Origin of the sequence: Plantactinospora sp. WMMC1484 (assembly GCF_049315195.1) — a bacterium.
Taxonomy (GTDB): domain Bacteria; phylum Actinomycetota; class Actinomycetes; order Mycobacteriales; family Micromonosporaceae; genus Plantactinospora.
Map to the genome: position 1 here is coordinate 1319892 of NZ_CP186055.1, position 56166 is coordinate 1376057.

The 56166-nt window shown below is 71.3% G+C and carries 54 protein-coding genes and 1 pseudogene (2 of these 55 running past the window's edge); 28 read left to right on the forward strand and 27 right to left on the reverse strand.

Annotation, left to right across the window (positions count from 1 at the left end; translation table 11 throughout):
• Positions 1–486: the beginning of a putative bifunctional diguanylate cyclase/phosphodiesterase gene (locus ACN28C_RS05785; protein ID WP_422772529.1), read on the reverse strand. 2043 nt of this gene lie to the left of the window's left edge; 486 of the gene's 2529 nt are visible here — the first part of the coding sequence; it begins with the start codon at positions 484–486; its stop codon lies off the left edge, out of view.
• 719 nt (positions 487–1205) lie between these two features.
• Between ACN28C_RS05785 and ACN28C_RS05790 the strand changes: the two genes are divergently transcribed.
• From ACN28C_RS05790 to ACN28C_RS05825, 8 genes are all read left to right on the forward strand, one after another.
• Positions 1206–4319 (forward strand): AfsR/SARP family transcriptional regulator, encoded by a 3114-nt coding sequence (locus ACN28C_RS05790; protein WP_422772530.1) that lies wholly within the window; start codon positions 1206–1208, stop codon positions 4317–4319.
• 835 nt (positions 4320–5154) lie between these two features.
• The gene (locus tag ACN28C_RS05795; protein WP_422772531.1) at positions 5155–5874 is read left to right on the forward strand and encodes an ATP-binding cassette domain-containing protein; all 720 of its coding nucleotides are present in this window, start codon (positions 5155–5157) and stop codon (positions 5872–5874) included.
• Complete coding sequence (locus tag ACN28C_RS05800) at positions 5871–7127, forward strand: hypothetical protein (protein WP_422772532.1); 1257 nt, start codon at positions 5871–5873, stop codon at positions 7125–7127. Before ACN28C_RS05795 ends, ACN28C_RS05800 begins: the two co-directional genes overlap by 4 nt.
• Entirely contained in the window at positions 7124–7738 is a 615-nt protein-coding gene (locus tag ACN28C_RS05805) for a hypothetical protein (protein WP_422772533.1), read from the forward strand. Before ACN28C_RS05800 ends, ACN28C_RS05805 begins: the two co-directional genes overlap by 4 nt.
• 34 nt (positions 7739–7772) lie before the next feature.
• On the forward strand, positions 7773–8327 hold the full coding sequence (gene moaC / locus ACN28C_RS05810; RefSeq protein ID WP_422772534.1) for a cyclic pyranopterin monophosphate synthase MoaC: 555 nt from the start codon (positions 7773–7775) through the stop codon (positions 8325–8327).
• The gene (locus ACN28C_RS05815) at positions 8324–8806 is read left to right on the forward strand and encodes a MogA/MoaB family molybdenum cofactor biosynthesis protein (RefSeq protein WP_422772535.1); all 483 of its coding nucleotides are present in this window, start codon (positions 8324–8326) and stop codon (positions 8804–8806) included. The genes moaC and ACN28C_RS05815 overlap by 4 nt, the downstream gene beginning before the upstream one ends.
• Positions 8807–8923: 117 nt before the next feature.
• A complete protein-coding gene (locus ACN28C_RS05820) occupies positions 8924–10195 on the forward strand; it encodes a molybdopterin molybdotransferase MoeA (protein WP_422772536.1) in 1272 nt (423 codons plus the stop codon).
• Positions 10192–10662 (forward strand): molybdenum cofactor biosynthesis protein MoaE, encoded by a 471-nt coding sequence (locus tag ACN28C_RS05825; RefSeq protein WP_422772537.1) that lies wholly within the window; start codon positions 10192–10194, stop codon positions 10660–10662. The genes ACN28C_RS05820 and ACN28C_RS05825 overlap by 4 nt, the downstream gene beginning before the upstream one ends.
• 71 nt (positions 10663–10733) lie before the next feature.
• Here the strand turns inward: ACN28C_RS05825 and ACN28C_RS05830 are convergent, their stop codons facing one another.
• On the reverse strand, positions 10734–12182 hold the full coding sequence (locus ACN28C_RS05830; RefSeq protein ID WP_422772538.1) for a glycosyltransferase 87 family protein: 1449 nt from the start codon (positions 12180–12182) through the stop codon (positions 10734–10736).
• Between the two features lie 335 nt (positions 12183–12517).
• Positions 12518–13063: a DoxX family protein gene (locus ACN28C_RS05835; protein WP_422772539.1), complete on the reverse strand. Its 546-nt coding sequence runs from the start codon at positions 13061–13063 to the stop codon at positions 12518–12520.
• Positions 13064–13146: 83 nt separating this feature from the next.
• Between ACN28C_RS05835 and ACN28C_RS05840 the strand changes: the two genes are divergently transcribed.
• Positions 13147–13686, forward strand: coding sequence for a GNAT family N-acetyltransferase (locus ACN28C_RS05840; protein WP_422772540.1), 540 nt, complete (start codon positions 13147–13149; stop codon positions 13684–13686).
• A gap of 83 nt (positions 13687–13769) precedes the next feature.
• On the opposite strand, the gene ACN28C_RS05845 is transcribed toward ACN28C_RS05840, so the two are convergent.
• The 3 genes from ACN28C_RS05845 to ACN28C_RS05855 all read right to left on the reverse strand — a co-directional run bounded on the left by ACN28C_RS05845 (position 13770) and on the right by ACN28C_RS05855 (position 17394).
• Positions 13770–15041: an ATP-binding protein gene (locus ACN28C_RS05845; RefSeq protein WP_422772541.1), complete on the reverse strand. Its 1272-nt coding sequence runs from the start codon at positions 15039–15041 to the stop codon at positions 13770–13772.
• A 198-nt stretch (positions 15042–15239) separates the two neighbouring features.
• The gene (locus ACN28C_RS05850) at positions 15240–15635 is read right to left on the reverse strand and encodes an LppU/SCO3897 family protein (RefSeq protein ID WP_422772542.1); all 396 of its coding nucleotides are present in this window, start codon (positions 15633–15635) and stop codon (positions 15240–15242) included.
• A gap of 850 nt (positions 15636–16485) precedes the next feature.
• Positions 16486–17394, reverse strand: coding sequence for an LppU/SCO3897 family protein (locus tag ACN28C_RS05855; RefSeq protein WP_422772543.1), 909 nt, complete (start codon positions 17392–17394; stop codon positions 16486–16488).
• Between the two features lie 272 nt (positions 17395–17666).
• On the opposite strand from ACN28C_RS05855, the gene ACN28C_RS05860 reads away from it, so the two are divergent.
• Entirely contained in the window at positions 17667–18461 is a 795-nt protein-coding gene (locus tag ACN28C_RS05860) for a prepilin peptidase (protein WP_422772544.1), read from the forward strand.
• Between the two features lie 88 nt (positions 18462–18549).
• On the opposite strand, the gene ACN28C_RS05865 is transcribed toward ACN28C_RS05860, so the two are convergent.
• Complete coding sequence (locus ACN28C_RS05865; protein ID WP_422772545.1) at positions 18550–21840, reverse strand: UvrD-helicase domain-containing protein; 3291 nt, start codon at positions 21838–21840, stop codon at positions 18550–18552.
• An 86-nt stretch (positions 21841–21926) separates the two neighbouring features.
• Between ACN28C_RS05865 and ACN28C_RS05870 the strand changes: the two are divergent.
• Positions 21927–22028, forward strand: a pseudogene (locus ACN28C_RS05870) (prevent-host-death family protein); the annotation flags it as partial.
• Between the two features lie 99 nt (positions 22029–22127).
• Here the strand turns inward: ACN28C_RS05870 and ACN28C_RS05875 are convergent.
• Genes ACN28C_RS05875 through ACN28C_RS05890 form a run of 4 tightly spaced genes read right to left on the reverse strand, consistent with a single transcriptional unit; the run spans position 22128 to position 25772 of the window.
• A complete protein-coding gene (locus tag ACN28C_RS05875; protein WP_422772546.1) occupies positions 22128–23489 on the reverse strand; it encodes a metallophosphoesterase in 1362 nt (453 codons plus the stop codon).
• Positions 23490–23503: 14 nt separating this feature from the next.
• A complete protein-coding gene (locus tag ACN28C_RS05880) occupies positions 23504–23764 on the reverse strand; it encodes a MoaD/ThiS family protein (protein WP_422772547.1) in 261 nt (86 codons plus the stop codon).
• Positions 23765–23775: 11 nt separating this feature from the next.
• Complete coding sequence (gene moaA / locus ACN28C_RS05885) at positions 23776–24864, reverse strand: GTP 3',8-cyclase MoaA (protein WP_422772548.1); 1089 nt, start codon at positions 24862–24864, stop codon at positions 23776–23778.
• A gap of 17 nt (positions 24865–24881) precedes the next feature.
• Positions 24882–25772: a fructosamine kinase family protein gene (locus ACN28C_RS05890; protein ID WP_422772549.1), complete on the reverse strand. Its 891-nt coding sequence runs from the start codon at positions 25770–25772 to the stop codon at positions 24882–24884.
• Between the two features lie 86 nt (positions 25773–25858).
• Here ACN28C_RS05890 and ACN28C_RS05895 point away from each other — a divergent pair, with 86 nt between their 5' ends.
• On the forward strand, positions 25859–26368 hold the full coding sequence (locus ACN28C_RS05895) for a GNAT family N-acetyltransferase (RefSeq protein WP_422772550.1): 510 nt from the start codon (positions 25859–25861) through the stop codon (positions 26366–26368).
• A gap of 16 nt (positions 26369–26384) precedes the next feature.
• Here ACN28C_RS05895 and ACN28C_RS05900 read toward each other — a convergent pair whose 3' ends face one another.
• Positions 26385–28172 carry an Hsp70 family protein gene (locus ACN28C_RS05900; RefSeq protein ID WP_422772551.1) on the reverse strand — a complete coding sequence of 596 codons (1788 nt, stop codon included), beginning with the start codon at positions 28170–28172 and terminating at the stop codon, positions 26385–26387.
• Positions 28173–28411: 239 nt separating this feature from the next.
• Between ACN28C_RS05900 and ACN28C_RS05905 the strand changes: the two genes are divergently transcribed.
• Positions 28412–29500 carry a DUF4192 domain-containing protein gene (locus tag ACN28C_RS05905; RefSeq protein WP_422772552.1) on the forward strand — a complete coding sequence of 363 codons (1089 nt, stop codon included), beginning with the start codon at positions 28412–28414 and terminating at the stop codon, positions 29498–29500.
• On the opposite strand, the gene fdhD is transcribed toward ACN28C_RS05905, so the two are convergent.
• Positions 29490–30347 carry a formate dehydrogenase accessory sulfurtransferase FdhD gene (gene fdhD / locus ACN28C_RS05910; protein ID WP_422772553.1) on the reverse strand — a complete coding sequence of 286 codons (858 nt, stop codon included), beginning with the start codon at positions 30345–30347 and terminating at the stop codon, positions 29490–29492. The genes ACN28C_RS05905 and fdhD overlap by 11 nt on opposite strands.
• Before the next feature lie 59 nt (positions 30348–30406).
• On the opposite strand from fdhD, the gene ACN28C_RS05915 reads away from it, so the two are divergent.
• The 3 genes from ACN28C_RS05915 to ACN28C_RS05925 all read left to right on the forward strand — a co-directional run bounded on the left by ACN28C_RS05915 (position 30407) and on the right by ACN28C_RS05925 (position 32674).
• Positions 30407–31165 carry an NTP transferase domain-containing protein gene (locus ACN28C_RS05915; RefSeq protein WP_422772554.1) on the forward strand — a complete coding sequence of 253 codons (759 nt, stop codon included), beginning with the start codon at positions 30407–30409 and terminating at the stop codon, positions 31163–31165.
• A complete protein-coding gene (locus tag ACN28C_RS05920; protein WP_422772555.1) occupies positions 31162–31413 on the forward strand; it encodes a DUF6457 domain-containing protein in 252 nt (83 codons plus the stop codon). The genes ACN28C_RS05915 and ACN28C_RS05920 overlap by 4 nt, the downstream gene beginning before the upstream one ends.
• Positions 31414–31567: 154 nt before the next feature.
• Positions 31568–32674: a T3SS (YopN, CesT) and YbjN peptide-binding chaperone 1 gene (locus ACN28C_RS05925; protein ID WP_422772556.1), complete on the forward strand. Its 1107-nt coding sequence runs from the start codon at positions 31568–31570 to the stop codon at positions 32672–32674.
• A gap of 8 nt (positions 32675–32682) precedes the next feature.
• On the opposite strand, the gene ACN28C_RS05930 is transcribed toward ACN28C_RS05925, so the two are convergent.
• Both ACN28C_RS05930 and ACN28C_RS05935 read right to left on the reverse strand, forming a co-directional pair.
• Positions 32683–34722, reverse strand: coding sequence for a beta-propeller domain-containing protein (locus tag ACN28C_RS05930; RefSeq protein WP_422772557.1), 2040 nt, complete (start codon positions 34720–34722; stop codon positions 32683–32685).
• A gap of 76 nt (positions 34723–34798) precedes the next feature.
• A complete protein-coding gene (locus tag ACN28C_RS05935) occupies positions 34799–35257 on the reverse strand; it encodes an Lrp/AsnC family transcriptional regulator (RefSeq protein ID WP_422772558.1) in 459 nt (152 codons plus the stop codon).
• Positions 35258–35363: 106 nt separating this feature from the next.
• On the opposite strand from ACN28C_RS05935, the gene ddaH reads away from it, so the two are divergent.
• Positions 35364–36149: a dimethylargininase gene (gene ddaH / locus ACN28C_RS05940; RefSeq protein WP_422774543.1), complete on the forward strand. Its 786-nt coding sequence runs from the start codon at positions 35364–35366 to the stop codon at positions 36147–36149.
• A gap of 56 nt (positions 36150–36205) precedes the next feature.
• On the opposite strand, the gene ACN28C_RS05945 is transcribed toward ddaH, so the two are convergent.
• Positions 36206–37417: an ABC transporter substrate-binding protein gene (locus ACN28C_RS05945; RefSeq protein WP_422772559.1), complete on the reverse strand. Its 1212-nt coding sequence runs from the start codon at positions 37415–37417 to the stop codon at positions 36206–36208.
• A gap of 47 nt (positions 37418–37464) precedes the next feature.
• The gene (locus tag ACN28C_RS05950) at positions 37465–38292 is read right to left on the reverse strand and encodes an alpha/beta hydrolase family protein (RefSeq protein WP_422772560.1); all 828 of its coding nucleotides are present in this window, start codon (positions 38290–38292) and stop codon (positions 37465–37467) included.
• A gap of 326 nt (positions 38293–38618) precedes the next feature.
• Between ACN28C_RS05950 and ACN28C_RS05955 the strand changes: the two genes are divergently transcribed.
• Positions 38619–39224, forward strand: coding sequence for a bacterial proteasome activator family protein (locus ACN28C_RS05955; RefSeq protein ID WP_422772561.1), 606 nt, complete (start codon positions 38619–38621; stop codon positions 39222–39224).
• A 121-nt stretch (positions 39225–39345) separates the two neighbouring features.
• On the opposite strand, the gene ACN28C_RS05960 is transcribed toward ACN28C_RS05955, so the two are convergent.
• From ACN28C_RS05960 to ACN28C_RS05975, 4 genes are all read right to left on the reverse strand, one after another.
• Positions 39346–40236 (reverse strand): HAD family hydrolase, encoded by an 891-nt coding sequence (locus ACN28C_RS05960; protein WP_422772562.1) that lies wholly within the window; start codon positions 40234–40236, stop codon positions 39346–39348.
• Positions 40236–41057 carry an HAD family hydrolase gene (locus tag ACN28C_RS05965; RefSeq protein WP_422772563.1) on the reverse strand — a complete coding sequence of 274 codons (822 nt, stop codon included), beginning with the start codon at positions 41055–41057 and terminating at the stop codon, positions 40236–40238. Before ACN28C_RS05965 ends, ACN28C_RS05960 begins: the two co-directional genes overlap by 1 nt.
• 152 nt (positions 41058–41209) lie before the next feature.
• Positions 41210–42466, reverse strand: coding sequence for a serine--tRNA ligase (gene serS / locus ACN28C_RS05970; protein ID WP_422772564.1), 1257 nt, complete (start codon positions 42464–42466; stop codon positions 41210–41212).
• A 91-nt stretch (positions 42467–42557) separates the two neighbouring features.
• Entirely contained in the window at positions 42558–43391 is an 834-nt protein-coding gene (locus ACN28C_RS05975; RefSeq protein ID WP_422772565.1) for a hypothetical protein, read from the reverse strand.
• 150 nt (positions 43392–43541) lie between these two features.
• Between ACN28C_RS05975 and ACN28C_RS05980 the strand changes: the two genes are divergently transcribed.
• From ACN28C_RS05980 to ACN28C_RS05990, 3 genes are all read left to right on the forward strand, one after another.
• On the forward strand, positions 43542–43973 hold the full coding sequence (locus ACN28C_RS05980) for an OsmC family protein (protein ID WP_422772566.1): 432 nt from the start codon (positions 43542–43544) through the stop codon (positions 43971–43973).
• Positions 43974–44115: 142 nt separating this feature from the next.
• Complete coding sequence (locus ACN28C_RS05985) at positions 44116–44457, forward strand: metallopeptidase family protein (protein ID WP_422774544.1); 342 nt, start codon at positions 44116–44118, stop codon at positions 44455–44457.
• A gap of 103 nt (positions 44458–44560) precedes the next feature.
• Entirely contained in the window at positions 44561–45289 is a 729-nt protein-coding gene (locus ACN28C_RS05990) for an AIM24 family protein (protein WP_422772567.1), read from the forward strand.
• A gap of 133 nt (positions 45290–45422) precedes the next feature.
• Here the strand turns inward: ACN28C_RS05990 and pheA are convergent, their stop codons facing one another.
• The 4 genes from pheA to ACN28C_RS06010 form a co-directional block, all read right to left on the reverse strand.
• On the reverse strand, positions 45423–46379 hold the full coding sequence (gene pheA / locus ACN28C_RS05995; protein WP_422772568.1) for a prephenate dehydratase: 957 nt from the start codon (positions 46377–46379) through the stop codon (positions 45423–45425).
• A gap of 10 nt (positions 46380–46389) precedes the next feature.
• Entirely contained in the window at positions 46390–46971 is a 582-nt protein-coding gene (locus tag ACN28C_RS06000) for a hypothetical protein (protein ID WP_422772569.1), read from the reverse strand.
• Between the two features lie 129 nt (positions 46972–47100).
• The gene (locus ACN28C_RS06005) at positions 47101–47595 is read right to left on the reverse strand and encodes a hypothetical protein (RefSeq protein ID WP_422772570.1); all 495 of its coding nucleotides are present in this window, start codon (positions 47593–47595) and stop codon (positions 47101–47103) included.
• 177 nt (positions 47596–47772) lie between these two features.
• Complete coding sequence (locus tag ACN28C_RS06010; protein WP_422772571.1) at positions 47773–48510, reverse strand: hypothetical protein; 738 nt, start codon at positions 48508–48510, stop codon at positions 47773–47775.
• Positions 48511–48674: 164 nt separating this feature from the next.
• On the opposite strand from ACN28C_RS06010, the gene ACN28C_RS06015 reads away from it, so the two are divergent.
• A complete protein-coding gene (locus ACN28C_RS06015) occupies positions 48675–49904 on the forward strand; it encodes an arginine deiminase (protein WP_422772572.1) in 1230 nt (409 codons plus the stop codon).
• A gap of 72 nt (positions 49905–49976) precedes the next feature.
• Here the strand turns inward: ACN28C_RS06015 and ACN28C_RS06020 are convergent, their stop codons facing one another.
• Complete coding sequence (locus ACN28C_RS06020; RefSeq protein ID WP_422772573.1) at positions 49977–50291, reverse strand: hypothetical protein; 315 nt, start codon at positions 50289–50291, stop codon at positions 49977–49979.
• 3 nt (positions 50292–50294) lie between these two features.
• Positions 50295–50441, reverse strand: a complete 147-nt coding sequence (locus ACN28C_RS06025) for a hypothetical protein (RefSeq protein ID WP_422772574.1) — start codon at positions 50439–50441, stop codon at positions 50295–50297.
• 442 nt (positions 50442–50883) lie between these two features.
• On the opposite strand from ACN28C_RS06025, the gene ACN28C_RS06030 reads away from it, so the two are divergent.
• The 6 genes from ACN28C_RS06030 to ACN28C_RS06055 form a co-directional block, all read left to right on the forward strand.
• Positions 50884–51660 (forward strand): helix-turn-helix domain-containing protein, encoded by a 777-nt coding sequence (locus ACN28C_RS06030; protein ID WP_422772575.1) that lies wholly within the window; start codon positions 50884–50886, stop codon positions 51658–51660.
• Positions 51653–51853, forward strand: coding sequence for a DUF397 domain-containing protein (locus tag ACN28C_RS06035; protein ID WP_422772576.1), 201 nt, complete (start codon positions 51653–51655; stop codon positions 51851–51853). The genes ACN28C_RS06030 and ACN28C_RS06035 overlap by 8 nt, the downstream gene beginning before the upstream one ends.
• Before the next feature lie 830 nt (positions 51854–52683).
• On the forward strand, positions 52684–53778 hold the full coding sequence (locus tag ACN28C_RS06040; protein ID WP_422771706.1) for an IS630 family transposase: 1095 nt from the start codon (positions 52684–52686) through the stop codon (positions 53776–53778).
• Between the two features lie 29 nt (positions 53779–53807).
• Positions 53808–54185, forward strand: a complete 378-nt coding sequence (locus ACN28C_RS06045) for a hypothetical protein (protein WP_422772577.1) — start codon at positions 53808–53810, stop codon at positions 54183–54185.
• 40 nt (positions 54186–54225) lie between these two features.
• On the forward strand, positions 54226–54975 hold the full coding sequence (locus ACN28C_RS06050) for an ABC transporter ATP-binding protein (RefSeq protein WP_422772578.1): 750 nt from the start codon (positions 54226–54228) through the stop codon (positions 54973–54975).
• Positions 54972–56166 carry the 5' portion of a hypothetical protein gene (locus tag ACN28C_RS06055; protein ID WP_422772579.1) on the forward strand. Its footprint extends 113 nt past the window's final position, so the window shows 1195 of its 1308 coding nt (coding positions 1–1195); the start codon lies at positions 54972–54974; its stop codon lies beyond the right edge, outside the window. The genes ACN28C_RS06050 and ACN28C_RS06055 overlap by 4 nt, the downstream gene beginning before the upstream one ends.

Below are 56166 nucleotides of genomic sequence, written 5' to 3' on the forward strand. Positions count from 1 at the left end.
GGCAACCGCGTAAGCCGCCGCGAGTGAGATGATCATGTAAGCAGGTGATCTCGGTGGCCAGGCCCAGCCGAGGAGCGCCAGGGTCGTACCCGCTGCTGCTGCCACCAGCATGTTCTTGCTTATTGTGAATACCGTTTTTATCAGAGACAGCTTCGTGATCCTTGTGGCGATCGCCACCCCGAGACCCGTGCAGAGCACCACCCACGAGGTTGGTGCCAACGCGACACCGATGACGACGGCGGTCTCCACCCAGGCGGTGGCATGTGTCGTCGAGCGGATCCGGATCGGCGCCTTGACCGTGAGGCTGATCGTCAGCGTCGCGATCAGCAGAGTCACGGTGATCAGTTCGTTGCCCGATCGTGGGGGTTCGTCGATGGTGCCGACCAAGGCGAGTGTTGCCACCACGGTTGCGGAAACAGCGACGAGACCGACGAGCAGCAGAAGCCGCTGATCGGTCCCGTTGTCGTGGCGCTGCGTCTGGCTCACGCTGTTCCCTGGATCGCATCTGTGACCTGATGGTCTGTAACGGTAGCAACCGTTGATGCCTCAGGGTGATGGCCGCGTCGCTCTCACATCCACTCGTTGCCGCGCATGTCGCTACCTCCATTCAAATAGATGTGACTTCTACGTGAATGTGCGGGAATGTTCTGTAGCTTTGATCACCATCGCGAGGTGAGGGAAGCTTAAGTGAAGTCAGACCGGGTTAGCGACGATAAATGTCGCTATGCTCACCATTAGCCAAGTAGCGTCTGATTAGTTACACTCTGTCCGTATATGGGAACTGAGAGCGCTACTTCCTGCTCGTGATCTAACGTTAGGGAGCGGCGAGGTCGGGTTTCCTCCCGGGATACCCGTTCCGCTGGCTGTCGTGGAAGATCTGAACTGTCAGTCTCAGGAATCCCCGCCCGGTCTCGGTTGCTGGCGATGCGGTCGACATGGTGGAGTCCAGGTGATTGGCGTCGAGTCTCGGTGGGTGGACCCTCAACTTCCATCGGCTGACCTGGCAGAACTCGCTTCGTGTTGAGCTGTTGACCCTGTGTCCGCCACTTGTCGCAAGTCCTTATATGGTGAAATGCCCAACATATCCCCCTTCGGGGCTGAGAAATGCAATGCGTAAGCGACATCGACGAATGTTCTGTTATGGTGATCGATGAGATGCGTCGAGTAACTGCTCAACTCCCCTCTTGCCTGTCTTGGGGCCGCAGATGATCGAGGTGCGGCTACTCGGGCCATTGCAGGTGGTTGCGGACCGGATGTCGTTGCCGCTCGGGACGCCGAAGCAGCAAGCCGTACTGGCAGTACTCGCCGTCCGGCCTGGTCGCCTTGTCACGCTCGAGGAGTTGATCGACGAGCTGTGGCCCGACGCGGCGCCGGCGTCGGCGGTCGCGAACACCCGCAGCTACGCGGCACGCCTCCGGCGAGCATTCGACCAGGTTGACGCCGCCAGAGGTCGACTGATCCGACGTGGGCCCGGCTACGAACTTCAGGTAGAGCCCGAGAACATCGACCTACTCGCCTTCGAGATGGAGTGCCGAAAGGCGGTCGAGGCCGTCGGTGCCGGAGACTTCGTTGGCGCGGAAGACCTGCTGCGCCGGGCGGGGGAGCGGTGGCGCGGGCCGTTGGCTCCGGGCCTACCGGTCGGTCCGCTGCTGGCAGCGCGCCGTAGCGCGGTTCTGGACGAGCGGCTCCGCTTGGTTGAGCAGTTGGCCGAGTTGTACATCGGCACGGACCGCACTCCCGCCGCCATCCCGCTGCTTCGTGACCACCTGCAGGCCAACCCGCTGCGGGAACGTGGGCACGCCCTGCTGATCCGTGCCCTTTACGAGGACGGGAACGTATCCGGCGCCTTGGATGCCTTCGCCGCCGCACGATCGGTGCTGGTCGAGCAGCTCGGCATCGAGCCCGGCGACGAACTTCAACAACTGTACAAGTCAGTCCTCAACCGGGATCTCCCGCTCGCCGGCTTGGCGCAGAAAACACCCCACAGCCTTCCGGCCAGGTCAGCCGTCACGGTTTTCACTCCCCCGGCACGGCTCAGCGGCCCGGCGTCGGCACGTCCGATCCGCTGGCTGCCCCGGCCGGCGGTCGACTTCATCGGTCGGACCGACAGCGTTCGACGGATGGTCGAGACGGTGGCGCGGGCAGAGCCGGTGGCACCGGTGGTCCAGGTGATCGACGGGATGCCGGGCATTGGGAAAACTGCCCTTGCCGTACACGTAGCCACCATGCTTACCGACCGGTATCCGGGCGGGCAGCTCTTCATCGATCTGCAGGGGCACAGCACCGCCCGACCGGTGGAGCCGGCTGATGCCCTGATAACACTGCTACGGCAACTCGGCGTACAGGCGAACCGCATCCCGGTCGAGCTCGATCACCGAATCGCCCTTTGGCGGGAGGAACTCCGCGACCGACGGGTCATCGTGGTCCTGGACAACGCAGGCGGCAGGAGCCAGATTGAGCCGTTGTTGCCATCCGCGCCCGGCGCACTGGTCCTGGTCACAAGCCGTCGGAGGCTGCTTGCCAGTGACGGGATCCCACCCGAGTCGTTGACGGTCCTTCCAGAGGACGATGCCGTCGAATTGCTGGCGATGGTCGTCGGGCGGGCTCGGCTTCGTGCCGAACCCGAGGCGGCCGCAACGGTGGTACGCCGATGCGGGTATCTTCCCTTGGCTATTCGGCTCGCAGGCGCCCGTCTCGCCTACCGACCCGGTTGGCAGGTGGCGGACCTGGCGCAGCGACTCGACCGGGACGGCCAGGCACTCGGCGAACTTTCCACGGAGGACCGAAGCGTCGCCGCCGTTTTCGCCCTTTCATATGAACCTCTTCGAGAGCCGGTCCAGCAAGTATTCCGGCTCCTCGGGCTGTATCCCGGCGAACACTTCGACGCGGGAGCGATGGCCGCGTTGGCCGACCTTTCACTGGATCAGGCAAGACTCGTACTCGACGAGCTCGTTGATCGCCATCTGGTGGAAGAGCCCCGTATTGGCCGATTTCGACTACACGATCTTCTGCGTGACTACGCGGAGCAGTTGGCTGCAGCCGTACTTGAACCTGCTGAAGCGCAGGCGACAGTCCATCGGATACTCGATCATTATCTCCACCTTGCCCTCGTTGCCACCCGTGCGGTCGAACCCCGTCAGCTGGCGGCACAGTTGGGAGTGGGTCAGCCGCTGCGACCTGACCTGGTCACCGCCTTCTGTTCCGTGGGCCCGGAGTGGCTCGAAGAGGAGCGGGGTAACGTACGCCGCCTGATCCGGGTCGCAGCTGAAGGCGGACATTTGGAGGAGGTGTGGCGACTGGCCCGAGTGGTGTGGAGATTCTATTTCATCCGTGGATACCACGATGATATTCTGGAAACACATCGCCACGCTCTTGAGGCGGCGAATCTGCTGGGAGATTCTGCGGCGATCGCGACCACTTATAATTATCGGGCATATGCCTGGCTGCGGATCGGCAACCCGCAGCGGGCGCTGCGAGACTTGGAGCGGGCGATCCGGGTACGGAAGTCTGCTGGTGACCGTCAGGGTCTATGTATAAGTAGAACAAATCTGGCAATTGTTTACTGTCAACTGGGTAGGCTGACTGAGTCGGTAGCGCTTCACCGGCAATCGCTGAACGATCGCCGCCGATGGGGGATCGACGTTCTGGCTGCCCTGCCGAGTTATGGCCTGCCATTGATGCTCTTAGGGCGTTACCGGGAGGCACTCTCGGTGCATCGGCTACATCTATACATCAGTCACCTTGCCCAGAACCAGTTCGACATCGCGGTGGCCCTAATCAACATCGGAGCGGTGAGACTGCGACTCGGCCAGCATGAGCGGGCAATCCAGTACCTACGGACCTCGCTCTGGCTCAAAGACAGGACAGGGAATCCATACGACCTTCCGTTTGCGCTCGACAACCTCGGTACGGCTTACCGAAAGCTGGGGCAACTGGACGAGGCCCAGCAGCACCACGAGTTGGCACTCGCTGCGGCCTCGCGCGCAGGAGAACCACTTGGCCAGGCTGCTGCTCTCAACGGTATTGGACTGACGCTTACGGCGCTGGGCTGTCCCGTAGAGGCGCTCCAGCATCATCGCGACGCGTTGGCGCTGGCGACACGCGCCAGCCACCCGTACGAGCAGGGACGGGCGTTGGCGGCAATCGCCGAGCGGCTAGAGTTGCGCGACCCCGACGAGGCGCGCCGGCACTGGGAACGAGCGCTGGCCATATTCCGCATGATGGGCGTACCCGAACGCTTCGATGTCGAGCGCCAGCTTGGCTTGGTCAGCACTACCCCTCGAGCGGAAGCCTCGATTCGGGGAAGTGCTGCCCATTGAGCAATCTGCATCTGCCAGCGCCTTTCGTCACCCAGGCAGAATTCACGACGCACCCCAACATCACCATCGAGCGATCACGGCGGCGTTCTTGTTCACCGTACCGATGGTCACCATGCCCGACGCCGCTGCCGGGCTGGCCGGCCGTGGTCCGGTTCGGGCGGCCGGCCGACAAGCACGTTCACGCATCACGGCAGGCCGCCGCGTATCGACCCCTTATCGAGTCTTTATCGCCGGCCGAAATATGTTCTTCCCGTTGGCCATGGGGATCGTCTGGAAGGCGAGGGGCCGACTGCGGTGATCGCCCCCCGATCATCGCATAACGCAACAGGTGAAGGAACGGGCACCGCCGTAGGACGGCCGAAGCGCACCGACGGCACGTCACCGCGGAGGTCCCGTTCCTTCGCTGAATGTCCTTCCGGCCTGCCGAGAACGCGATTACGAATCGTTCGAGAATGAGGTGAAACGAAACTATCTAGCTCGAGCTCGGCGTGCGTCGCATCGTACGCACCGGGTCGTCGTGCAGCGGTGTCGACGACGCGTGAAAAATTCAGACGTCATGGACAGGCGGGCGCACGCGAACCAGATCTGTATATGTAGAAGGGGTGGAGCGTGACCGGCACGAGCTTCTTGGACTGGGCAAAGAACCGGCGTCGCAATCGACTGTGACAGGGGAGAGTTGGCTGCGCCAAACACCCGGTGTCCCCGCAGGAGAGCAGGCCGTGAGCTCACGGCCTGCTCTCGCCTTGCCCGTGGCAACGTCGGCGCCGGTCGGCTGTCGTCGCATCATGCGGCGCGGCGATCGGTGCCGACGCGGCCCTGTCTGGAGACTTTCTACATGGGTGCTAGTCGTCTGGTCCTCGCCGACATGTGTAAGGTCTATCGGCGGGCGTTCACGCTGGGTCCGATCTCTCTCACCGTGGTCGAGGGCGTGACCTGCCTGGTCGGCCCGAACGGAGCCGGCAAGTCGACGCTGTTCAGGCTCGCGGCCGGAGTGGATCGGCCGACATCTGGATCGGTCAGGTTGGAGACCGACGGCGGGCAGGGACTGGGGTATCTGCCACAGGAGCCGCAGTTGCCCGGCCCGGCGACCTGCGAGGAATTCCTGCACTACGTGGCCTGGCTGCAACGGGTTCCCCGGCAGCGCCGGTCCGAGGCGGTGGAACTCGCGCTTGACCAGGTGCGGCTCGGTGACCGCCGTTCCAGCCGGATACGTGAGTTGTCCGGTGGCATGCGTCGCAGGCTCGGCATCGCGCACGCCCTCGTACACGATCCAGCGCTCGTGCTGCTGGACGAACCGACCGTCGGCCTCGATCCCAAGCAGCGGATCGGGCTGCGCCAGACCATCGGCCAGGTCGGCCGGAACAGGATCGTCCTCGTCGCGACACATCTCGTCGAGGACGTACGCGGACTGGCCGACCGGGTGGTCGTGCTCAACGACGGTGCGGTGGTGTACGACGGCGACGTACCCGGACTGGAGCGGTTGGCCGAGCCGGACGCCGCAGGCGACACCGAGCTGGAGAGGGCGATCGCGGGCCTGATGGGAGACTCGGCATGAGAGCCAGCGTGAGCTACGCGCTGCGAACGCTCGTCGGGCCGTGGCTGTTGCTCCCGGCGATCGGTGTCGAGTCGGCCATCTTCCTGATGCGTGGCGCGCCGTGGCGGGGCGAGGGCCTGTGGACGGTTGACTGGTTCGCCATCTCGCTGTTTCTTCTGGGCCCACTTGCCGCCGGCGCGGCGGCAGTGGACGCCGCGCGGTTGTCGCGACCCGGCAACGTCCATCTGGTGGTCTCGGTGCCCCGGCCGGCACAGGTCTACCTGCGCGCCACGCTATGGTGCGCGGGTCCGCTGATCGCCCTGCACATCCTGGTCATCGCCATCGGGATCCTGATCGGGGAGGTGTGGTGGCCGAGCGGCGGTTGGACGATGCTCCTCGGAGCCGCGTTGGTGCAGTGCGCCGCGATTCTGTGGTTCACCGCAATCGGATCGGCGATCGGGCGCTTCTCGACTCCGCTCCTCGCGGGACTGACCGGTGCCGCCGCCGGCTATCTGTTGAGCTATGTGGTCAGTGACGCGTTCGACGCCGAGCCGAGGTTCCGGCTACTGGCGCTGGGTGGTGCCACCGTGACCCAACTCGGCCGGGTCTACAACCCCGACTACCTCGGCGGCCAGGCGGCCGTGCTGTTGACGACAGCACTGTTGTTCCTGATCATGCCTGTGACGGTGCGCTCAGGATGGCGCCGGCCGACCGGAGTCGGCGTGGCCGCCGCGGCGCTCGCCGTGGTGACGATCGCGGTAGCGCCGACGGTGCTGCCGGCGAACCGGAAACTGCCCGACGCCCGGCCGCCCACGCGCTGCGAGGGTACCGAACCGCAGATCTGCATGTACGACGAGCACCGCCGTTACGCGGACCTGGTCAACTCCCGGATCCGTACCCTCACCCAGGCCGCGTTACGCGGTGGATATGCGGCTTATGTCCCAGAGCGGATCGTGGAGCAGAGCCAGAGCTATCGCGCCAGTGGCGAGGGTGTCAGGTCGTTGTGGTTGCCGGCCGACGTCTACGAGAAGGGACGGTACTCCACCGAGGACGCGGCCTATTTCCTCATCGAGCCCGGACACTGTGCGTGGATGACCGGGGGACTCACGCCGGAAGGCTTCTGGACGGTCTTCTTCTCCCTGCTCGACACCTGGCTGCACCTCGCGGGTGACAAACTCGACTACGCTCCGGTGGAGCACCGGATCCTCACCCCGGAGGAGGTGCGGATCGCCCTGGGCGCCTTCGAGCGGTGTGAGGTGGTGCCCCTGACGTGAGCGGTTGGCTGACGGTACGGGCCTGGGCGGCGGTGCACCGCACCCGATCCGCGTCGGCGGTCATGATCCTCGTGGCATCAGCCTCGGCCTTTCTTGCCCGTACGAGGATCGAGGACTTCGGGCTGATCCGGCTCCTCACCCCCGTGTCGGTGATGCTGCTGTTGCCGGCGATCGCCGCGGTGGGCGCTGCGGTTGCCTGCGTCAACGGTGCCCGACTGCCGCTGCCCGATCCGCCCCGGGCGGTGGCGGCCCGCCTGGCATGGGCGGTCGGCTGGGCTGGGATTGCCACACTGGCGGCGAACCTCGGTCAGCTTGCCGGCACGGACGTGCGGTGGCCGGCGGTGGCCCGGAACGTTCTGCTCTACCTGGCCGTGGGGCTGGCGATGATCCGGTTCGGGCGGGCGCACCTGATCTGGCTCCCCGTCGTGGCGTACACCGTCGTCTGCATGGTGTTCGGCTACCCGTCGGGCGAACTTCGCTACTACTGGTGGGCGGTGATCATGCGGGAGCATGCGACCGCCGGAGAGGTGGTTGCGGTTGGTTGCCTCTTCGCCGTGGGATTACTGACCTACCTGCTTCCCCGAGTGCGCAGCCTTCGTGGAGGATCTTGACCGCTCCCGGTGCACTGCCCGCTAAGCTCGCGACGTGACCGAGCCCGCGCACCCGACCCGCGCCGACCTCACGCACGCCGATCCCGCGCCTCCGCCGCACGCCGATCCCGCGCACCTCACGCACGTCGACGCCGCCGGGTCGGCCCGGATGGTCGACGTCGCCGGCAAGCCGGTCTCGGCGCGCCGGGCCGTCGCCGCCGGCCGGCTGCACACCACGGCCGAGGTGGTCGAGCTGCTCCGCCGGGACGGGCTGCCCAAGGGCGACGCCCTGGCCGTCGGCCGGCTCGCCGGCATCATGGGCGCGAAACGTACCCCGGACCTGATCCCGCTCTGCCATCCGATCGCGCTGCACGGCGTCACCGTCGACCTGGAGCCGGGCCACGACACCGTCGAGATCACCGCGACGGTCCGGACCGCCGATCGGACCGGCGTCGAGATGGAGGCGCTGACCGCCGTCGCCACCGCCGGGCTCGCGCTTGTCGACATGGTCAAGGCCGTCGACCCGGCGGCCAGCATCGAGGGGGTACGCGTGCTGCGCAAGGAAGGCGGCAAGACCGGCGACTGGACCCGCCCGGCGGACCGGCCGTGATCCGGGCCCGCGTCGTGGTCGCCTCCAACCGCGCCGCCACCGGGGTGTACCCGGACACCAGCGGCCCGCTGCTCGTCGCCGGCCTGGCCGACCTCGGCTGCGAGGTCGACGAGCCGATCGTGGTCCGCGACGGCGACCCGGTCGGCGACGAGTTGCGCCGGGCGGCGGCCGACGGTGTCGACGTCGTGCTGACCAGTGGCGGGACCGGCATCAACCCGACCGACCGGACCCCGGAGGTGACCCGGGCGCTGCTCGACTACGAGGTCCCTGGCATCGCCGAGGCGATCCGGGCGCAGAGCCGGGACAAGGTGCCGACGGCGGCACTCTCCCGAGGGCTGGCCGGCGTGGTCGGCCGGATGCTCGTGGTCAACCTGCCCGGCTCCACCGGCGGCGCGAAGGACGGGCTCGCCGTACTCGGGCCGATCCTGCGGCACGCGGTCGACCAGCTCCGCGGCGGCGACCACCCGCGTACCGACTGACTGAACTGCCCGGCCCGACTGAACTACCCGGCGCGGCGTCGCGCCGCGGGGATAGGCTCGGACGGTGAACGTGAGGAGCGGGCAGGAGCCGGCCGGACATCCGACGGGCCGGGCGGCATGAGCACCGAGACCGCCGTCGCAGCCGAGCCGGCCGCCGGGCCGCCGACCCTCGACTGGGCGCAGGCCCGGTCCCGGGTGTACGAGGCAGGCGTCGCCGCCGCACCGGAGCCCGTCGGGTCGCCGGTCGCCGAGGCCGACGGCGAGACGCTGGCCGAGCCGCTCGCCACCCTCACCGACCTGCCGGCCTTTCCGACGTCGAGCGTGGACGGTTGGGCGGTGCGCGGTGCCGCGCCGTGGCGGATCGTCGGCCGGGTCCTCGCCGGCAGCACCCCGCCGCCACTGACCTCCGACGGCACGGCTGTCGAGATCGCCACCGGTGCGATGGTGCCGGACGGTGCGGCCGGGGTGCTCCGGGTGGAGGAGTCGACGCGTACCGCCGAGGGCCTGGTTGCCGGCACGTTGCGGGCGGCGCCGGAGTGGCGCGCCCCGGGCGAGGAGGCGCACGCGGGCGAGGAGCTGCTGCCGGCGGGCACTCCGGTCGACCCCGGCGTGATCGGCCTGGCCGCCTCCTGCGGCTACGACACGCTCCGGGTCCGCCGGGCACCCCGGGCCGCCCTGATCATCTTCGGCGACGAGCTGCTCACCGCCGGCCGGCCCGGCGACGGCCGGGTACGCGACTCGCTCGGCCCGGCCGTCCCCGCCTGGCTGCGCCGGTACGGCTGCACCATCACCTCCGCCGATGTCGTCGGGCCGGTCGCCGACACCCTGACCGCACACGTCGACGCGCTGCGCCAGGGGCTGGCCGCCGCCGACCTGGTCTGCACCACCGGCGGCACCATGCACGGACCGGTGGACCACCTGCATCCGGCCCTGCGCGAACTCGGCGCCGAATACGTCGTCAACACCGTGGCCGTCCGGCCCGGCTTTCCGATGCTGCTCGCCCGGGTCGTCGGGGCGGACGGCCGGATCCGGTTCGTCGCCGGGCTGCCCGGCAACCCGCAGTCGGCGATCGTCGCGATCGTCTCCCTGGTCGCCCCGCTGCTGGCCGGGCTGCGTGGCCGGGCGATGCCGGAGCTGCCCCGGGTGACGCTCGCCGAGCCGGTGCCGGGCCGGGGCGACCACACCCATCTGGCGCTGGTCCGGGTCGACGTCGCCGACAACACCGCCACCCCGGTCCGGCATGTCGGCTCGGCGATGCTGCGTGGGCTGGCCGGGGCGCAGGGGTTCGCCGTCATCGCCCCCGGCACCAGGGGCGAGCCGGGTGACCGGGTGCCGCTGGTGCCGCTGCCCCTGCTGCCGGGGGAGCGCGTACAGGGAGGAGCGAGATGAGCGTACGGAGCGAACCGGCCGTCGACCGGGGAGCCGGCCCGCCGCCGGCCGGACGGCTGCACACCGCGGTCGGCACCGCACCGCTGGACGTGGCCTTGCACGAGTCCGTGGTGGCCGACGTCGCCGCCGGAGCCGTGGTCTCCTTCCAGGGCGTGGTACGCGACCACGACCACGGCCGCTCCGTGCTCCGGCTCGAATACGAGGGCCACCCGAGCGCGGCCGACGTGCTGCGGGAGGTGGCGGCCGAGATAGCCGCCGAGCCGGACGTACACGCGGTGGCGGTATCGCACCGGCTCGGCCCGCTGGAGATCGGCGACGTGGCGCTGGTGGCGGCAGTCAGCACCGCGCACCGGGCGGCAGCCTTCGCGGCCTGCGCCCGACTGGTGGACGAGGTCAAGGCCCGGTTGCCGGTGTGGAAGCGGCAACTCTTCGCCGACGGCACCGAGGAATGGGTCAACTGCCCCTGATCCTCGTGCCGCTCTCCTGGTGGTGGCCGGATGCGGTCGGTGTCGGGTGCGTTACCTGCTGGCCGCCGGCGCTACCGCTGGCCACCGGCGGCGAGTCGCCGGTCGAGCCGGGCGTGCTCGGAGTAGAAGGCGGGCTCCGCACCGGGCCGCCACGGCAGCGCCGCGACCAGCACGATGATCGCCAGCGCCAGCGAGTTTTCCATCAGGGCGCCGAAGAAACCGTCCTGGTAGTGCGACACCTCCGGCAGTTGGTGCTCGTACGGCCAGATCGGCGAGATCAGGAAGAGCAGGTAGAGCCCGAGTGCCGCCGTCGCGTGCCGGAGACCGGTCAGGGTGGGAAACCAGATCGGTGTGCGCAGCCCCACCAGCCCGGCCGGCCCGGGGCCGGAGGTGGCGGGTGAGCCGCGTCCCGGACCCCGGCTGGCTGCCCGGCGCCGGCTCGCCGCGTCGGCGAGGACCAGGATCGCCGGGATGACCCAGACCAGGTGGTGCGACCAGGAGATCGGGCTGATCACGTTGGTGGTGAGCCCGACCAGGGTGAAGGCGGTCAGCTCGTCACCGTCGGCGTGCGAGTGGGAGGCGCGGGAGAGGCCGAGCGCCAGCAGCAGCATGGCGAACGAGAACCAGAGCAGGGTGGGGGTCTCGATCGAGTCGTACAGTCGGGCGAGCACCCCGGCGAGTGACTGGTTCGGGGTCATGTCTGCCGCACCGACCCGCTCGGTCTGCCAGAGCACCGACATGAAGTAGGTGGTCGATTCGCGGCCGGCGACCGCGAAGGTGCCGACGGTGACGGCGAGGGCGGTGCCGATCGCGGTCATCGCGGCCCGCCACTGGCGGGTCAGCAGCAGGTAGACGACGAAGAGCGCCGGGGTGAGCTTGATCGAGCTGGCCAGCCCGATGCCGACGCCGGCCCAGGCGCCGCTGAAGAAGAGGCGGCGCAGCGGGCCGTCACCGGGCCTGACCCGGCTGCCACGCCGGGCGCGCCAGCGCAGCGCCACCAGGTCGGCTATGACGAGACCGAAGAGGAGCAGGTTGACCTGGCCGTAGCCGAGGGTCTCCCGGGCCGGTTCGATGGCGACCGCCAGCGGCACGGCGATGCCCAGGGTGAACCAGAGTGACCAGCCGAGCCGGTCGGTGATCGGCTTGAGCAGTGCGGCCAGGACGACGGCGAGGGCACCGACGCTGGCGACGATGTTGAGCCAGCCGGCGAGGCCGAGCGGGATGGCCGCCATCGGCAACATGACCAGGCCGGCGAAGGGTGGGTAGGTGAAACCGAGGGTGGTCCTGGGTGCGATGAAGTCGTAGAGCTCGTGTCCGCCCGCCCACCAGACCACCGCACCGTGGTAGATCTTCATGTCGAAGAAGTTGTACGGCCGCCCGAAAGCGGCGATGGCCAGCCACGCGGCGTAGCAGACCACGGCCACGATGCCGACCCGTACGACTGTCCGACGGTCGATCCCACGAGCAAAACGGCGGACTGGGGCGAGGCGGCCTAGCCGTCTTTCGACGGTCGCCGGCATGGCGTCGCCACCCCCGTACCAATGTCGGTCTTCCGCCCAGGTCCTTTGCAGAGCCTAGAACGGTCGGTCACTCGAGTGCCTCCTGCGTTATGCGACCGTGTCCGATCCCACACTGGTTCGCGACATTTCCACCGCGTTAACGCAGGGAGTACGGTTCAGGTGATTCACAGCCGCTCAGTCAGGTGAAACTAGCATATGTCCGGCATGGAGCGTGACCCGATCGTCGATCCTGCCACCTCCGGTGGTCACGCTGAAATCCGCTGGTCAGCGGCACGAAATCCGCTGTTCAGCCTGGACGCACCACCGCCGGTCGCGATCCGGGTGCAGCCCCGTGGTCAGCCGGGAAGTTTCCGGGCCACCGTCGCGGAGCGTACGGCGATCCGTGCGTCCCGTCGCGCACCGCGCACCGCCTGGCGTACCCGTCGGCGGCCGCCACCCACGGCGTGGCTGGCCCGCCAGCCGAGGCTGGGGCGGCCCTGGGTGTCGGAGACCGCGAGCAGCAGCCCGCCCATCAGCCCGAGGTTCTTCATGAAGTGGATCTGTTGGGTCCGCCGCTCTGCCGGATCGTCGTGTTCCCAGAACGGGTGCGCGGCGAGGGTGGTCGGCACCAGCGTGCCGGCCAGCAGGGCGGCGGCCGGGCGGGGGAAGCGCCCGGTGGCAAGCATCAGTCCGCCGAGCAGTTGGGCGGCGCCGTTCACCCGGACCAGGCTCTGCGGGTCGGTCGGGATGCCCTCGTGGATGCCCTGCAACACCGGCGTGACCCGGCCCGCCATCCGTTTCGCCCGCTCCACGTACAGCTCGGGATTGGTCACGGCGCGGGCGCCGCTGACCACGAAGATCGTGCTCAACAGGGTGCGGGCCACGGTGCGTACCGGTCTCATGAGTCAAGTCTTACCCGTTCGCACCGTCTTTTACCCGTCGAAGTGAGAGACTGGGTGGCGCCGTGGCGGTACCGTCGCGAGCTGTGACGACTGTGCGGCTCCGGCCGGAGGGCCCGGCCGACGCGGTGGCGATCCGCCAACTCGTGGCCGAGGCGTTCGAGGCTCCGGACGGCCGACTGCCTCCGGAGGTGCGCCTCGTCGAGGCGTTGCGGGTCAGCGACGCCTGGCTGCCCGAGCTGTCCATGGTCGCCGAAGTCGACGGGGAGCTGGTCGGCTACGCCCTGCTGAGCCGGGTCGAGGTGTGGCCCGGCGGCTTCCCGGCGCTGGCCCTCGGACCGGTCGCGGTCCGGCCAGCACGGCAGCGCCGTGGCTACGGCCAGGACGTCGTCCGGGCCGCGCTCGACGCCGCCGCCGAACTCGGCGAGCGACTGGTGGTGGTGCTCGGCAATCCCGCCTACTACCGCCACTTCGGCTTCCTCCCGGCCACCCGGTTCGGGCTGACCAGCCCGTGGTCGGGGCTGGGCGACCCGTGGCAGGCGCTGGTGCTGCCGTCGGCGGACGGCTCTGACGACCCGGTGCCGAGCGGCGAGGTGACGTTCCCGGCACCGTGGTCGCAGCTCTGATCCGCCACCGTCGTCACGGCACAACGCGGCGCTGAGCGGCGCGCCTCCGGTCGGTCTCGCTCGGTGGCGGTCGGTGTCGGTGGTCAGGCCGGCTGGGTGCGCAGGTACCGGCCGAAGTGCGGGACCGTGAACGCCACCGTCCCACGTTCGCCGGAATAGATCAGGCCCTTTTTGATGAGCGCGTCCCGGGCCGGAGAGAGGCTGGCCGGCTTGCGGCCGAGCGACCGTGCGATCTCGGCGGTGGGGACCGCGGCGTCCATGTCGTCCCGATCGCCGCTGCCGTTCCCACCCTCACCGTCGGGCGTCTCGACCCGGGAGAGCGCGGCCATCGCCCGCATGTACTCCCGCTCCGCCGGAGTTGCCCGCTCGAACCGGGAGCCGAAGAACCCGACCGCCAACTCGGCCTCGGCCTCCGGCGCGGCGACCCGGACGTCGGCGGCGGTGACCGGCGACCGGGGCGCGGCGTCCCAGGTGGCCTTGCCGTACGCCTGGACGAAGTACGGGTAGCCGCCGGACTTCTCGTAGAGCAGGTCGAGCGCCTTGGGCTCGTACTCGACCTGCTCCCGGGCGGCGGGGGCGCAGAGCGCCTGGTCGGCGGCGATCCGGTCGAGCCGGTCGATGCGTTGGTAGCGGAAGAGCCGTTCCGAGTAGGACTTGGCGGCGGAAAGCACCGCCGGCAGGTGTGGCAGCCCGGCACCGACCACGATCAGCGGCGCACCGAGCTGGGACAGTTCGTGGCAGGCGGCACAGAGCCCGGAGACATCCTCGGGACCGAGATCCTGCATCTCGTCGAGGAAGACCGCTACGCCGGTGCCGACGTCGGCGGCGACCTCGGCCGCGTCGGTGAAGAGTTCCACCAGGTCGATCTCGATGTCGCCGGAGTCCGCCCGGCCAGTCGCCGCCGGCACGTCGATGCCGGGCTGCCAGCGGTCGCGCAGTCGGGACGCCGACCCGCTCCGGCCGCTCCCACCCGATCCTCCCGGCGCGGAACGCAGCGCGAACGCCTTGAGAACGCCGAGGAAGTCGTCGATCCGATCGGGTGCCCGGTGCCGGGGTGCCAGTTCGCGGATCGCCATGTGCAGCGCCGCGGCCACCGGGCGGCGGATCGACTGGTCCGGTCGGGCCTCGATCTTGCCGGTACCCCAGAGCCGGTTGATCGCCTGGGAGCGGAGGGTGTTGAGCAGCACGGTCTTGCCGACTCCACGCAGGCCGGTGAGGACCAGGCTGCGTTCGGGGCGACCTCGGGCGATCCGCTCCAGCACGATGTCGAAGACCTCGAGCTCGCGCCCTCGCCCGGCGAGTTCGGGCGGGCGCTGGCCGGCGCCGGGCGCGTACGGGTTGCGGACCGGATCCACGTATCGCACGGTATCGGGCCGTCTAGCCCCGCCGCTAGACATACGTAGATCGGTGTAGTCGTGTCGCGCCGGAGCGGTCGTGCCGGGAACCCGCGCGGGTAAGCCTCGGAATCGGAGTGCTCTCGACCTAAAACTAGGACCGTCTAGCGTGGATGCTAGACAGCCCTAGTTTTGCCTACCGAATCTGGTCGGTGCAGGTCAGCGCCGCTTCAGGCAGAGCACGTAGTCGCCCAGATCCAGCGAGTCGTCGTGGACGTAGCTGGCGTCCGACTCGGGCGCGCCGAAAATCGGGTCGTCCTTGCAGTCGTTCCGATCGGTGCTGAACGGGATTCGCGACAACACCTCGTAGGTGTTCGGCCCGCACGGCACCTTGCGAACCTCCGGATCGTCGTCGGTGCCGTCGTTGACCAGGCAGTCACCCTTCACGTAGCGCTCGGACGAGCCCGACGGCGTCGTGGGACGCCGGCTGGGCGCCGCCGGGGTCGACCTGGCCGGTCCGGGCGCGCCGATGTCCGGGCCTGAGTCGTCGCCCGACTGATCGATCACCCACCAGAGCACACCACCGAGGCAGGTGCAGAGCAGCAGCAACAACACGACGCCGCCGACAATCAGGGCGATCTTCAGCCCGCTGCCCCTCCTGGGCGCTGCGCCGGGTGCGCCGGGCGGAGCGCCGGCAGCCCCGTACGGCCCGCCGGGCCCGCCGTATGGCGGAGTGCCCGCGCCAGTTCCGCCGTACGGCGGGACGCCGGCGCCGGAGACCTGGTACGGAGCACCCGGAGGCTGGTAGGGACTGCCGTACGGGACGCCGGGCGGAGCGGACTGTGGTTGCTCGGCCGCTCCCGGGTAGCCGGGGTGACCCGGCCAACCGCTGCCAGGTGGCTGGCCCCACTGCGGGTCCGGCCCTGCCCCGCTACCGGGTTGCTGGCCCCACTGCGCGGTCGGCGCGTCGCCCGGCGGTGGATAACCAGTGCCCGCCGGGTAACCGCCTGCTGCCGGATATCCCGGGCTCGGCGGCGGATATCCGGGACTTCCCGGCTGCGGGTAGCCCGGTTGTGCCGGTGGCGGGTAGCCGACGCCGGAGGTCGGTGGAGAACCGGCGCCGGAGGTCGGTGGAGAAGCGGCTCCGGAGGTCGGTGGAGAACCGGCGCCGGAGGTCGGCGGGTAGCCGGGCTGCGGCGGGTGGTCGCCCGGTGGCGGGGCGGGTGGGGAGTCACCGGCCGGTGGACCTGACGAGGGCGACTGGTTCGGGTCCTCGGGCTGCCCTCCGGCGGGCGTTCCGTAAGTCGACATGCTTCTCCAGGGTCGGGCCGCGCGCTCCGACGTCGTTCACGGAGACCTGGCAGGGCTGGTGCAGGGGTCGGGGTGTGCGCGGGTCGTACGCGGCGGTGGGTCTGGCGACCCACGGCTTCCATCGTCGGGGTGCCGGATGCCGACGCCCCGACAGCTATCGTTTCCGAAGACAGAGCACGAAGTCCAGTTCGTCCAAGTCGCTGTTAAAGAAGTAGAAGTTCGTGTAGTTCTGTACCCGGGCGCATTTGGCCTTGGCGTCCGTGGCTCCGGTGGTCGCACCGTTGTAGCGGGCCAGCACCTCGTAGGTCTGCGGCGCGCAGGTCGTGATCGCCAGCTTCGGCGCCGCCTCCGTACCCTCGTTCTGGACGCATTGTCCGGCCTTGACGAACCGGGCATCGGTGGAAGGCTCGGCGGCGGCCGTGGTCGGTGCCGCGGGCGCGGCCGGGACGCTGGGCTCGTAGGCCGGCTCCTCGGTCTGCTCACTCGCCGGTGGCTGGGCCTCGGACGACGGATCCTCGCGGCTGAAGAGATAGATGCCGACCGCCGCGCCGGCAAAGACCAGCACCGCCAGCCCGACCAGGACGGCTGCGAAGGTGCGGTTGCCGCCGCCCTTCGGCATGGGGTCGGGCGCCGAGGTGGACCACGACGGGTCCGGGACCGGTGTCGCCCAGACCGGGTCGTCGTCGGATGCGGTCCAGCCAGCCTGCGGCTGGTCGAACGGCCCGGACCCGCCGGTCCGGTGCGGCGCAGGGGCCGACCCGACGTCGTGCCGCCGGGTCGGCGGGTAGCCGCCGCCGGGTGGGCCGGAGATCGGCGCCGGGCCGGGACCGGGCGACGCCGGGTATCCGGCCGGGTAGCCGGGGTAGCTCACCGGGGAACCCGGGCCGCCGGGTGGGGCCGACGTCTGCCCACCGCCCCAGTGGCCCGCGCCGCCGGACTGGTCCTGATCGCCCCACGGGTCGACCGGTTGACCGTACTCGTCGATGCTCGGCCGGTCCGGGTCGTTCCACGGCTGCGAGGGCGAGCCGTACCCCGGCCCGCCGGGCGGTCCGTAGTTGGCCATCGACTGTCCTCCTGGTACGGGGATCGGTGAGAGGCTCGCCACTCGCCTGAGACGGGACTGCTGAGGTCACCGTAGCGTGACTCCCCAATGGGCCCGCCTCCCGGAAGCGCGCCAATCTCCCGCCCAGCCGGGCCAGGTCGATCAGGGGGAACCGCCGGGTCAGCACGGGCCGACGGAGACGAAACGGCTACGGGAGCGGCTACGGGAGCGGCTACGGGAACGAACGCCGGGCGGGGCAGGCGGTGCGGCGGGTCGTGACGCCGGGTGTGTTGGTGATCGCAGGACTGGCCGGAGGATTCCTCGGACTCCTGGCCGGTCCGGTGCTGCGCGGACGGATCTTCCGGTACGCGGTACCTGCCGGCCAGCCCTGGCGACGGGACTGCCCGTCCTGCGCCGCGGCGGCCGTCGGCCGGCCCACCCTGCGCAACCCGCTCGGCGCACTGCCGCCGACCGGTCGCTGCCCCCACTGCCGGCACCCGGTCGGCCCGCGCCCCGGCCTGGTCGAACTGATCGCCGTGATCGTCTTCGCTGCCCTCGCCATCCGGGCCGTCGGCGTCGACACCCCGGCCACCCGGGCCGCCCCGGTCGCCTCGCCCGACCTCCTCCTCGTCGTCCTGCCACTGCCGGCGTACGCCTGGATCGCCAGTGTCGGCATCGTCGCCGGCGTCGTCGACGTGGCGGTGCGACGGCTGCCCGACCGGCTCACCCTGCCCGCGGCGGGCGGCTTCGCCCTCCTGCTCGGCGCGGCGGCGATCGCCTCCGCCCAGCTTTCCCGGTACGCGGTCGCGGCGGCGTGCGCGCTGGCTGCCGCCGGGGTGTACCTGGGGCTCGTCCTGCTCTCGCCCGGCAGCCTCGGCGCCGGCGACGCCAAGCTCGCGCTCGGGCTCGGCTTCGCGACCGGCTGGTACGGCTGGAGCACCGCGCTCTCCGGCCTCCTCGCCGGCCTGCTGCTGGCCAGCGGATACGCCGCCATCCTGCTCCGGCTGCGCCGGATCGGCCGCCGCGACCACCTCCCGCACGGCCCGGCGATGCTCACCGGCGCGCTCGCCGCCCTTGTCGTGGGGTAAGGAAGGGCCCCCGCTTATCGCATTCTGTTGTAGAAGGGCCCCCTCCTAACCGGCGTCGCGCAGCCGGGCAGCGCGCAGCCGGCACGGCTCAGAGCAGCCGGAGTTGGCGGTCCTTCGGGCGGCGGGGAGTGTTGTCGCCGAGGCGTTCGAAGAGTCCGGCGTCGATGGCGGAGAGGAAGGGCGTGGGGACGCACTCCCATTCCCTGCCGTGCCGGAGTCGCCGGCCGACGTGGCTGAGATAGAGCCGGTCCTGTGCCCGGGTCAGGCCGACGAAGAAGAGCCGGCGCTCCTCCGCCACCTCGTCGTCGCTCGGCGTCGCGCCGGGGAAGCGCATCGGCAGCAGCCCGTCCTCGCAGCCGAGCAGGAAGACGACCGGAAACTCCAGCCCCTTGGCGGCGTGCAGGGTGAGCAGGGTGACCGCCTCGGCGCGCGGGTCGAGCGCGTCGACCTCGGCGCCGGTGGCCAGCTGGGACAGGAAGAGTTCCAGGTCGTCGCCGCAGCGCCGGGCCAGCGGGGTGAGCAGGTCCGCCGCCGTCCAGATGTCGTCCGGCCCGATCCCGCCGGTGGCGTCCAGGGTGGGGGTGCCGTGCCGCTCGGCGAGCACCTGGCCGGCCAGGCGTACCCGGGCGGCGACCGAGCCGCCGAGCCCGTCGGCGTGCCGCAGCTCGCGGGCGATCACGGAGACCCCGGGCCGGTCCCGCAGCCGGTTGTGCGAGCGCTTCTGCACCGGGACGTTCGCCCGGGCCAGCGCGTCGAGGACCGGTGCCGCCTGGGCGTCGGTGCGGTAGAGCACCGCGATGTCGGAGAAGGAGACGCTGGTGGTCCGGCCGTCGATCCGGCCCGAGTCGAGGGAGCGGTGTGACAGGCCGCCGACGAGTTCGTCGACGGTGCGTACCACGAAATCGGCCTCGTCCGCGACGGAGGCCGCCGGGTAGCGGCCGACCAGCGGCGCCTCCGGGTCGAGCCGGGCCGGGTCGAGCCGGCGGCCCCGGACCAGGGTGCTCGGCGCGATCGCCTGCGCGGCGGCGGCCAGGATCGGCGCCGACGACCGGTAGTTGCGGGTGAGCCGGACCAGCCGGGCGTCGACGAAGTCCTGCGAGAAGCGCAGGAAGTACGCCACGTCGGCGCCCCGGAACGAATAGATCGCCTGGTCGGGGTCGCCGATCGCGCAGAGGTTTCCGTCGGCCGGGCTGAGCAGCCGGAGCAGCTCGTACTGCGTGGCGTCCACGTCCTGGTACTCGTCCACGAAGATCCACCGCCACCGGTCCCGATAGCGCTCGACCAGCTCCGCGTCGTCGCGCAGCAGCGTCACCGGCAGGCTGACCAGCTCGTCCAGGTCGACCAGGTCGGCGGCGCGGAGCAGCTTGACGTACGCCGCGTCGTCGTCGCCGGCCTCCGACCGGGCGGTCGCCCGCTCGGTGTCGTCGGCGATCCGGAAGCCGTCCGGCAGGCCGGCGGCGCCGGCGTTCTCCCGCAGGATCGTCAGGCCGAGCGAGTGGAAGGTGCCGACCGTGACGTCCTCGGCGACCGGCCCGAGCAGCCCGTCGAGCCGGTGCCGCAGCTCCTCGGCGGCCCGCCGGGTGAAGGTGATCGCCAGGCAGTGTTCCGGAAAGACGTTCAGCTCGGCGCAGAGGTAGGCGATCCGGTGGGTGAGGGTGCGGGTCTTGCCGGTGCCGGGGCCGGCGACGATCAGCAGCGGCCCGCCGGGCGCGGAGGCGGCGACCCGCTGCATCGCGTCGAGCCGGTCCAGCAGCCCGGTGCCGACCTCCTCCATGCCGGCGAGCATCGGCTCGAACGGCTCGTGTGGCGAGGGCGGCGGGGCGAGCGGTGGCGGCGGCTCGGCCGCCGGGGAGGCGGGTCGGGCGCGGCGGCGCGGCTCCGCCGGGGCGGTGGGCGCCGGCCGGGCCGCGCGTCCGGCCGGGGACGGAGATCCTGGCGGCGGCGCCGGCTCGGTGGGCGGTCGCTGTGTCGGCACGGGTACGTCGAAGAGCGCGTCCTCGAAGAGCGTCCCCGCCTGACCAGCAGCAGTGCGAGCGGTCCCGCCCGAGCGCCCTGCACCGCCGGAGGGCAACTCGCCGGGCGCGAAGAGGGTGATGACGCCGTACTCGCCGTCGTAGCCGGGGATCCGGCGTACCTGGCCGCGACGGAGCCGCTCGATCGCCTCGGCGAGGAGTTCGCCGCCGACCCGGCGGATCTCGTCGACCGGGGTGACGGTCAGGATGTCGAGCTCGGCGCCGAGCCCGGCGACCAGGGTGTTGAGCTGCCCCTCCACCGTCTTCGACTTCGGGCCGACCTTGTTGATCTCGCCGAGGATCTCGGCGAGCTGGATCAGGTGCGTGACCTGCGGCGCGTTCGCCGGCCGGTGCCCGTCAGGCCGGTCGGCCAGGTCCTCGACCCGGCTGAGTACGCCGACCGTGAGCGGCTTGCCGCACTCCGGGCAGCGCCCGCCCGCCTGCCGGGTCCGCTCCGGCTCCCAGTTGACCCCGCAGAGCCGGTGCCCGTCCGCGTGGTACTTCCCCTCCTCCGGGAAGAACTCGATGGTGCCCGCCAACCCGTCCCCGGTCCGCAGCGCCTCCCGCACCGCGTAGTAGTCGAGCGCGGTGGCGAAGACGGTCGCCTCCCGGGCCAGTGCCGGCGGCGAGTGCGCGTCCGAGTTGGAGACCAGCCGGTAGCGGTCCAGGCTGGAGACCCGCCAGTTCATCTCCGGGTCGGAGGAAAGTCCGGTCTCGACCGCGAAGACGTGCTCGGCGAGGTCGGCGTAGCAGTCCGCGATCGCGTCGAAGCCCGACTTCGAGCCGAGCGCGGAGAACCACGGGGTCCAGATGTGCGCCGGGACGAGGTATCCGTCCGGGCTCGCCTCCAGAGTGATCTCCAGCAGATCCCGGGAGTCGAGGCCGAGGATCGGCCGGCCGTCGGAGCCGAGGTTGCCGATCCGGCCCAGCGCGGTGTTGAACCGGGCCACCGACTCCAGGTCGGGCAGGTAGATCAGGTGGTGCACCTTGCGGGTACGGTCGTCTCGCTTGTAGATGGTGGAGATCTCGACGCTGAGCGCGTACCGCATGGGGTTGGTCTCGGCGGCGCTGGCCAGCCGGGGTGGCAGCCGGCGCGCGATGTCCCGCTCGACCTCCGGGCTGAGCCGGTAGAGGCCGGGCTCGGCCGGGTGCAGTGTCTCGCGTAGGTGCTCGTACCAGGCCGGGTGGGTGAAGTCGCCGGTGCCGAGCAGGCTGATCCCCTTGCGCCGGGCCCACCAGGCGAGGTTCTGCATGGTGAGGTCGCGGCTGCACGCCCGGGAGTATCTCGAGTGGATGTGCAGGTCCGCGACGAAGGGCACGGCGGTGGAGAGGGGGCCGTCAGCGGGTGCGGCGCGCAACGGAGACACGCCGCATCCTGTCACGATCCGGTATGTGAACGCCTGTCGCCACGCGCGAGTGTGATTTCCCGCCCGCTGCTGGACGTGCCGGGGCGGGTGAGTTCGTGCCGCTGTCGGCGGCTCTGGAGTCGCTCGGGCTAGATCCTCGTGAGGTGGAGGCGCTGCTGGTTGACCGGGCCGGCGGTGCGGCGGCGTGAAGGTTCAGGTCGACCGGGAGGTGTTGGTCTGGCTGCACAAGCAGCCCTGCAGCGACATGGTCGATGCCGGCCAGCGGGATCAGGCGAATCTGTGTGCTGTCACGCCGAGCGCAGCTCGACCAGGGTGACCTGTGGAGGCGCGCCGACCCGGACCGGTGGCCCCCAGAAGCCGGCGCCGTTGGTGACGTAGAGCTGGGTGCCGTCGATGGTGGCGTGCCCGGAGACCACCGGCTGTTGCAGGCCGACCACCAGGTTGAACGGCACGAGCTGGCCGCCGTGGGTGTGCCCGGAGAGTTGCAGGTCGACGCCGTGCCTCGCCGCCTCGTGCACGTTGATCGGCTGGTGGGCGAGAAGCACCACCGGCCGGCTCGGGTCGCGCCCGCCGAGCGCGGCGTCGAAGTCGGGGCCGGCGGCGAAGCCGAGGTCGTCGCCGGTCGGGTCGTTGACGCCGGCCAGGTCGAGGGCGCCGCCCCGGGCCAGGATCTCCACGCGCCGGTTCTGCAGCACCCGCAGCCCCAGCCGGTCCAGCTCGACCACCCACTCCTCCACCCCGGAGTAGTACTCGTGGTTGCCGGTGACGAAGAAGCTGCCGTACCGGGAGCGCAGGTCGCGCAGGGGCGCGGCGGCGTCGCCCAGCTCGCCGACCGTGCCGTCGACCAGGTCGCCGACCACCGCCACCAGGTCGGCGTCGAGCCGGTTGATCATGGCCACGATCCGCTCGGTGTGCGCCCGGCCGGCGAGCGGTCCGATGTGGATGTCGGAGACGGTGGCGATCCGCAGCCCGTCCATGCCGCGCGGCAGCTTCGCCAGCGGGATCCGGACCCGGTCGATCTCCGGTGGGCCGAACGCCCTCCGGACGCCGTACCCGACGATGCCGGTGGCGGTGAGTCCGGCGAAGATGGCGGCGCCCCGGGCGAGCAGCAACCGGCGGCCCGGATCGTGATCCGGCGCCGACGGCGGCGCCGCCGGTACGGCCGGTGGCGTCCCCGCCGCCGCTGTCGACCCGGACGGTGCGCCGGACGCCCCGCCCGGCACGGCCCCGCTCTGCGCAGACCTGCCTGGCACGGCTCCCGCGTCCAGTGGCAGGGCCCCGTCCGGCACGACGCCGGCTTCGACCGCCACGGCACCGCCATCCGCTCCCACCGCCTCGGATCCGGTGCGGCGGAAACGCAGGGCCAGCCGGGCGGCCAGCATCGGGATCTCCAGCACCGCCAGCACGACGAGCAGGTAGAACATCACGGCGAGCCAGAGATAGCCCGGCCAGGCCAGCCAGTAGTAGCCCCGGTTGGTGCCGACCAGTGTCGCGGGGGTGAGCAGCGCCAGCACCAGCGCCGCCGCCCCACCGGCCCGGCGCCACCGCCCCGGCCGGGTGGTGTCCCGGACCAGCCGCTTCCAGAGGTAGAGGTGGATCAGGCCGGTGACCAGCGCCAACGTCCCGACGAAGCCCAGCACCGCGAGCACGTGCCGCCGCTCCCTCAGCCGCCGGCGAAGGGTGGCAGCACGTCGACCGTCGCGCCGGCCGGCAGCGGGGCCTGCCGGTCGTGCCAGGCGACGCCGTCGACCAGGAAGCTCGCCATCTCCAGCACGGTGCCGAGCCGGGCGCCGTGCCGCCGCACCAGCTCGCCGGTGAGCTGGTCGAGGCTGCGCCCGCCGGGCACGGTCTCCTCGGCCACCCCGGCCGCGGCCCGTGCGGCGGCGAAGTAGCGGACGGCCAGGGTGGGCATGGACGACGACATCATCATCATCATCAGCCGCCGATCGCCGACATCGGCCGGGCCGGCTGGAGGAAGGACGGATCGTCGATGCCGTGCCCGGCCCGCTTGCCCCACATCGCCGTACGCCACCGGTCGGCGAGCTCGTCGTCGGAGGCGCCGCCGCGCAGCGCGGCCCGCAGGTCGGACTCGTCGGTGGCGAAGAGGCAGTTGCGCACCTGTCCGTCGGCGGTGAGCCTGGTCCGGTCGCAGTCGCCGCAGAACGGCCGGGTGACGCTGCCGATCACGCCGACCCGGGCCGGCCGGCCGGCGGCGTCCGTCCAGCCCTCGACCAACCACGTCTCGGCCGGGGCACCGCCCCGCTCGGCGGGATCGGGCAGCAGGCTGAACTCGGCCCGGAGCGCGGCGAGGATCTCCTCGGCGGTGACCATCGTCGACCGGTCCCAGCCGTGCTGCGCGTCCAGCGGCATCTGCTCGATGAAGCGCAGCTCGTAGCCGCGGGCCAGGGCGAAGCGGAGCAGGTCGGGCGCGTCGCCGTCGTTGACCCCGCGCATCAGCACCGAGTTGATTTTCACCGGTGCGAGCCCGGCCGCGACCGCCCCGGCCAGCCCGGCCAGTACGTCGTCCAGCTTCGCCCGGCGGGTCAGCTCGGTGAAGCGGGTTGGGTCGAGGGTGTCCAGCGAGACGTTGACCCGGTCGAGTCCGGCGGCCCGCAGCGGCCCGGCGAGCCGGTCGAGCCCGATCCCGTTCGTGGTCAGTGAGAGCACCGGCCGGGGCGAGAGGGCAGCGGCGGCGGCGACGATCCGGGGCAGCCCGGGGCGGACCAGCGGCTCGCCGCCGGTGAACCGGACCTCGGTCACCCCGAGCAGGCGTACGGCGACACCGACCAGGCGGACGATCTCGTCGTCGGTCAGCACCTCCGACTTCGGCAGCCACGGCAGCCCTTCGGCCGGCATGCAGTAGGTGCACCGCAGGTTGCACCGGTCGGTGAGCGACACGCGCAGGTCGGTGGCGGCCCGGCCGTACCGGTCGACGAGCCCCGCGACCTGCGGCCGGTCCGCCGGCGTCCGGTCCGGTGCTCCTCCGGATCGAGACGATCCGCCGGATCGAACGGGAATGCTCATCGCTCGACGGTATCGCGTCAGACCGACAGTGCGGCGCGAGCCGCCCGAGCTACCGCATCCCGGTACGCGGCTCCGAAGAGCGCGGTGTGCACCAGCAGCAGGTGAAGCTGGTGCACCGGCACCCGTTCCCGCCAGCCGTCGGCGAGCGGCCAGACCTCCTGGTACGCCGCCAGGATCGTCTCCAGGTGCGGGGCGCCGCCGAAGAGGGCGAGCTGGGCGAGGTCGGTCTCCCGGTGCCCGCCGTGCGCGGCCGGATCGACCAGCCAGGCCCGGCCGTCGGCGCCCCACAGCACGTTGCCCGGCCACAGGTCACCGTGGATCCGGGCGGGTGGCTCGCTGCCGCCGTACTCCCCGATCCGGGAGATCACCCGCTCGACGAGGGTGACCTCGGCCGCGGCGAGCGCGCCGTTGTCGACCGACCGCCGCAGGTATGGCGCGAGCCGGCGCTCGCCGAACCACCCCGGCCACGGGCCGGCCGATGGGGTGTTGTCCTGCGGCAGCGCCCCGACGAAGCCCGGCCAGGTGGCGCCGAAGCTGTCGGCGCCGGCCCGGTGCAGCGCGGCCAGCCCGGCGCCGAACCGGCGGGCCGCCGCCGGGTTCGGGTCGCCCGGCTGCACCCACTCCAGCGCCAGCAGGTCGGGCAGCGCCACGATCACCTCCGGGACCGGCACGGCATCCGCCGCGCGCAGCCACCGCAGGCCGGCCGCCTCGGTCGCGAAGAAATTCTCGGGTACGCGCTCCGCCGCGCCCTCCGGCCAGGACTTGGCGAAGACGGAGTTGCCGTCGTCCAGGGTGAGCCGGGTGGCGGTGCAGATGTCGCCCCCGGAGACCGGCGTCTCCCGGATCCGCTGATGGGTGAGGAAGAGCGGGAGCTGCCCGGGATGCGTCCGGAGGTAGGCCAGGTCCATCTGGGCAACGTAACCGCTCGGTCCGGTCGTCCGCGTTCCGGCCAACCAGGTCGCGCCTGGTGGCGATCCGGAGTAGATATGGAGGCGTGGCCGCCACCGCGATCCGACCGTATCGTCCGGCCGACCATCGGGCCGGCCGGCGTCTCTGGGCCGAGCTCACCGAGCAGCACCGCGAGTTGTACGAGGATCCGGGCTACGGTGGCGTCGATCCCGGGGCGGCGTTCGAGGAGTATCTGACCCGGCTGGACCTCTCCGGCATGTGGGTGGCGGAGCGGGGGGATGCCGGGGTGGTCGGCCTGATCGGCCTGATCATGGATGGTCGGGTCGGCCGGGTCGAACCCGTGGTGGTGACCGCCCGGCTGCGGGGCCAGGGCATCGGACGGGCGCTGCTGGAGCAGGTCGCCGAGGAGGCCCGGGGGCGCGGGCTCGCCCGGCTCACCGTGATGCCGCAGTCCCGCAACGTCGAGGCGCTGCGCTGCCTGCGCGGCGCGGGTTACGACGTACTCTCCGCGGTCGAGTTGACCGTCGAGCTGCGACCGCGCCCCGGCACCCGGCAGGGGCCGGTGGAACTGCACGGCCAGCAGTTCCACACCTGATCCTGCCGGCGCCGGCTCAGGAACGGCTCAGCGTGGCGGTGGCGGCGTTGACCGGGTTGCCGAACTGCTGCCAGAACATGTCGATCTTGCCGTTGTCGAGGGCGATCAGGGTCCAGTCCGCCGCGTCGACACATATCGACTTCGGGTCGCTGGTGGTGCGCTGGCGCAGGTGCATCTCCCGCTCGGTGGGCCGGGGCGCGACCACGGTGAGGGTGCCCCGGCAGCCGAGCGAGGACGAGCGGAACGTACCGACGTCCGAACCCGCCCGGAAGCTGACCGACACGCTCCACGACGTCACCACGCCGCCCGGCTGGCTGACCTTCCCGATCCACTCTCCGACGAACGGCGCCGGTACGGCCGGCACCGCGTCGGCAGCGGCGGTCGACGGACCCGGCGTCGGCGAGGTCGGGGTCGATGCGCCGGTGGATGACGGCGACCGTGAGGTCGACGCGTCCGCTGGACCGGTCGGACTCCGATCGGACCAGGGTCCGAGCTGGTATGCGATGCCGATCGCCGCGACGAGGAGCAGGCCGAGCCCGGCGGCGCTCCACCGCCGGCGGCCCCGCGGCCCTGCCCGCAGCGGCACCGCTCCCGGCCGCCCTGCCCGCAGCGGTACCGCCGCAGGCTGCTGCGACGGCGCGGAGGCGGCATGTCCGGCCCGGCCGCCCGGTGGCGCCGGGCCGGCCGGCAGCCCTCGGGTGACGGGCGCCGCCTGGTCGCCCGCGATCGCACCGTGGGCGACCGCGCCGTAGGCGACGGCGAGTTCCGGTTGGTCGAGTGCCACCGGCGCGCGGCCCAACGCCTGGTGCAGCAGGGTGCCGACGAGCGGGATCCGGGTCGAGCCGCCGACCAGGAGGATCGCCGACAGCTCCTCCTCGGCGACGTGCGCATCCCGCAGGACGGCCCGGGTCGCCGCCACCGTCCGATCCAGCAGCGGCCGGGCCAGCGTCTCGAACTGTTCCCGGCCGAGCGGCACCTCGGCGTCCAGCACCGGCACGTAGATCGAGGTCATCGACGTCCGGGAGAGCATCTCCTTGGCCGCCCGGACGCCGTCGGTCAGGAACCGGCGGTTGCGCAGGTCGGCGGGGGTACGCGGCTGGCGCAGGTAGCGCCAGCCGTCGTCGTCGGGGCGGAGGTTGGCGGAAATGGACGCCATGATCGCCGCATCGATGTCGAGCCCGCCGGCGTCCGAGAGCCCCTGGCTGGCGACCACGTCGAAGCCGTCCCCGGTCCGCCGGATCACGGTCGCGTCGAAGGTGCCCGCACCGAGGTCGTAGACGAGCGCAAGCTGCCCCTCGGCAAGCTCGACATCGGGCAGCCGCACGAAGCGCGCGGCGGCGGAGACGGGTTCGTGGATCGTCGTCGGGGTGGGCAGGCCGGCGAGCCGCGCGGCGGTGGTCAGGGTGGCGAGTCGGCGGGCTCCCCAGGTCGCCGGGTAGCTGAGCGTCACCGCGCCTACCGGGTCGGCCACCTGCGTGGCCGCGTCGCGCACCCGGGCCAGGATCGCGGCGAGCAGCCTCTCGACCGGGACCTCCTGCTCGCCGAGCAGCACGAATCGGTCGTCGATGCAGCGCTTGGGGTTGGGCTCCAGGAGTGCCGGCCGGGTGGCCCCGGCGTGCCGGGCATCCAGGCCGACGAGCGTGGTGTCGCCGTCGACGAAGACCGCCGAGGGCAACAGGAGTGCACCGTCGAAGAGGACAGGCCGGATCTCCTGGTCACGGCCGCGCAGTGCGGCGGCCGTGTTCGACGTGCCCACGTCGATGCCGAGGTGCACCGCGCCAGGCGGAGCCGGACTCCCATCCATCGAATGAGGATTCTATGCCGGCGGCGCAGCACGGTCCGGCCCTGCGCGATCGTCCACAGCGGAGGCGGCGGTCCAGTTCCCCGGCTGGCGTTCAGCGCCCCCCGTGAAATCGTGTCTCGACCGCAGCGGGAGCAGGTTCCCGGATGAGCAGGAAAACTACTGTGAGTAGCTGTGGAAAGTCGGGCGTGTCGTCCACAGCCGGGCTCCGGACCAGATGTGCCGTGGCCAGGCTGCCCCGCATGACCTCGAACGATCGAACCCTCCTCTCCGTCCGCTCGACTGCCGACCTGCTCGCGGCGGTCCCCTACCTCCTCGGCTTCCATCCCGCCGACAGCGTGGTGGTGATCGCTCTGCGTGGCAACCGGGTGGTCTTCGTCGCCCGTGGCGACCTGCCCGACCCGGCCGTCGGCCCCGGATCCGCCGCCGGTCCTGTTGTCGGCAGCGAGCCGGTCGCCGGGACAGAGCCGGTCGCCGGGACAGAGCCGGTCGCCGGGGCGGGTGGGGCCGCCGAACAGGTCGCGGCGGTCGTCGCCCGGCAGGGTGTCGAGACCACGACCGTCATCGGGTACGGCGAACCGGCCCGGGTCACCCCGATGGTCGAGGCGGTGATCGCCGCGCTCGGCAGTGTCAGCCTGCCCGTGCTCGAAGCGCTCCGGGTGACCGGCGACCGCTACTGGTCCTATCTCTGCGACGACCCGGGATGCTGCCCGCCGGATGGCCGCCCGTTCGACTCCTCGTCCAGCCAGCTCGCCGCCGCCGCCACCTATGCGGGGCAGGTCGCGCTCCCGGACCGGGATGCCCTGGTCCGGCAGCTCGCCCCGGTCGACGGTGCCGCCCGGGAGGCGATGCGGGAGGCGACCACGAGGGCGGAGGCCCGCCTCGGTGCGTTGCTGGACAAGGCTCCACCCGACGACCTGATGGGCCGCCGGGCGCTGCGCCGGGCGGGCCGCTCGGCGGTACGCGGGGCGCTGCACCGGTATCGCACGGGTGGGCAGCTCACCGACGAGGAGGTGGCCTGGCTCAGCCTGCTCCTGGTCCATCTGCCGGTCCGCGATGACGCCTGGCAGCGGACCGGCGGCGAGGACTGGCAGCTGGCGCTCTGGACGGACGTGCTGCGTCGCGTCGAACCCGACCTGGTGCCCGCCCCGGCAAGTCTGCTCGGCTTCGCCGCCTGGCGGGCCGGGCTGGGCGCGCTGGCCGGTGTGGCGGTGGAACGCGCGCTGGAGGCTCAGCCCGGCTACTCGTTCGCCCAGCTTCTCGCCGAGGCGTTACAGGCCGGGATCGCCCCCTCCGTACTCGACGACTGGCCCGGCGCGATCAGACGATGACCCGGGCATCCCCGGCGTACACGTTCATGGTGCCGCCGCGCAGGAAGCCGACCAGGGTCATCCCGGCCTCGGTCGCCAGCTCGGCCGCGAGGGTGCTCGGCGCGGAGACGGCGGCGAGCAGCGGGATGCCGGCCATCCACGCCTTCTGGGTCAGCTCGAAGCTGGCCCGCCCGGAGACCAGCAACAGGTGTCCACCCAGCGGCAACCGCTGCTCCCGGGCGGCCCAGCCGATCACCTTGTCCACGGCGTTGTGCCGGCCCACGTCCTCGCGGAGCGCGACGAGTTTCCCGTCGGCGGTGAAGAGGCCGGCGGCGTGCAACCCACCCGTACGGTCGAAGCCGCGCTGGGCGGCCCGGAGCTGGTCCGGCAGGTCGGCGAGGGTGCGCGCCGGCACGGTGAGCGGATCCGTCGACACGTCGTGCCGGGAGCGGGTCCGGACCGCGTCGATGCTGGCCTTGCCGCACACCCCGCACGAACTCGTGGTGTAGAAGTTCCGGGCCGGATCGGTGGTCGGCGCCGGTACGCCTTCGGCGAGGACGATGTCGACCACGTTGTAGGTGTTCGGGGTGTCGGTGCCGGCGCAGAGCTGTGCGGTGCGCACGTCGTCGGCGGTCCGGATGATCCCCTCGGTGAGCAGGAAGCCGATCGCCAGGTCGATGTCGTCGCCCGGGGTCCGCATGGTGACCGCCAGCGGGGCGCGCCGGTTCGGCCCGGTCGGACCCACCCGGATCTCCAACGGCTCCTCGGCGGCGAGACTGTCCTGCCGGCGCACCGAAACTCTACCGCCGGCCTCGGCGGAGTCGAGGTCTATCCGCAGCACGCTCCGCCGGCCACTGGCTCGTCCCATGCCACCATCCTGCCTCGCCGCCGGCCGGTCGCCACGGCCAAGCCGGCTACCGTTACCGGATGACCGCGACGCGACCGCCGACCGCCGCCGAATCGCGTGCTGCGTCGGACTCGCGTGCCGCCCCTGATTCGCGTGCCGCGTCGGACTCGCGTGCCGCCCCTGATTCACGGGCCGCGTCGGACTCGCGTGCCGCGCCCGGCTCGCACGCGGGGTTCGCCGCGGTGGTGCTGGCCGGTGGGGCGGCACGCCGGATGGGTGGTACGGACAAGCCCGCGCTGCCGGTGGCGGGCCGGTCGATGCTGGAGCGGGTCCTTGCGGCGGTCGCCGACGCCGATCCCCGGATAGTGGTGGGCGCCGCCGCCGGCCTGCCGGCCGGCGTGCGGGCGACCCGGGAACAGCCGCCGGGTGGTGGACCGGTCGCCGCCCTCGCCGCCGGCCTCGCTCAGCTTCCCGCTGTCGGCACCGGTTCCCCGCTCGCCGTTGCCCTGCTCGCCGCCGACCTGCCGCTGCTGACCTCCGACGCGGTGCGGCAGCTCCGCACCGCGCTCTCCCGGGCCTCCCGAGCCGACGGCGTGGTCTTCGTCGACGAGTCCGGGCGGGCGCAGTTCCTCTGCGGAGTCTGGCGGCCACCGCCCCTGCGGGCCGCGCTGGCCCGGTTGGCCGCCGGCCGCAACGGCGTCCTCACCGGTACGTCGATGCGCGCCCTGGTCGCCGAGCTGGCCGTGACCGAGGTGTCGTGGCGGGGGACGGGGCCGCCACCCTGGTTCGACTGCGACACTGAGGACGACGTACGCCGGGCAGAGGAGTGGATCCGATGAACGCGATGGACCGCTGGGTGGCGGCGGCCTGTGCCGAACTCGACCTCGACCCGGCCGAGGTGGACGTGCCACGGGTGCTCGACCTGGCCCGGGACGTGGCCCACAACGTGCTGCGGCCCGGTGCGCCGGTCACCGCGTACCTGCTCGGGGTGGCGGTCGGTCGGGGCGCGGACCCGGCGGTCGCGGCGGCCGGTCTCACCGCTCTCGCCGCCCGCTGGCCGACGGACGAGGACTCCGCCGGCTCGTAGTGCTTCCGGTTGCCTGGAGGGGCTGTGCCACAGGGGAACAGCCCCTGCGGGCAACCGGGGAAGAGCCCACTACTGTCTGATCGGGGTCCGCACTATCCCGGCCACCCCGGCCCGCTGGGTAGGGTGTGCGGTGCCCTGACGGACGGAGGCGATCATGGCGGCTGAGAACCCTGAGGTAACGAGGGACCACGTGACCGGGAGGGGACCGGCCGAGCACCACGAGTCGATCCTCCTGGACGAGCCCACCACCGCAGACCTCCGGGTGAAGGTGACCGAGGCGTGGCAGGAGTTCGCGCGGGCGCTCGCCGGCCAGCTGCGTGGCCTGCCGACGGGCGCGAGGATCGCCCTGACCCTCGATCCGACCGCCTCCGGCACCGGGGACGCCGTCTACTCGTTGAGCATCGAGGTCGGCGCCGGCGACCGGGTCGACCTGCGGGCGGTGGGCAACTCGGCCCTGCCGCAGGGCTACCGGCTCGACCGGGCAGCGATCGCCGACATGATCGCGCTCGGCTGGTCGCCACCCGGCGTGGTCGAGGGCTCCGGGGAGTACTTCGGCATGCGGGCCAGCCGGGCCGAGGCGGTCCGGCTCGCCACCACCGTCTCCCGGACCCTCCGGGACGTGTACGGGGCGCCGCACCCGGCCTTCCTCGTCTTCCTGGTGCACGACGAGTCCGACGAGCCCATCCCGGTCGAGCCGCTCGGCACGGCCCGGCCCGAACTCGCGGCCGACTCCACCCTCGAACTCGACCTGGACGAGGCGCTGGCGGCGGCCCGGGCCTCGCAGGACGGCAACGACGCGCTCGCCCTGGACGAGCGGGTCCGCACGGTGGTCTCGGCGATGCTGAAGTCGTCGGCGGAGCAGCTTCAGGTCGACTCCGACGGCGACATCGGGATCCGGGCCGGCTCCGCGATGGTCTTCGTCCGGGTCCGGGACAATCCTCCGCTGGTCGACGTCTTCTCGCCGGTGCTCACCGAGGTCGAGCCGACCGAGCAGTTGTACGTCAAGCTCTCCGAGCTGACCAACCGGATGCCGATCGGCCGGCTCTACTGCACCAACGACACCGTCTGGGCCTCCATCCCGGTCTTCGGCCGCAACTTCCAGGCCACCCACCTGATGCTGGCCGTGCAGGTGATGACCGGGCTCGCCGACGAGCTGGACGACCGGCTGCACGGCGAGTTCGGCGGCCGGCGGTTCTTCGGGGAGGGCGACAAGCCGCCGCACCGCGACCCCGGTGAGCACCGGACCGGGATGTACCTGTAACCACCGCCCTACAGCCGAATGACGCCGAGGGTGCCGAGCGTGGTCGGGTCCGTCGCCTTGATGGCACCGTCGGAGACCGTCCAGAGCACTCCGTCGACCATCAGCGACCGGCGGATCATCCCACTCGTCTCCGTCGTCTGCGCCTCGGCGTGCTCGACCAGGCCGGTCTCGGCGAAACCGCCGTCGGTGACCCGCAGCACCAGCGCGCCGCCGCCGGGCCAGACCTTGCCGTCGCCGCCGCGCGGCTCGTAGGTGGTCACGGGCACCACCAGGGTGTTCGTGGCCGGCCAGTAGAGGAAGGCGTGGGGGTCGAACTCGGCCTCGGAGTGGCCGTACCGGACGTGGTGCTGGGCGATCCGGGTCGGCCTGTTCAGGTCGGAGACGTCGAAGAGCGAGACCTGGGTGCCCTCGGTACGCCCCTGCTGGTTCGCTTCCTGGCCGATTCCGATCAACCGGCCGCCCCCGACCGGGTGCAGGTACGACGAGTATCCGGTGATCTTCAACTCGCCGGTGACCTTCGGCGCATCGGGATCCCGCAGGTCGACGGTGTAGAGCGGATCGGTCTGCCGGAAGGTCACCACGTAGCCGATGCCCTCGGCGAACCGCACGCTGTAGATGCGTTCGCCCTTACCCAGCCCGGTCACCCGGCCGGTCTCGGTCAGCGTCTTCCCGTCGGCCCGCAGCACGTACACGGCGGAGCTGGACTTCGGGTTCTGCCCCCAGGTACGGCCGCTGGTGGTGGCCACCCGCAGGTGCCCGTCCCACTCCGAGAGCGCGTACTGGTTGATCAGCCAGCCGGGCACGGAGGCGGCGGTGACGTACCGGGGCCGGCCCGGGCCGGAGGTGTCGAACTGGTAGATCTCGGTCTGCTCGTCCTTCGGGTCCGGGGCCCGGTCCCCGGCGGTCAGCGTCGGCAGCACCCGCCAACGCTGGTCACTGGCGATGTAGAGCCGCGAGCCGTTGCTGTAGACGGTGTCGCCGTCCGCGACGACGCTCACCGGGTCGCCGTCGCCGAGAGCGGTGGCGCCGAGATCGAAGCTGAGCAGGGTGACCAGGGATGTGCCGGAGTAGACGGCCGGGCGGCTGAGCCGGTCGCAGCCGACCTGTCCGCTGCTGGTCTGCCCACCGGTGCTGGTCTGGTAGCGCGGCAGCCAGGCGTCGATCGGGGTCTGGTCGACGATCTTCCGGTTGGCGGCGAGATTCTTCTTCTCGTCGACCGGGCCGGCTCCCTTGTTCATCGGGAAGTCGATCCGGGGTGCGGATCGGACCACGACCCGGGCCGTCTGGCCCACCTGGCGGGCGTCGACCAGGGCACCGTCGATCCGGTACTCACCGAGGATCTTCGGGGCACCGGAGAGGCCCACCAGGATCAGCCGAGGACCGGCGATGCCCTGTTCGTCGGCGGGCGGTACGGCGGGCCGGAGGGCCCTCCGGGCCACCGCCGGCTCCGCCATGCCGTGCCCGGCGACCAGTACCAGCGCCCGGTCCCCGTGCAGCAGCAGGTCGGTGGCGGGGGCCCAGCCGACGTTCGGGTCGGAGTCGAGCGTCAGCGTGCCGGTCAGCCGCCGGCTCGCCGTGTCGACCACCCGAAGCGTGCCCCGGTCGACCGTGACGATCCGCCGGCCGTCGGTCTTGACCATGTCCGGCTCGTCCACGCCGGCCTCGTGCGTGTTGGTCCCCGAGTAGCCGGATCCGGCCGGGGCGCTGTCCTGGTTGGCTGCTGCGTCGGCGCCGGCGGCGGCGCGTTCGGCCCCGCCCAGGTCGTTCGCCCGGAACTGCGGGTACCCCCAGCCACCGGCCAGGCCGTACGGGCCGACGTACGCCTTCGCGGCGGACCTGAGCCCGGCCAGCGCGTCCGCGCAGGAGTCGAAGGCGACGAGCCGGAGCCCACCGGCCGGCACGCCACCGTCGCCCTGCGGCGGTGCCGGTGCGGGCTCGGGCTCTGGCCCGGAGGTGCAGCCGGTGAGCAGACCGCCGGTCAGCGCCAGAACGACGACGAGTGCGGTGCCGACGACGGCACCGGGTCGAGTTCCCCGTTCGGATGTCATGCCGGTTCGACGCGCCGGCCCATGTCCACGTTCCCGAACGTCACTCAGGTGGTCGCTCAGGTGGTCAGTCGGGTGGTCAGTCCGGGGCGGGGACGACGGTCGGCGACTCGACCAGGCGGGACAGCACGATCATGCTCCGGGTGGAGGTGACGAAGGGCTCCGCCCGGAGCCGTTCCAGCGCCTGTTCCAGGTGGGCGATGTCGGCGGCCCGGAGGTGGACCAGCGCGTCGGCCTCGCCGGAGACCGTGTAGGCGGCGACCACCTCCGGATGCCGACGGGTCGCCACGGTGATCTGGGTCGGGGTCGTCCGGCCGGTGCAGAAGAGTTCCACGAACGCCTCGGTGTTCCAGCCGACCGCGGCCGGGTCGATGACGGCGGTGAATCCCCGGATGACGCCGGCCGCCCGCAGCCGGTCGACCCGCCGCTTCACCGCGGGGGCGGAGAGCGAGACCCGGCTTCCGATCTCCGCGTACGACGCCCGGGCATCGGCGACCAATGACGCAATGATTCGCTGATCGACGCCGTCAAGCTGCAACGTTCCGCCTCTCGCAGGCAACAGTTGTGGCTGTTAGTAAACCTGCACCCTACCTACCCTTGGATCCGTGAACCAGCCGAGGATCCCAAGAAAGCGGACATATCTCATGTGTCCGCCGGAGTACTTCGCCGTGGAGTACGCGATCAACCCGTGGATGGACACCGCCACGCCGGTGGATTCCGAGCTGGCCGTGAAACAGTGGCACGGACTGCGCGAGACCCTGCTCGGTCTCGGGCACACGGTGCACGAACTCGCTCCCGAACCCGGGCTGCCGGACATGGTCTACGCGGCCAACGGTGCCTTCGTCGTGGACGGCACCGTCTACGGGGCCCGGTTCCGGCATCCGCAGCGAGCCGCCGAGGCGGCGGCGCACCGGGCCTTCCACGAGGCGACCGGCGCCCGGCTCGTCGCACCCGCCGAGATCAACGAGGGCGAGGGCGACTTCGCCTACCTGCCGCGGGCGTACGGCGGACTGGTCCTGGCCGGCCACGGCTTCCGGACCGAGCCGGCCGCGCACGCCGAGGCGCAGGAGGCGCTCGGCCGCCCGGTCGTCTCGCTACGCCTGGTGGACCCGCGCTTCTACCACCTGGACACCGCGCTCGCGGCGCTCGACGACGGAAACGTCGCCTACTTCCCGCAGGCCTTCTCGGTCGCCGCCCAGCGTGTGCTGGCCCAGCTCTTCCCGGACGCCATCGTGGCGGACGAGGTCGACGCCTTCGCGTTCGGGCTGAACCTGGTGAGCGACGGCCGGCACGTGGTGCTGAACAACGAGGCCAGCGGGATGGCGGCCAAGGTCGCCGCCGCCGGCTACCTCCCGGTCCCGGTCGAGCTCTCCGAGCTGAAGAAGGGCGGCGGCAGCGTCAAGTGCTGCGTCGCCGAACTGCGCGACTGACCGCGCCCACCCGGCGGTACGGCCCCACCGGCGTGGCCGTACCGCCGTACCGCCGCTCAGCCGAGCGTCGCCAGCTCGCTGACCAGCACGTTCGACAGCACCTGCCCGTCGAGCTGCACCTCGCGCAGATACCACTTCTGCTGTGGCGTACGCGGCTGGTTGAACTGCCACGGGCCGCGCGGGCTGTCGATCTGTCCGATCCGGCCGAGCGCCAGGTTCAGCTGCAGCGGGTTGAGGTTGTCGCCGGCGATCCGGATCCCCTTGTCGAGCACCTGCGCGGCGTCGTACGAGGCCATCGCGTACGTGGTGGGTGTCGAACCGTGCGCCTTGCGGAACGCGGAGGCGAACCGCCGGTTGGCCGCGTTGTTGAGGTCGGCCGAGTAGTTGAGGGAGGTCACGATGCCGTCGGCCTCACGCGTCCTGAGCTGGTCGAGCACCGGCCCCTCGGTCAGGAACCCCGGCGCGTAGATCGGCTTGCGGTAGCCGGCCAGGCGCAGCTTCTTGAGGAACTCGATCGCCGAGTCACCCGAGAAGAAGCAGTAGATGGCGTCGGGATCGCGGTTGACCAGTTGCGTGATGTACGAGGCGTAGGCGTTCCGTGCCGGCTTGCCCGGGTAGTACTTCGTCCAGATCACCGGCTCGGCAATCCGCGGGTCGGACTCGCCGAAGCTCTGCCGGAAGCCCTGCACCGAGTCGACGGCGGCGTCGTACTCCGGCGCGATGATCGCCACCTCGCCGTTGGCCGGCACCCGCTCCTTGACGTACGGCGCCAGCGCCCGGCCCGGCTCGTCGTTGATGTACGACGTACGCCAGATGTAGACGACGCTCTGCAACGTCGACGGGGAGGCGTTGGAGGCGATCATCGGGATCTTGGCCTGCTCCACCCCGTCGCGGATGCCGAGCAGCACCGCCGAGTTGACCACTCCGGTGAGCGCCAGGACGTTCTTCTTGACGAGCTGGTCCAGGGCCGCCCTGCCGGACTCCGGTGACTCCCCCTCGTCGGCGACGACCAGGTCGACCGGGTGTCCGCCGAGGCGTTGGTCGTTCAGGTCGAGATAGAGCTGGAAGCCTCGCAGCATCTCGTCGCCGATCGGCTTGTAGACGCCGGACTGCGCCACGATCATGCCGATCCGCACCGGTTCGTCGCTGATCGGTTCCTCGACCTCGGCGCCGTCCGCCCGGCCACACGCGGCGGCCAGGCCGGTAGCGCCGAGCGCACCGAGCGATCCCAGCAACTTCAGCGCTCGTCTGCGGTCCATCTGCGACACGGATTCCTCCCGGGGGCGGCGTTGGAGATCGCAGCTCCCCCGGGGTTCTACCGGGAAGGCGAAGCCACGTCAATTCCGCCTGATGATCCAGCTGGTGATCCAGCTAGCCAATCTAGCTCGGCCAGGACCACGGGCCACGCGCGGGACAGCGGATCTATCACGGCAAAGTGCTCGCACTCCGGCAGCTCGACAAAGCGCAGGTCAGTGCCGGGCCCACCGGCCGCTGTCGCCGCGTACCGGCGGCTCTGCTCCACCGGCACCTGCCGGTCCAGGGTCCCGTGCACGATCGAGGTGCGTGTCCCGGGCGGGACCGAGCGGATCGGGTCGGCGGTCGCGTACCGGTCCGGTACGTCCTCCGGACCGCCGCCGAGCAGGGCGGCGACCGCGCCGCCGTCCAGGTCGCGCCGGTAGGCGTCGGCGAGGTCCAGTACGGGGGCGAGGGCGAGCACCCCGCGTACCCGGGCCGGGGCACGCCGCGCCGCCCAGATCGCGAGGTGACCACCGGCGGAGTGCCCGAGCAGGATCGGCGGGCCCGGGGCCGTCCGGCCGGCCGGCAGTGCGGCCTCGGCCAGCGCGGGCAGCGCGGCGAGTCCGGCGGCGACGTCGTCGAGGGTGCCCGGCCAGCCCCCGCCCGGCTGCCCGGTCCGGCGGTACTCCAGTTGCACCACCGGATATCCGCGCCCGGCCAGGTCGGCCGCGAGGGGCCCGGTGTGCCGGCGGTCGAAAGCGGCCCGCCAGAAGCCGCCGTGCACGACCAGCACCAGGGGTCGGGCCGGACCGGCGGACAGAGCGGGCCGACGCAGGTCGGCGACGTGCTCGGGGTCGGTGCCGTACCGCAGTACGGCGTCGGGCGGCGGCGCCGGCCGGTCGAGCACCGCGCGCGGGTCGTGCGCCGGCCCGTCCGATTCAGCGCGTGGCGCATCCGATTCAGCGCGTGGCGCATCCGGATCACCGAGTGACGCCTGCGGATTACCCCGTGGCGCCTCCGGATCACCGCACGGGTTCCGGTGGCCGGCCGGAGCCGGGGCGTCTACCGTGGCCGAGTCGCCCGCTGCATCCGGTCGCACGTCATGGCGGCGCTCGGTCATGGCACTGACCGTACGGCGCCGGTGTCGTTCCTGCCCCCCGGGGTAGGAGCGGCAGGCGGTGGCCCCGGGTGGGTGCCGAGCGGCCGGTGATTGCGTTGCGGGAAGATGGGGAGATGACCGACGTGCCACGTGCCCAGGAGAACAACGACGACTCGAACCCGGCGGGCAACCGTGCCGGCGGTGGCGCCGTGCTGGTGGTCGGCCCGGACGGGCGCCCGGTCGGCACGGTGCCGACGGACGGCGAGACGCCCGGCGAGGACCCGTCGCGGTTGATCGAGCAGCCGGCGAAGGTGATGCGGATCGGCAGCATGATCAAACAGCTGTTGGAGGAGGTCAAGGCCGCACCGCTGGACGACGCCAGCCGGCACCGGCTGCGCGAGATACACCAGCGGTCGATCGTCGAGCTGGAGGACGGGCTCGCTCCGGAGCTGCGGGAGGAGCTGGAGCGGCTCTCCCTGCCGTTCGGCGAGGGCGCCGCGCCGAGCGAGGCCGAGCTGAGGATCGCCCAGGCCCAACTGGTCGGTTGGCTGGAAGGGCTGTTCCACGGCATCCAGGCGGCGCTGGTCGCTCAGCAGATGGCGGCCCGGATGCAGCTGGAGCAGATGCGGTCCGGCGGGCGCCCGGCCCTGCCGATGGGCCCCGGGGGCACCCTTCCGGGCATGCCGGGCAGCACCCCCGGGCAGCCGGGCGAAGGCCCCGGCCCCGGCCAGTACCTGTAAGCCCGCCCACCGGTCGACGTCGGCCGCCGGACCGTGCGGCCACCGGACCCGGGGCCACCGGACCCGGGGCCACCGGTCGGGGTCTGCCGGCCGGGACTCGCCGGCCGCACGGACCGGCCGGTCAGGCCGAGCCGGTCCGCTCGCCTGCGTGGGCGTCCGGGCCGGCTGTCGGGTCCGGGCCGGCTGTGGCGTCCGGTCGGTCGGAGTCGAGCAGCCGTTCCAGGTACGCCGCGACGCCGTCTTCCTCGTTGACCGCCGTGACCTCGTCGGCGATCTCCAGTACGGCCCGGTGGGCGTTGGCCACCGCCACCGACCGGCCGGCCCAGGTGAGCATCGGCACGTCGTTTGGCATGTCCCCGAAGGCGACCACGTCGGCCGGGTCCACCCCGTGCCGGGCGCAGTACCAGGCCAGCCCGGCCGCCTTGGTCACCCCGCCCGCCGAGATCTCGATCAGCCCGCTGTACGACGAGTGGGTCGCCTCGGCCAGCCCGGCCAGCGCCCCGGCCACCACCTTCACGAAGGCGTCCGGATCCTGGCCGGCGGCCCGGGCGAGCAGCTTCACCGCCGGGACCGCGTGCAGGTCCGTGGCGCTCTCCAGGCTGCGGATGTTGGGGTAGCCGTGTTCCCAGTTCAGCGGATAGGCCAGCTCGTGCCGGAACTCCCGGCCGTCGGTGATCTCCACCGCGAAACTCACCTCGGGCACCTCGGCCCGGAGCCGCTGGACCACCTCGGCGAGGAGGTCGGGAGCGAGTGGGTCGGCCCGGAGCACCTGGTCGGTGACCGGGTCGTACACCACCGCGCCGTTGGCGCAGATCGTCGGCAGCGGCTCGGCGAGCTGGTCGTAGACGTGCTGGAGCCAGCGGATCGGCCGGCCGGTGACCAGGACGACGTCCGCACCCTCGGCGGCGATCCGCGACAGCGCCTCGACCGTACGCGGGCTGATCGTCTTGTCCGCGCGCAGCAGCGTGCCGTCGAGATCGGTGGCCACCAGCCGGGGTAGTCGTCGTCCCATCAACGCGAGAGTAGTCGATCGAGGTAGACCGCCACCCCGTCGTCGTCGTTGCGCAGTGTCACCTCGTCGGCGGCCCGGCGTACGGTCGGGTGGGCGTTGGAGACCGCCACCCGGCCCCAGCCCGCCCACTCGAACATCGGCAGGTCGTTGGGCATGTCCCCGAAGACCAGCACCTCGGCCGGGTCGACGCCGAGCGTCTGGGCCACCACGGCGAGCCCGCTCGCCTTGTCCACCCCCGGCGGGCAGATCTCGATGAAACCGAGACCGGCCTGGGTGATCGACGCCTGCTCCGCCGGCACGATCCGGCGGGCCGTGTCGAGCAGCGTGTCCACGTCGTGGTCGGGCGTCCGGGCGAACGCCTTGATCACGTCGCCGGTCAGGCAGTCGAGCCGGGGCCGTGCCTCGAACCGGTCCTGGTAGGGCCAGGTGGCGTCGAAATCACCCCAGAGAGGGGCGTCCGGGGCGTCCAGTGCCTCCACCATCACGGTCAGCGGCCCGACCTCGGCTTCCAGGGCGTGGAGCAGGTTGGCGAGGGTCGTGCCGGGCAGCCGTTCGTCCCGGAGGATCATCGGACCGGCCGGGTCGGTCTGGTCGACCACCCGGCCACCGCCCGCCATCACCAGGAAGTCGGCGGCCCGGATGTCGTTGCGGGTGAGTTCGGCGAGCCGCGGCCCGCGCCCGGTGGCGCCGACCACCGGGATGCCGGCGGCCCGGACCCGGTCCAGCACCTCGTGGGTGTACGCGGAGACGGTCTCGTCGGTGCGCACCAGCGTGCCGTCGAGGTCGGTGGCGATCAGCTTCGGCAACCCGGGTCGGGGCATGGCTCCTCCTCCACCCCGCGACCCGCCGGGCTGGTCAACCGCTGGACCCTGCTGTTGCCTGGGTCTGCCGGCGGTGACGGGGCAGCAACCGTATCTCACCTACCGCGGTCGCTCCATGACTTTTGTGTGAATGCTCTTCGCCGTCAGGGAGATCACTTCGGTTCGAGCACGTCCCGACCGCCGACGTACGGCTGGAGGGCTTTGGGGACCCGTACCGAGCCGTCCGGTTGCTGGTGGTTCTCCAGGATCGGCACCAGCCAGCGCGTGGTGGCCAGGGTGCCGTTCAGGGTGGCAGCCGCCTGCGGCCTGCCCTGTTCGTCCCGGTATCGCACGTTCAGCCGTCGCGCCTGGAAGGTGGTGCAGTTGGAGGTCGAGGTCACCTCCCGGTAGCGGCCCTGCGACGGCACCCACGCCTCGCAGTCGTACTTACGGGCCGCGCTGCTGCCCAGGTCGCCGGCTGCCACGTCGATCACCCGGTACGGCAGCTCGACCTTGGCCAGCATCTCCTCCTCCCAGGCCAGCAGCCGGAGGTGTTCGGCGTGCGCCTCCTCGGGGCGGCAGTAGGAGAACATCTCGACCTTGTCGAACTGGTGCACCCGGATGATGCCCCGGGTGTCCCGGCCGTACGACCCGGCCTCGCGGCGGTAGCAGGACGACCAGCCGGCGTACCGGACCGGCTCGGCCAGGTCCAGGATCTCCCCCGAGTGGTACGCCGCCAGCGGCACCTCGCTGGTGCCGACCAGGAACAGATCGTCGGCCTCCAGCCGGTAGACCTCGCTGGCGTGCGCGCCGAGGAAGCCGGTGCCCTCCATCGCCTCCGGCTTGACCAGCGACGGGGTGATGGTCGGGATGAAGCCGTGTTCCACGGCCTGGGCGACGGCGAGCTGCAGCAGGCCGAGCTGTAGCAGCGCGCCGACCCCGGTCAGGTAGTAGAAGCGGCTGCCGGAGGTCTTCGCGCCGCGCTCGACGTCGATCGCCCGCAGCGCCTCGCCCAGCTCCAGGTGGTCGCGCGGGTTCTCGATCGCGGGCCGGGTGCCGACCTCGCGGAGCACCACGAAGTCGGCCTCGCCGCCGGGCGGGGCGCCCTGCTCGACCACGTTGGGGATCGCGTACTGCGCCCGGCGCAGCGCCGCCTCGGTCGCGCCGACCGCCGCCTCGGCCGCCTTCACCTCGGCGGAGAGCTCCTTGGTCCGGGCGAGCAGGTCGGCCTTCTCCGCCGGGTCGGCCTTGGGCATCCGCTTGCCGAGCTGCTTCTGCTCGGCCCGCAACGCCTCGAAGCGTCCGACCGCCGCCCGCCGCTCCTCGTCGGCCCGGAGCAGGTCGTCGACCACGGACTCGGACTCGCCGCGGGCGCGCTGGCTGGCACGGACGGTATCCGGATCGTCGCGGAGCAGACGCAGGTCAATCACGGGAACCGAGCCTACCGGTGCGCACCCGGACGGGTGTATCGAGATACGGCTCGGCGGGGTCGGTGCGGCTCGGCGTGATCCGAGACACGGCTCAGCGGGTGAAGGGCTTGGTGGGGGTCACGGTCAGGTCGATCGGCGGCGGCAGGCCTTCGTCGTCCTCGGGCTGCTGCGCCGCGTGGGCCGACCCGGGCCGCCGCCACGGCCAGTCGGACTCCTCCGGCGCCGGCCCGGCCGGCACCTCCGGCCCGGCGCCCGGTGCGGCCTCGGCGGCGGGCCGCCGGACGAAACGGCCGGCGAGCAGCAGGGCGAGCCCGAGCCCGCCGGTGCCGACGTACGCCAGGACGAGGCCCTGGCCGTACTCGATGGTCATCCCCTCCAGTTCCCCGTACACCTGCCAGCGGTCGCCGAGGGTGTCCAGGGTGCCGGTGGTGGCGAGCAGGACGCCGAGGGTCACGCCGGCTCCGGCCAGGCCGGCGACCCGCGCGTTGTGGCGTACGCCGGGCGAGCCGAAGAAGACCAGCGCCAGACAGCCGACCACCCCGAAGACCCCGACCAGGTACGCCGTGCCGAACGCCGACATGTCCGCCACGCCGCTGCCCAGGGTGATGGGAGTCTCGGACGGAACGTTCTCGGCCGGCATGGTGGTGACCGCCCAGTCCCCGAGCAGGGAGGCGAAGACCGCCGCCGCGCCGGCGGCGCCGATCACCGGCACCAGCCGGGCGTCCCGGCCGAGCCGGGAGAGCAGTGCTCCGCCCCGCCGGCCGGTACGGGCACGCCCGCCCCACGAGACGATGCTGGCACCCTCCGGTGTGGTCTCTCCGCCGTCGCCCCGGCCCGCCGGCCCCGCCGGATCCGCCGCGCGAGGCGCTCCGTCCTGGCGGGGGACGGATCCGTCCTGCCGGGGGATGGAGACGTCGTCGGGCATCGTTGATCCCTTCCACGGCGGGCTCCTGGATCGATGATGGCACAGCGCCCCTGAGCGGTCCGCCGCCATGCGCCACCGGCGCCGGCCGGGGTGCCCCGCATCCTGGGCGGGTCGTCGCGCCACCGGTAGCTATCGGCTAGCGTCGTCACCATGCCTATCCGCACCGCATCCGCCCGCTGGCAGGGCAATCTCACCGAAGGTTCCGGCGACATCCGCACCGGCAAGGGCGGGTTGCAGGGGAACTACTCGTTCAAGTCCCGCTTCGAGGAGGGCGAGGGCACCAACCCGGAGGAGCTGATCGGCGCGGCGCACGCCGGCTGCTTCTCGATGGCCTTCTCCAAGGCTCTCGCCGACGCCGGCTTCACACCGACCTCGGTCGAGACCACCGCGTCGGTGCATCTCGACAAGACCGACGCCGGCATGACGGTGACCCGGATCGACCTCGACACGGTCGGCGACGTACCCGGGATCGACGAGGCCGAGTTCCACAAGCTGGCCGAGGCCGCCAAGGCGAACTGCCCGATCTCCCGTCTGCTCTCGCCGGGGGCCGAGATCTCGCTGAACGCCCGCCTTTCCGCCTGATCCGGGCGGAATCTCCCACCTTCCACCGGTCGCGGTGGTCACGGCAACTCCCGGTACGCCACCGGCCCTGACCACCGCGGTCCCCGGCGGGGGCGGTGGCACGGCGCGTCCGGTGCGGCACAATTGGGCGGTGCCGGTCGAGATGAGCCGCGAGCGCTTCGAGGAGTTGGTCGCCGAGGCCCTCGACGAGGTGCCGGAGGAACTGCTCAACCTGATGAGCAACGTGGTGATCCTGGTCGAGGACGAGTCGCCGGAGGACGGTCCCGAACTGCTCGGCCTCTACGAGGGCCACGCGCTGACCAGTCGGGGCTGGGACTACGCCGGGGTGCTGCCCGACCGGATCCTCATCTACCGCCGGCCGATCCTGCGGATCTGCGACACCGAGGACGACGTCGTCGAAGAGATCGCGGTCACGGTGGTGCACGAGATCGCCCACCACTTCGGCATCGACGACGACCGGCTGCACGACCTCGGCTGGGGCTGAGCCGGCCGGGTCGCCGGCTTGATCACGGCCCTGACCGGCGGAAAGGGAGCGACCGGTTGCGTAGGTTGCCTACCCTCGATCATCCACCCGTCAGGAGGAAACCATGCGCAGCGCGCTCTTTTCGGCAGAGAACCTGGAAAAGGAGTCCCACCAGCCCGGCATGCGGCTGCAGAACTCCAAGATGCTGAAGATCGAACTCAACGGCGAGGCGATGGCCCGGGTCGGCTCCATGGTCGCGTACCAGGGGCAGGTGCAGTTCCAGGCGCTCGGCTCGGGCGGGCTCGGCAAGTTTCTCAAGCAGAAGCTGACCGGCGAGGGCGTCCCGCTGATGAAGGTCAGCGGTCGGGGTGACGTCTTCCTCGCCGACTACGCCGCCGACGTGCATCTCATCGACCTGGAGCCGGGCGACGCGCTGTCGATCAACGGCTCCAGCGTGCTCGCCTTCGACTCCACCCTCAACTACGACATCAAGGTGGTCGGCGGCGCCGGGATGATGTCCTCGTCCGGCCTGTTCAACTGCGTCTTCTCCGGCCACGGCCGGATCGCGATCACCACCAAGGGCACCCCGGTGGTGCTCAACGTCGACGCGCCGACCTACGTCGACCCGCAGGCGGCGGTCGCCTGGTCGGCGAGTCTGCAGACCGGCTACCACCGGGCCGAGCAACTCGGCCTCGGCACCCTGCTCGGCCGACGTACCGGTGAGGCGTTCACGATGAGCTTCGCCGGCCAGGGCTTCGTGATCGTGCAGCCGTCGGAGGAGCCGCCGATCCAGGGGGCGGGCCGGCAGGAGCAGAGCGGCGGCGGCGGGCTGCTCAACCAACTGCTGGACTGACACGACCGGAGCCGGAGGCGTCGTGGGGCGCCTCCCGGCTCCGCGTCCGAGGGGTCCGGTTCAGAACCAGCCGTACCGGCGTCGCGGCCAGAAATCAGCCGCAGTGGTGAGAGGTCAGGAGCGGCGGCCGGAATCAGGAGAGTTCGCCGGCGCGGAGCCGGACCAGCCAGGCGGCGGCGTCGGCGTAGTCGACATCGGAGAGCCCGGCCGGCGCCGGGACCGGCTGTTCGGCCGCCGTCGTGCTGCTGCGGTGCCTCGGGTACGACCCCAGGAAGCGCACGTCGGCACAGATCCTGCGCAGTCCCTGGAGCGCCTCACCGACCCGGTCGTCGGCGACGTGCCCGGTGCAGTCGAGAAAGAAGGCGTACCGGCCGAGCGCCTCGCCGGTGGGGCGTGACTCGATGCGGGTCAGGTTGACCCCGCGTACCGCCAGCTCCATCAGCACGGAGAGCAGCGCGCCGACCCGGTCGTGCGCGATGTAGACGGCGAGCGAGGTCAGGTCGTCGCCGGTCCGGGGCGGCGGCGGACCCGGCCGGCCGAGCAGCACGAACCGGGTCACCGCATCGTCGTGGTCGGCGATCTTGTCCGCCAGTACGGTCAGCCGGTGCCGGCCGGCGCTGATCGGCGCGCAGACCGCGGCGTCCTGCTGCCCCTCGGCTGCGGCGGACGCCGCGGCGGCGTTGGAGAGCACGTCCACCACGGCCGCGTCGGGCAGGTGGTCGCGGAGCCAGCCCCGGCACTGGGTCGACGCCTGCGGATGGGCGGCCACGGTCCGCACCTCGGCGATGCTCCGGCCCGGCGGGGCGGCGAGCACGAACTCGACCGGCAGCACCACCTCGCGCGTGATCACCAGAGGCTCGCCGTCGACCATCTCGTCCAGGGTCACCGCCACGGCGCCGCCGATGGAATTCTCCAGGGGGACCAGCGCGGCATCGGCATCGCCGGCCCGGACCGCGTCCAGCGCCTCCGGCACGCTGCGGGCCGGGGTACGGGTGCCGCGCTCGGCGGCGGGAATAGTCCGCAGCGCCTGCTCGGCGAAGGTCCCCTCGGGCCCCAGGTAGACGAAGCGGGTCGGCGGCGTTCCGGGCATACCGTACAGCCTACAAACCGGTGACCGGCGGAGGCGCGTCACACGCCCTCGACCGGAGCGCGGGCGGTGCCTCGGTGCGGACCGGGATGTTGCAGACGTCGGTGCCGGCGGTGACCAGGCGGAGGTTGCCGGGCCGGCCCCTGGTCACCGCCTGCAACGGCTCCCGGCCGGCCATCGTCACGACGCTGTACTGCCAGTCCTCGACGCAGAGCGGCCCGGTCTGGAAGGTTACCCGGCCGGAGCGGGGCAGGTTCGCGGAGCGGCGGAGCAACGCGGTCACCTGGTCCTGGCTGGGCCGGCCGCCCGGACAGGAGACCAGCGCGGTGGGGCTCGGCGTCGGCGACGGCGGGAGCGTCGGGACGGAGGAGGGTGGCCCGCTGGCGGTGACCGTCGGGGTGGGTGCCGCCCGGGTGGGGGTGGCCGGTGGGTCCTCGAGCTCGGGCGGCACCCCGCAGGCCGTCACGGCGAGGCAGCCGGCCAGGGCCAGGCAGCCGAGCAGGGCGCGGACGGCGTGGGAGCCGCTGGTGGCGTGGGAGCCGTTGGTGGCGTGGGAGCCGCTGGTGGCGGGGAGGGGCGACGGAAGACGGAGCACGGCCGGATCCTCAGGGCATAGACGGCTGCCGTGGGTGGTGCGGCGGATGGCCCGCCCATGGTAGGGCGTCGGGATGATCGACCGGGCTTCAGGTCGGGAAGCCCCGGCACACCTCGGAGACGAGGGCCGTCACACCTCGGAGAAGAAGGTGAGAGAACCGGCGACCAGACCGTCGGTGAGGACGGGGGTGGAGATCGCGTCGACCGTGGCGTCCGCGTGCTCGTCGTCGGGGCAGCGCACCCGGAGCAGCCCTCGGGCCAGCCGACCCGAGTGCAGGGCGAGCAGCGGCGGAATTCTCTCGACGTCCTGCTCGGTCAGGTCGCCCCGCGCGGCGGTGAAGTCGAGCAGCCGCAGGTCGCTGCCGAGCAGCGGCCGGCCCAGCACACTGATCGGGCTGCCGAGGCCGAGCAGTTGGCAGCAGGAGGACGAAACGGCTGAGATCACGGTGTCCCGGTCGATCAGCAGGCACGGCTCGGCGGCCGTCGACACGGTCTCAGACCAGCGGGTGAAACCGTCGACACCACCGGATCCGTCGGCGTTGTCGAAACCGGTCGGCCCGTGTTGCAGCGACGAGGCCCCCGGCGTCGGAAACGCCTCCGAGATCGAGAGTTCGACGTGGGCCACCGCGCCTCCTAAATGCCGCACCGCACGCCCCACGCTAGCCGGTGGATGCGGGGAGCCGCGACTCCCGTGATCCACCGGCCGGTCGGGGCCGTCCCCAGCCCCCCGCCCCGGCGGCCCATCCGCCACGCCCCCGGGCGGCGGTCGGGCGCCGCCCGACGGGTGGCGTCGGCGGGAACGCTACCGGCGTCCGGCGGGCTTGTCAGCCGCCGTTCGGCCCTCCTCGTACCACCGGTAGTCCGCCGCCGAGCGGTACGGCGCGTTCAACCAGGTGGCAGGGGACTGGGCGACCCGGGACAGCTTCTCCGCGGTGGCGGCGCTGATCCGGTTGCCACCTGCGACGAGCAGCCGGTCGAGCTCCCGGTGGGTCGCCACCAGGCACTCCTTGGGCAGTCCGTAGACGCTGATCACGCCGGAGCCGACGAAGGTCAGCACCGGAGTGACCGGGATCGTCAGGCCGACGGCGTTGGAGAGCGCCTTGGCGGCCCGCTTCGCGTCCCGGCGCGCCTCCGACACGTACGCCGGGCGCTTGCCGTTGATCTGCACGACATCCCCGGCGATCAGGACCCGGGACCGGCCGTGGTCGGCCACGGTGACCGCGAAGAGGCCGCTGGGGCCGATCGCGAGGAAGCCCGCGCGCTCGTCCCGGGACCGGTAGTCCAGGTCGAGCAGGCTGGACTGGGTCAACTCGGTGCGGGGCCACTCGACCACGTGCCACGACGGGCCGAGATGGTCGAGCCGGCTCAACGCCCGCGCTCCGGCCGCCTCGATCCGGCGGGCGTCCCGCTCGGCGCGGCGCCGCCGGGCCCACTCCATCGGGGTGGGACGGACGGCGTCCAGGGTGGGGGGTTGGTTGACCGGCGCGGGTGGGAGGGCCCGGGCGGACGGAACCGCTGAGCGTGCAGAGAAGACAGTCATCGTGACCTCCGGCAAAAGGTCCCTCGAAGTTATCTCCTCACTACGGTACGTGGCCAGACCCGGGGGGCGGCAAGTTGAAGCGCCGGAGTGAGTACGGATGAATGCCCCATTCATCCGAAGCCGTTTTTCTCGGATGGTGCCAACTCCTGGCCTACGCTGCCCTGATGAGCCATTTCGTGGACAGCGAGGTCGGCCGACTTGGCACTGTTCTTCTGCATCGTCCCGGACCTGAACTCGCCCGACTCACGCCCCGGAACAACGGCTCGCTGCTCTTCGACGCGATCCCCTGGGTCGGCCGGGCACAGGAGGAACACGACGCCTTCGCCGCCGCCCTGACCGAGCGCGGCGTCGAGGTGCTCTACATCGGAACCCTACTCGCCGAGACGCTCGCCGTCGCCGACGCGCGGGCCGAACTGACCGAACGGGTCCTCGACGACGCCCGACTCGGCGACACACTGCGGCGCCGGGTCGCCGAACACCTCTCGTACCTCGATCCGGCCGCCCTGGCCGGGGTGCTGATCGCCGGTCTCGCCCACGAGGAACTGCGGCTCGGCGGGCGCGGCGGCGGCCTGGTCTACCGGCTGATGGACCGGCTCGACTTCGTGATCGACCCGCTGCCGAACCTGCTCTTCACCCGTGACTCGTCGGTCTGGATCGGCGACCACGCCGCCGTGACCAGCCTCGCCATGCCGGCCCGGGGCAGGGAGACGAGCCTGACCGACGCGATCTACCGGCACCATCCCCGGTTCGCCGGTACGCCCTTCGTCTACGGGCCCGGGCTGGAGCATCTGGAGGGCGGGGACGTGCTGCTGCTCGCCCCGGGGGTGCTCGCCGTCGGGGTCGGCGAGCGGACCACTCCGGCCGGGGCGGAGCGGCTGGCCCGCCGGGTCTTCGACGCCGGACTGGCCCACACCATCCTGGTGGTGCCGATCGCCCAGGAGCGCGCCACCATGCACCTGGACACGGTCTGCACGATGGTCGACGTCGACGCGGTACTGATGTATCCGAACATCGCGGACACGCTCTCGGCTTACACCGTGGTGGCCGGCGACGACGGCGGAATCCAGCTCGACGGGCCGGCGCCGTTCCTGCGCGCGGCGGCGGACGCGATGGACCTCGACACGCTGCGGGTGATCGACACCGGTCTCGACCCGGTGACCGCCGAGCGCGAGCAGTGGGACGACGGCAACAACACCCTGGCGCTCGCCCCCCGCCTCTGCGTCGCGTACGAGCGGAACGTCGAGACCAACGCGCAGCTCGAACGGGCCGGCATTGAGGTGATCCGGATCGCCGGGTCCGAACTCGGCTCGGGCCGGGGCGGCCCGCGCTGCATGTCCTGCCCCCTCGTCCGCGAGCCGCTGCGCCCGGCGGCGGGCGGTCCGGCGTCCGGCTGACGGCACGGACCCGCCCCGGCCGCCGAGGGGAAGGCGGCGGACCGGGGCGGGTCGCTCGGGTGATGAGGCGGGTCAGCGGCGGCGCGGCAGCCAGTGCATGAGCTGGCTGACGATGAGCGCGGGGTGCGTGTCGGGAAGCTGGTGCAGCGCACGGGCGAGGTGGGCGCCGAGATACATCAGCAGTCCCACCCGGTCGCCCGCGAAGCCGAGGAGCAGGGCCAGCCGGGCCTGCGGGCACGGCCAGGGATGCTCACACTCGCAGCAGTCGTAGCTCCGGGTCGGGGTGTGCCCGGCGGTCGCCTCCCGCTCCCGTTCCCGCTCCCGTTCCTGCTCGCGCCTGCGGCGTCGTGCCGCGAACCGCTCCCACCGGACCTGCGGCCCGATCACCGGTCACACCCGCACGCCGCGCCAGGCGCGGTGCTGCTGGGCGCGGTGCTGCTGGGCGCGGTGTTCCTGCGCGGGGGTGAGGTCGCCCGCGCGGCCGTTGGCCAGTTGGGAGCGGGTCGGTGCGTCCCAGGCGGGTCGATGGTTGGTCACCCGGGGTCGCTGCGGCGGAGGCGGGACGTCCGGCATCCCGGTCAGTCCGGTTGGCCCGGTCGGTCCTGTTCCGGGCGGCTCGACCGACGTGCACAGGGCCGGTGGTCGATAGGGCGCCGGCACCAGAACCGACGAGTCCGGGCAGCGCCACCGGTGACCACATCGGCAGTACCGCCACAAGCGCCACCACGCGGGTCGATGCCGGGGCCTGATCTTTCGAGCAAGTCTCATGTCTCCGCTGCCTTCCGTCGGCGAGATGGGACGGGGACGGCGCCGGTCCGGAGACCGGCACCGCCCCCGTGGGCGCACCACCGGGTGGAAGGTCACGGGGGCCGGCGGGGCGCTTGCCCTCCACCGTGGACTTCTGACCTGTAGTAGCGGAAGATGTGCAGACAGCAATATAGATGTCTATTGCATCCCCCTCTGCACATCGGAGTAGTACATGAATGAATTGCGGGAAGTTCTCAGAAGGCACCGGGTCGCGCGCCGCATGACGCAGGCGCAACTCGGCCGGGCGATCAAGGTGAGCGCGTCGCTGATCGCCGGGATCGAGCAGGGCCGGTTCATCCCCCGCCCCGAAACGGCCGCCGCGTTGGACGAGTTCTTCGGCACCGAGGAGGAGATCCAGGAGGCCGCCGTCTCGGCCAAGAAGGACGCCCGACCACCCTGGCTGCGCCCGTGGACGGAGCACGAGGAACGCGCCACCCTGCTCCGCTGGTGGGAACCGCTCCTCCTGCCGGGCCTGCTCCAGACCGAGGAGTACGCCCGCGCCGTACTGCGCGGCGGCTGGCTGTCGGACGAGGTGGTCGACCGAGGCATCCAGGTCCGGCGGGACCGGCAGGCCGCCACGGTGGACCGTCCCTCGCCCCCGAGGCTGTCCGTCATCATCGGCGAGTTCGCACTGCTCGCCGGTCCGCCGGAGGTGCGGCACGAGCAGGTGAAGCACCTGTTGGACATGAGTCAACGCCCAACGGTGCAGGTGCTCGTGGTCCCCCGGTCCGCCGGTCTGCATGCCGGTTTGGCCGGAGCCTTTGTGCTGGCCACGCTCCCGGCTAGCCGCCGGGCCGGCTATGTGGACGACCAGCTTCAAGGCCGCGTGGTGACGGACGGGGGAGATCTGGACCAGTTGGAAATATCGTGGGAGATTGTCAGCGGGCTGGCCCTACCGGTGCAGCCGTCCAGAGAGCTTCTGCAGAGAGCGATGAACGACGATGACTGACGTGACACCACGGTGGCGAAAGAGCACCCGTAGTAGCTCTAACCAGGGTGCGTGCGTCGAGGTGGCCGACAACCTGCCCGGCCGGGTCCTGGTTCGGGACAGCAAGGACCGCGACGGTGGCACGCTGAGCTTCGGCCCGGCGGGCTGGCAGGCGTTCGTTGCCCTGGCGAAGCGGAGCGGTCGGATCGGCTGACCGCCCTAACACAGCGAAAGTGGCCCTCGGCTCGTCGCCGGGGGCCGCTGTGCGTTCCGGCACTGCCATCGCATTCAACATATGAAGGGGACACGATGGCCGCGAGCATGGGGAGGTACTTCTCCCCGGAAATCGATATCGCTCGCGTTGATGATCAGATCCCGCTTACCACCAGTCGATCATCGACAAACCTGTCAGGCGCCCTGGCAGGGTGCTGCCGGTGACCGCTTAGGCATGCGTCCGGCGACGGCCTCCAGCAGGAGGGATCGGCTTTCCGATGATGGTTGGGATGCAGCCCGGCGATTCGGCTGTTGATCACATTTGGTCGAGGTGCAGTCGTGTCCGGAGCGGATCGCTTCGACGTCCCCGCGTGCGAGTCGGGCCAGCTAAACGGGATCAGTGCGGCATTGACTAACGTCCTTGGGTGTGGCACGGTGACGAAGTCTGCGGCAGATAGATTAAGACTGTCATGGCGACTACGCTTATCGATCTTGTCACGGGGGTGTTAAGGGTCGACCTGCCGGTACTGCATTATCCCAGCCATCATCACGAGGTGCGGTCCCGCCGCGGGTGGAGTGGATGCTCGGGCATTACCAATTGCGCCGCCCAAAACAGTGACGGTGTGTGCTCAAATTCAGGAGGTGGTCCGCCATCGCACGCTCTCCGCCCTGCACACAGGGCCAACGCTGTTACCGCCAATACCGCATTCCTTGGAGGGCGCGGTCATTACACCAATACTTCCGATCCTTGTGGCGCTGCAGAGTCTAGTGTCACGTAATTGAGATCTTTTACGTGCCTTGGTGTTACTTCGTGGTGATTGACTCTGGCTCGTGGCGTTGACGCAGCAGCAGCGGGCTGAGCTGTCCAGTCTGGTCGGTGACCGGCGGGTGGACGCGGTGGTGGCGGGGCGGGCGCGGATGGTGTTGTGGCGCGACGAGGGCCACAGCGCGGAGGAGGTCGCGGCCTTGGCGGGGGTGTCGCGTCCGACGGTGAACACCTGGGTACGCCGCTACCACGCTCGTGGCGTGGCGGGTCTTGCCGATCGGCCCCGGCCGGGTAAGCCTGCCGAGGTTCCCGGCTCGGTGCGGGCGCGGATCCTCGCCCTGACCCGGATGACGCCACCGGCGGTGACTGGGCTGACGCACTGGTCGAGCCGGGAACTGGCGAACTACCTGGCCAGACACGAGAGCATTACGGTGTCGCACAACTTCATCGCCGACCTGTGGCGCCAGCATGGACTTGCCCCGCACCGGTCCGGCACCTTCAAGCTCTCCCGGGATCCGGCGTTCGCCGACAAGGTCGTCGACATCGTCGGCCTGTACCTGAACCCACCCGACGGAGCGGTCGTCCTCTGCGTCGATGAGAAGACACAGGTCCAAGCGTTGGACCGGACGCAGCCGCTGCTGCCGATCGACTTCGACCGCACTGAGAAACGCACCCACGACTACGTCCGGCACGGCACCACGAATCTCTTCGCCGCCCTCGACGCCGCCACCGGCCAGGTCACCGCCCGCTGCTTCCCGAAACGACGCGGCAGTGAGTTCCTGACCTTCATGAAGACCGTCGCCGCCGCCTACCCCGACCGCGAACTGCACGTGGTCGTGGACAACCTGTCCACCCACGCCACTGACGAGGTGAAAGCCTGGCTCGCCGCCAACCCTCGGATCGTCTTCCACTTCACCCCCACCGGCTCATCGTGGTTGAACATGATCGAGATCTGGTTCGGGATCATCACCCGGCAGGCGATCCGGCGCGGCACCTTCACCTCAGTCACCCGCCTGACCAGGGCGATCAACGACTACGTCACCGCGTGGAACATCGACGCGAAACCGTTCGTCTGGACCGCGACCCCCAGCGAGATCCTGGCCAAGGTCCGCTGGGTCCATACCGAGGTCCGCAAACTCCTCACCAACAACGACAAGTAAACGACCTCAATTACGCGACACTAGCGAAATTGGAGATTTTCATGCGAAAAATTTCACAGGCGTTGATGACCGGTGTTGCGGCTTTCAGCTTGGTCGGCGTGGCGGCTGGGGTGGCGATGGCTGACTCCTCCTCGGCGCTGGCGTGTACCCTGCGGGCCGACGTGCCGAATTCGAACAACGACGCAGTCGTGGGACGTGAAGGCTGTTCGAATACGGTCGACGGCGAGGGTCGTGTCAGGGAGGACCGGAACAACTGGCCTGACGACACTGTAGGTTCGATCTCTGGTGGTGGTTGGGGCACCAAGACGGTCGACGGGTCCTGCGGCAATGGCCGTGGTAGCTACTACTCTGATTTCAAGTCGAGCACTGGAGCGTCGGCGGCGTCGTCGCGTGCCACGCGCTGCTGACCTCGTTGCGAGTCTCACTACTACACGGCAAGAGGTTCGAGTGACCGGGATCGTCGAGGTTCGAAACCTGTCATTCTCGTACGGGAGGCGTCGGGCGCTGGCCGGCGCCTCCTGGACGATCGGTCCCGGGGTGACCGCCCTGCTGGGCCCGAACGGGTCGGGGAAGACCACGTTGATCAAGTGCATGGTGGGCCTGGCACGGCCCGGCAGTGGTCAGGTGATCATCGGCGGCCGGGACGTCAGCGACGGTAGGGCAGCTCAGAAGGCGCTCGGATACGTGCCGCAGAATCCGTCGCTCCCGGGTTTGGCGAAGGTTCGCGACCTCGTCGCCTACGCGGCCTGGCTGAGCGGGATGGAGGCGGCGCGGACGGACGCGGCGGTCGAGGCAGCCCTGGACAGGATGCAGGCTCTGGACCTGGCCACTCGGCGGATCCGCACTCTCAGCGGCGGGCAGCGTCAACGAGTCGCGCTGGCCACCGGCATCGTGCACGATCCGCGCATTCTCATCCTGGACGAGCCCACCGTCGGTCTCGACCCGGGGCAGCGACTCAAGGTGCGGCAGGTGATCAAGCAGTTCGCCACGGAGCGGCCGGTGGTGCTGTCGACCCACCTGACCGAGGATGTCGAGCACCTCGCCGACTCGGTCGGCGTGCTGGTCCACGGGAGAATCCAGTACCAGGGCCCAATCTCGGAGCTGAGCATGCCCGAGACGTCCGGTGACGGTCGCCCCGGCTCACCGTTCGAGCGCGCCTACGACGATCTGATCGTCTCCCTCGGCGGTTCCGAATGAATCGCCTGCGACTTCTGTTCGGCTGGCCCGGACCGCTGTGGGTCTTCCCGGCCGCAGGCGCTCTCCTGGCGATCGGCTCGTTCCTGGCCACGAGGGACGTGTTGGGCTCCGACTACGTCACCTGGTCGACCGTCGCCACCTCGTGGCACGAGTCGCTCTGGATCCCCGGATCGTTGCTGACCGGCGTGGCCGCCGCGCTCGGAGCGACGTACTTCCCCAGGGCGTCTCCGGTGGCCGCGGCACTGCGGCCGAGGGTGGACAGCGGCCTGTTCCTCGTCCACGGGCTTGCCCTGGCAGTGTGGCTCTGCCTGGGACATGCTCTCGGATTGGTCCCGATTCACCTCGCTGCGGCGCGGCAGGCGACCGCCGGTGCGTTGGCCATCCAGGACGTGGTCGTCGGTCTGGCCGGTGTGACCACGCTGGCGGTCATCGGATTCTGCGTCGGTGCCGCCGTCCGGCACTGGGTGATCGCTCCCGCGGTCGCGCTGCTGGCCTTCGCGGTGATGGGTCTGCCACACGAGCCGATATTCATGCCGATCGGGCTCCTGCTGCCGGTGCGCCAGTGGACCCCCAGCTCACCCAGGTTCGAGACGAACCCGGCGACCGCCGTCTTCGCCCTTGTCGCCTCCATCGCCATCTGCCTGCTTGCCGCCTCTCTCGCGTCGTGGGCTGCCTCCCGTGGATCGGTCCGCCGGCAGGGCCGGCCCACTCTCACGTGGCTGGCGGTGCTGGGCGCGCTGACCGCGATCGCCTTCGTGTGGCGCCCTGCGCTCACCGTGGTGGACCGCCCCGTCCCACGCGTCTGCCAGCAGGTCGACGGCGCAGAGGTGTGTCTGCACGTGGCGAACCAACCGGCCATGGCCGGCACCGTCGAGGTCGTGGCACGGCTACGGGCCGCCGGACTCGCCCCGATGCTGCACCAGGTGACGGACGTCGCCGTGTCCGAGCACGACACCCCGGGCACCGGAGAGGCACTTGTCAGCCTGGATCCGAGCCCTCGGGACCGAAGATTTCTCGCCGCCACCATTCCCGACCAGGTTGCCCTCCAGGTGAGCGAGGCCATCACGCTCGGCGGCTGCCTCCAGCCCGGCCAGGCCACCAAGAACTACGACACCGCCACCGTGCTCTACGCACGAGTTCTTCAACTGGCCGGATTCGAAGACCTGGCAGGCGCGTTCGGTCCCGCCGAAC

Coding starts and splice junctions, on each gene's coding strand:
- ACN28C_RS05800 (WP_422772532.1), top strand. CDS start 5,871: ATGAGAGCCAGCGTGAGCTACGCGCTGCGAACGCTCGTCGGGCCGTGG.
- ACN28C_RS05795 (WP_422772531.1), top strand. CDS start 5,155: ATGGGTGCTAGTCGTCTGGTCCTCGCCGACATGTGTAAGGTCTATCGG.
- ACN28C_RS05825 (WP_422772537.1), top strand. CDS start 10,192: ATGAGCGTACGGAGCGAACCGGCCGTCGACCGGGGAGCCGGCCCGCCG.
- ACN28C_RS06030 (WP_422772575.1), top strand. CDS start 50,884: ATGAATGAATTGCGGGAAGTTCTCAGAAGGCACCGGGTCGCGCGCCGC.
- ACN28C_RS05915 (WP_422772554.1), top strand. CDS start 30,407: ATGACCGCGACGCGACCGCCGACCGCCGCCGAATCGCGTGCTGCGTCG.
- ACN28C_RS05990 (WP_422772567.1), top strand. CDS start 44,561: ATGCGCAGCGCGCTCTTTTCGGCAGAGAACCTGGAAAAGGAGTCCCAC.
- ACN28C_RS05965 (WP_422772563.1), bottom strand. CDS start 41,057: ATGCCCCGACCCGGGTTGCCGAAGCTGATCGCCACCGACCTCGACGGC.
- ACN28C_RS05890 (WP_422772549.1), bottom strand. CDS start 25,772: ATGGACCTGGCCTACCTCCGGACGCATCCCGGGCAGCTCCCGCTCTTC.
- ACN28C_RS06035 (WP_422772576.1), top strand. CDS start 51,653: ATGACTGACGTGACACCACGGTGGCGAAAGAGCACCCGTAGTAGCTCT.
- ACN28C_RS05955 (WP_422772561.1), top strand. CDS start 38,619: ATGACCGACGTGCCACGTGCCCAGGAGAACAACGACGACTCGAACCCG.
- ddaH (WP_422774543.1), top strand. CDS start 35,364: ATGTGTCCGCCGGAGTACTTCGCCGTGGAGTACGCGATCAACCCGTGG.
- ACN28C_RS05985 (WP_422774544.1), top strand. CDS start 44,116: ATGAGCCGCGAGCGCTTCGAGGAGTTGGTCGCCGAGGCCCTCGACGAG.
- ACN28C_RS05960 (WP_422772562.1), bottom strand. CDS start 40,236: ATGGGACGACGACTACCCCGGCTGGTGGCCACCGATCTCGACGGCACG.
- pheA (WP_422772568.1), bottom strand. CDS start 46,379: ATGCCCGGAACGCCGCCGACCCGCTTCGTCTACCTGGGGCCCGAGGGG.
- ACN28C_RS05920 (WP_422772555.1), top strand. CDS start 31,162: ATGAACGCGATGGACCGCTGGGTGGCGGCGGCCTGTGCCGAACTCGAC.
- ACN28C_RS05930 (WP_422772557.1), bottom strand. CDS start 34,722: ATGACATCCGAACGGGGAACTCGACCCGGTGCCGTCGTCGGCACCGCA.
- moaA (WP_422772548.1), bottom strand. CDS start 24,864: ATGAGCATTCCCGTTCGATCCGGCGGATCGTCTCGATCCGGAGGAGCA.
- ACN28C_RS05900 (WP_422772551.1), bottom strand. CDS start 28,172: ATGGATGGGAGTCCGGCTCCGCCTGGCGCGGTGCACCTCGGCATCGAC.
- ACN28C_RS05925 (WP_422772556.1), top strand. CDS start 31,568: ATGGCGGCTGAGAACCCTGAGGTAACGAGGGACCACGTGACCGGGAGG.
- ACN28C_RS05820 (WP_422772536.1), top strand. CDS start 8,924: ATGAGCACCGAGACCGCCGTCGCAGCCGAGCCGGCCGCCGGGCCGCCG.
- ACN28C_RS06015 (WP_422772572.1), top strand. CDS start 48,675: ATGAGCCATTTCGTGGACAGCGAGGTCGGCCGACTTGGCACTGTTCTT.
- ACN28C_RS05880 (WP_422772547.1), bottom strand. CDS start 23,764: ATGTCGTCGTCCATGCCCACCCTGGCCGTCCGCTACTTCGCCGCCGCA.
- ACN28C_RS05855 (WP_422772543.1), bottom strand. CDS start 17,394: ATGGCCAACTACGGACCGCCCGGCGGGCCGGGGTACGGCTCGCCCTCG.
- ACN28C_RS05975 (WP_422772565.1), bottom strand. CDS start 43,391: ATGCCCGACGACGTCTCCATCCCCCGGCAGGACGGATCCGTCCCCCGC.
- ACN28C_RS05835 (WP_422772539.1), bottom strand. CDS start 13,063: ATGAGACCGGTACGCACCGTGGCCCGCACCCTGTTGAGCACGATCTTC.
- fdhD (WP_422772553.1), bottom strand. CDS start 30,347: ATGGGACGAGCCAGTGGCCGGCGGAGCGTGCTGCGGATAGACCTCGAC.
- ACN28C_RS05830 (WP_422772538.1), bottom strand. CDS start 12,182: ATGCCGGCGACCGTCGAAAGACGGCTAGGCCGCCTCGCCCCAGTCCGC.
- ACN28C_RS05905 (WP_422772552.1), top strand. CDS start 28,412: ATGACCTCGAACGATCGAACCCTCCTCTCCGTCCGCTCGACTGCCGAC.
- ACN28C_RS06010 (WP_422772571.1), bottom strand. CDS start 48,510: ATGACTGTCTTCTCTGCACGCTCAGCGGTTCCGTCCGCCCGGGCCCTC.
- ACN28C_RS05980 (WP_422772566.1), top strand. CDS start 43,542: ATGCCTATCCGCACCGCATCCGCCCGCTGGCAGGGCAATCTCACCGAA.
- ACN28C_RS05790 (WP_422772530.1), top strand. CDS start 1,206: ATGATCGAGGTGCGGCTACTCGGGCCATTGCAGGTGGTTGCGGACCGG.